Here is a 57,671-nt window from a genome sequence, read left to right as displayed (position 1 = left end):
CCAGGGAGATTCCTCACACAAGTCCGCCCCGGAAATCTACGAAGAAGCGATGCATTCCATCGAAGATATTTTCGCACACACCGAAAAGACGGTCGGCGCACTCGGTCCCAAGATGAACAAGCTGTTCAGGCAAATGAATTCGTCGACCAAGGCGCTCTCCAAGACCGCCCTCCAAGCGGATACAGCCATAAAGACGGTCACGACGGTTGCAAACGAAAAAATCACGCTCGTCGATTCCGTTGTCCTTTCGCTTACTGAAAACGCAAAAAAGACAAACGACGTTATTACGAACATCGAAAAGGGTATCGATTCCGAGACGCTTTTGCAATCCAAGGAACTTGTTGAAAACATAAACAACATCATCACAAGCCTCAACAAAGCCGTCCAGGCTATCGACACGAAGAATTTCGGCTTCAAGGACAAAGACGGGAAACCGGTCAAGTTGATTACTTGGAAGAATATGAACATCGTTGGCGACAAAGCGCGCGACAAGGCTCGCAAGCGTTTAGAAGAAGCCAAGGCTCAACAAGAACAAAAGAAAGCAGGCAACTAAATGGATTTATCGAGCCTGCCGGGACTTGGCCCCAAGAGACTTGAAAAGCTGAACAAGTCCGGCTTAAGCACCATAGCCGATCTTTTATACAACATTCCGCGTACCTATCTTGATCAGACCAAGGTTTCAAAGATTGCGGATTTGCACGATGGTGACCGCGCGGTCGTGATTGGGATTATCACGCGAGCGGGGATTGTTAAAGGACGCATGTCGCGCTTTATGGCTGTCCTCACGGATGGTTCCGCCGAGATTTCGCTTTTATTTTTCCGCGGCACAAGATTTATCGCAAACCGTGTGAAACCGGGAACGCGTTGGCTTGTTTCAGGGACGGTCGGTTCGTACCGCGGGCTGCAACTGGTACACCCGGACATGCAGCCGTTCGACGAAGGTGAAGCGTTTAACGGACAAATTCTCCCCGTCTACCCGATTAGTGAAGTTTGCCGAGAAGCGAAGATGGAACAGCGGTTCTTCCGCAATTTGTACAAAACAATTTTCAACTTTCCGGGACTCACACTCCCAAACGCGTGCCCGCGCGAGCTCACTGACTATTTGCATTTTGCGCCTGTGATGGATAATCTCCGTGCGCTCCACATGCCGAAGGATTTCGATTCCATTTACAAAGCGAAACGCGAACTCAAGATTTTGGAGCTTTTGCCGTTTTGCCTGCGCATGGTGAAGCGCCGCGAAAATCAAAAGATTCGCGGGCATGAACGCCAGATTGATTTGGGGAACGTGATGGCGGCGAAAGCGCGCCTCCCGTTCCAACTGACCGCAGGTCAGGACGCGGCGCTAAATACAATCATTGACGGTCTCAATGGAAAAAAGCAGTTCCACGCACTGTTGCAGGGCGACGTGGGCTGCGGAAAGACCGTCGTCGCCATGCTCGCCATTATGGCGGTCTGCGGAGCAGGCGAACAGTGCGCACTGATGGTCCCGACAGATATTCTCGCACGTCAGCATTTCAAGTCACTCAAGCCGTTCTTTGATGCGGCAGGCATCCGCGTGCATCTGCTTGTCGGGGCAACTCCCGCCGCCGAAAAGAAAGTGATTCTCGGTGAACTCCAGATGGGGCTTTGCAACGTCGTCATAGGCACGCACGCCCTCTTTAGCAAGGACGTTTTCTTTGCAAAACTCGGGCTCGTGATTATCGACGAACAGCACCGTTTCGGCGTGAGCCAGCGCGAAGCGCTACTCGCCAAAGGCGACTACCCCGACATGCTCGTGATGAGCGCTACGCCGATTCCGCGAAGCCTCGCGATGACGCTATATGGCGATTTGAAAGTCATCAGCATCAAGGAAAAGCCGGCAGGACGCAAGCCCATCAAGACGCGCCTCGTGAACGCCGCAAAGCGCGAATCGATGAAGCAGTTTATCTGCAATGAAGCCGCCGGCGGAAATCTCTGCTACTGGATTGCAAGCCGCGTAAACGCCGACGCTTCGGCTGGCTCCGCGAGCAGTTCCTCTAGCAATTCCATAGGCGGTTCTGCGGACTCCGCAGCAAACGAAGGAAGCGCCCGCAGTGTCGATGACATCGTGAACGAAATGCGTGCCTTTATCGCGGCCTTCGGCCACACCGACGAAAACATTGCAAAACTCAAAGTTGCAGGCGTCCACGGCCAAATGGACGATACGCAAAGAGACGAAATAATCAAGCAATTTGCAGCAGGCGAAATCCAGATTCTAGTTGCGACGACCGTTATCGAAGTCGGCGTGAACGTCCCTGCCGCAAATCTCATGGTCATCGACCAGCCAGACCGATTCGGTCTAGCGCAGCTCCACCAGCTGCGCGGCCGCGTAGGCCGTGGCAATCAAGAAGCCTGGTGCTTCTTGATGACGCCCGAAGGCGAAGCCGCCGAAACAAGCATGGAACGCCTCTCGCAATTTGCCGCCACTGAAGACGGGTTCGAAATCGCGGAACTTGACCTCAAGACGCGCGGTGCCGGGAACCTCGAAGGCAACGAGCAAAGCGGAGCCTGGGTATTCCGCTGGTTCGACTGGATTCACGACCAGGAGCTCATTTCGCAAACGCTCGAACGCGCCGAACACATATTAAAAGACGGCTCCGCGTTCAGCGAAACCGCCAAAGAAAAAATTCAAACTTGGTATAACGAAAAGCCTTCGGCTAACGAAGATGGCGTTCATTAGCACGCCACGCGCATCCGCTTAAAGCAAGCGCGTCATCGTCCCCACAATAAGGGCAATCAAGACAACGTTCAAAAAGAACATGGCTCGGCGCACAATCAAAAAGAAAATTGCCTGCCAATGGAAAATGTGGTCGGTCGGGTTGATGAGTTCCTTTGCCGCTAGGAACACGTTGATACAGCCTGTCAACACAAGCATTAACGCCCCCGGGAAATATCCTTCGTCCCAAACGAGAACCGTAAGCCATGCGCCTACAATCATGGCAATAATGCCAATGATAATTTCGACACGCATAAAAATGCGTTTGACTTCGCGAGCCATTTTTCGACGTTTCTCGCGGGCAGCCTCGACTTGATTTTTTTCTTCTTCCGTTGCCATATTCAAACACCTTCAAAAAGTTTATCTACAAAATTACAATGTGTACGATGTCGTCACAGAGTAATGAGGTTTACCCTTAAGCACACCGTTCAGCGGGATGCTCACGTCAATCTTATTGATCAAACGAGTAATTGACTTTGTCTGAGCCAAGCGGATGCCAAAGCCTGCCACATAAATCAAATCCTTACGCCTAATATCCTTAATCGACGACGCCGTCTCACCCACACTTCCAAACGCAACCACAACAGGCGCCAGCGTCAAAATTTCAAAATCGGGGAACCAACGCTGTTCCAGATTGCCATAAACGCGAGCTTGCCCGGCGTAAAAACCTGTCGGGAATCCAACAAAGCCATCAGAGCCGCCAAGCGTCAACTGGTAACCCAATTTGGCATCATCATACAAATCCACAAGTCCCGACAACGCTGTTGAAAAACGCGTACTCGGATGGAAAATGTACTCGCCATTTAAACGGCCATAAAAATCATGACGCTTTCCATGATCCAAATAAAAATACATGTACGACTTCAAAGTCAAATGATGATTGTCGCGCCCCAGATAAAGGTCTGTCCAAAAATCTAGACGAATATCGTTATTGCCAGCGCCAAGCTGTTCGTAATTTTTAGAAAGCTGAGCCTTGACAGAAAAACCTTTATCTATATCTTCAGTCCATCTGACATTGTGGAAATTCTTGATTTTTTCATAACGCAAGTTAGAGTACATGATATACAGGCCAAGGCGTGAATCCTTGCGGTCCTGAGTCCATTCGCTCACAGCGCTTGTGGAATCAACAGCATACACGTCGTCACCATACATGAACGCATAAGGCAATACTCGACCTTCATTTGCAGTTTCACGCAAGTAATCATAGGTCGCTCCCAAGTAGATTTTGCGTTGCGTTCCACCAAAAGAACGGCCGAATCTAAAGCTCAAGGAATCGGTAATAAAATCCTCAATTGCCATAAGCTTCACAGATTTTTTCCCATTGTAACGAGATAAGGAATTGAGGTATTTATCCGTTGCAATCGAATCGATTTGGCGGTCGCTCTTTTTCTTATTGTCCGGATCCTTACGGGCAATTTCTAATTGCTTGAGGAACGCCTTATTATGCGTGTAATCGTAAATTTTTGCACCCGACGGGAGCTCGCCGCGACCATAATAAAAGACATTACGCTTGTTCTTCAAGCCCTCAAGTGTGTATGCCCACTGGTTCACGCTACGGCTGAGGAACGGCACATACATTTTCCAGCTTGCCAAGTAACCATCCGTATTGTAGCTGTACAAAAGGTCTAAATGGTTGTAGCGGAAAAGGAAATGCGGGTCGCCATATTCCAACTGCCACATGTCGCGGAACTCGTCATGTCCAAAGTAAAAACCGAGCTTTTGACCAAGCCCAAGGAAATTGCTTTCCTGAACGCCGATACCCCAAACCAGGTTGTCATAGCTCCACTCACTTCCCGAAAAACCTAAAGTTGTAAGAATGGTCAGTGTCCAGTTATCGCTCGTCTGGACATCTACAATATTCTTGCCATCTTCGTTAGACATGGTAATATTGGCATCCGAAAGGAACCTCTGGCTGCGCAAGAACCGCTCTGCTTCGAGCAACAAATTCAGATTGACAACGTCACCTTTATCAAAAAGCAAAAGCTTACGGACCGTCACCTCGCGCGTTTCGATATGGACCCAGTTCAAAATGTCATACGCCCACTTATCGTACTTCGTATGGGCCTTGGAATCGTCAAAGGCATCGCCAATCTTATAGCGAATTTCATCTACGCGGAACACGGCATTTGAATCCACCGCATCAGTTGCAGCAGAATCCGAGCCGATTTCGGTTGTAGGAGAAATTGCAGAATCAACAGAAACAGCATCCGCAGAGGCAAATGCTGCAGACACAACGCAAAACAAACTAAACAATATTTTTTTCACGGAGATAATATACAAAAATAGTTGGCAGAACTTAGAGCTTAGAACTTAGTTACTAGTCTTTAGTTATTAGAACTTAGTAGGCTATTGGCAAGACTTAGATAAGTCATGCAAAAAAGCGAAACTAGACGTATGACAACGCAAAAATGCGGCATAACCGCCCTAGTAACTCAGGAATTAGAACGCTCCACTATCTTGCATATTTCTTAATGAATTTCTACATTTTGGCTGGGTAGCGGATGGCCGCCGGCTGCGAGCAATCAAAGCTGGAGGAAAGTCCGGGCACCGCAGGGCAAGATGCTGGATAACGTCCAGGCGCGGTAACGCGACAGAAAGTGCAGCAGAGAATAGACCGCCCGCAGCAATGCGGGTAAGGGTGAAACGGCGAGGTAAGAGCTCACCGCACGACTGGCGACAGGAGTGGCATGGTAAACCTCATCCGGTGCAAGACCAAGCAGGATTCCGTTCGAAAGAACCTGGTGCGGCCCGTGCCAGCTGGATATCCGGGTAGGTCGCTTGAGGCGGTCGGTAACGATTCGTCCAGAGAGATGGTCATCGCTCCGATGGCAACATTGGAGTACAGAACCCGGCTTATAACTACTCGACTTTGAAGGCTCTCGCTAATTGCGGGAGCCTTCTCCTTTTTACAACGTTTTTTCGAACTCAGTCAAGAGTTTACGACCCTCAGGCCATTCACCGAGATTAGAAAGCGCATTAATGTGACCACAGCACCCGACGTCAAAAAACATTGACCCCCAGGATTTTGCAAATAAATTCGCGCGTTCAAAAGTCACATATTCATCGTTCCGACTCGCTACAACACAGGAGGGTACCGGCAATTTTTCAAGGGGCATCGGAGCAAAGTCATCCACAATATCAATCGCATCAATATCTGCAGGCGCAACTAAAAACGCCCCCTTGACATTGGCGGGCAACCTTCCCGCGGCTGCATTTTTCAACAAACAAAATACAGTCGTAGCAACACCAAGGCTATGTGCAATAAGAATCGTATCGGACTTGAGGTATGCTAGCGTCTTGTCGAGAACTTCGACCCATTCTGCCTTGGTAGGATGTTCCCAATTACGTTGTTGAACGCGAGTTGCATTAGGGAGACTATGTTCCCAATAAGTCTGCCAATGTTCAGGACCAGAATTGCTATAACCAGGCACAATTAAATAATGCATTGGAACATCCTCGGGGACTACAAACTAACAAATTTCTTCATACCCGCAAAAGTAACAGCAAGGCTAACCATAACCGACACAGCAAGCGTCACAAGCGGCACAAACAAACTCTGTAAAAAAGCTTCGTGACCGAGCTGCACAAGCAACAGAAGCGGAATAATGAAAAAGAGCGTCATGTGGGTCGCTGCACGGACGGTTTTAACACGAAGCGAAACCATCAGAGAAAACGCAGTTGTCAACAGCACCGCCGAAAGTGCTCCAAGCATCGAAGCCACCGCCGCAGTTACCGTAATTTCGGAATGCGAGAACCAGTAACCAAGCTGCGCCAAAAGCGCAAACACCAGCGGGAACGGGAGAATCGCAAACAGTTTGCCCCAAAAGAGTTTCGCAGGCGCAATTGGAGAAAGTTGCAAAAGTTCCAGCGAATTGCGCTCGCGCTCGCCAGCAAAAGAATCGCCAGCCAAAGGCGCCCCCATCGGGGCCATCAGGCAACCGAGCAAAAGCATCATGTAACTTTCCATGCCCTGCATAATCTCGCCACCGTAACGCGACACCGCAATTGCCTGGCTTGCCGCAAGAATCACCGGCGGGATGATGAACGGAATCCAGAAGCGCGGATCCCTGAAAATCAAACGAAGTTCGTGTTTAAAAACGTGGAGCATATTAGTAGGCAGTAGGAAGTCAGAAGTTGGCGGTCGGGAATTGAAAAAATATAAGGACTTTACAAAAGATAATTTAATCATCATGAAAGCAGAGATTAACGATGTAAAAGGCGCGTCAAAAAGCTTGATTTTGAAAAAACGTCGTTTTTTACGTCAAAACAAGAAAAAAAAATCTCTTTTTTACGTAAATTTTCAACGTTGTCTGTAATTCAACGTTCTTTTTTGAGGCAAAACGTACTTTTCAGCACACAAATTTCTCATCAAAAACACTTTTTTTCCCATAAAAGTCGCTGTGAAGAATAAAATTTTGTTTTTAAAGCGTAAAATCGATTACTTTATTTAAAAGTTTACGTCAAAACAAGCAATTTTTTCCGAAATTGACGTAAAAATTCTCAAAAATCACGAAATCAATCCCGAAAGGCACATTTTTTTATAATATCATTACTAATTTGGTAAAAAAGAAATTTTGTCAAAGGAAATTTTTAATGAAGATTTCGTCCTTCTTTTACTTTGCCAACTTTTGGCTCAAGACAGTCCTCTTCAAAAAGAAAGATCCGATTCTAGGCACCGTCATTGTAACCGACCGCTGCAACCTGAAATGCAAGCACTGCTCCGTCAACAACATCACTTCGATAATGCATCCCTACACCCAAATCAAAAAGGAGATGCAGACCCTATACGACATGGGCGCCCGAATCCTATTCTTCTGCGGCGGCGAGACGTTCTTGTGGAGAGACGGCGATTTGACCGTCAGGGACCTAGTCATCGAAGCCAAAAGAATGGGCTTCATGATTGTCAACGTGGTCACTAACGGAACACAGCCCATCGACTTGCCCGAAGCGGACCTGATTCTGCTAAGCCTTGACGGCGACAGGGAACGCCACAATGCCATCAGAGGCAATACATTCGACACCATCATGGAGAATGTCAAGAACGCCACCACAGACAACATCTGCTTCTACATGGCCATCAACCAGATAAACAAGGATGCCGTGCGGGATGTCTGCCAGATTGCGAAGGACACGAAAAACGTGAGGGCGGTCTCGTTCAATTTCCACACACCTTATCCCGATACGAGAAACCTTTTCCTGTCCAAAGAAGAAAAGCAGCAGATTGCAGATACCATCTTGCAGATGATGGATCAAGGGTACCCGATATTCAATCTCAAGGCCTCCCTCCCGTACCTCGTCAACAACAGCTTCCCCACCCCATGCTACCAGTGCCTGGTCATCGAAGACGGCAAGATTTCAGTATGCGGAAGGTGCATCGACGTTCCGGGACTTTGCGAGGAATGCGGTTACTTCTTTGTCGCAGAATACACCCTGCTTTTCAGGGGCAATTTAAGAATCGCATTCGAAGCGGTAAGGACATACCTCAAGTACGTGTAGGCCAACGAGAGTTTTTTGAATGAGTTTGAGAACGACCTTAACTAGAGCGTGGCTGACCCGATCCTTTAAGCCTTTTTTATTCAAAAACGAATACGACGATTTTCTCCCCTTCGAGGAATGCGAGAATCTCGGCCTCTACGTCCATATCCCTTTCTGCAAGAGCATCTGCACATTCTGCCCCTATTGCAAGACAATCTATAACAAGGAACTGTGCGACCGCTACATAGACGCGCTGATAAGGGAAATCCACAAGGTCGGCGGTCAATACAAAGGCAAGAAAGAAACGACCAGCCTGTATTTTGGCGGCGGCACACCCGCCCTAATCGCAGATAGAATCGGCGAAATCATAGAAGCGATCCAGGAACATTTTACTGTGACCGAAGGCGTCGGCGTTGAGCTGCATCCAGACAACGTAAATATCAAGACACTCCAAAAACTGAAAGATGCGGGCGTTACAAAACTCAGCATAGGCATCCAATCGTTCCAGGAAAAATACCAGAACATTCTCGGACGAAAGAAAGTTGACGCAAACAAATTAAAAGAAGCCTTGAGCACCGTAGATTTCGAAACGGTTTCCATGGACTTCATCTTCGCGCTCCCCGACCAGACTTACGAAGATATCAAAGCGGACGTGGATACAGCATTCGAAAGCGGTGCAAACCACGTGGCAATTTACCCGTTTATCGATTTCTCTTTTACTAAAAGCAAAGTGAAAACGATGCCGAAAAAACAGAAGAAGGAGCTATTGGACCGAATCACCGCCTACTTCAACGAGAAGGGATACCACCGCAGTTCCATCTGGACTTTTTCGAACAAGAAGGAAGCCAAATATTCCTCCATGACCCGCGACAGCTTCCTCGGATTCGGATGTTCCGCCACGACGCTCCTTCAAAAGCAATTCAAAATAAACACTTTCTCCGTAGAGGAATACTGCAAGAGGATTGACAGCGACAAGCTGCCGACCTCATTGACCATCCGCTTCACACCAAGGCAGAGGATGGTGTATTACCTGTTCTGGACACTTTACAGCATGCAACTGGACGAAAAGAAATTCGAGCATTTCTTTGGCGTGTCGCTGAAAAAAATGTACGGTTTTGATTTTTGGTTAGCGCAAAAACTCGGATTCCTGACAAAAGAAAACGGAGTCTATTCCACGACCATGAAGGGCGCTTTTTACTACCACTACTACGAGCAATTCTACACGCTCTCTTACATCGACAAGATGTGGGGAATCATGCGAACAGAAGCGTTCCCGGAGAAGATTGAGTTTTAGCGATCGGATGTTATAAGAAATGCTCAATCCATTGCATTGTCATGCCGGACTCTGTTCCGGCATCTTCTTATACGAATAAACTTCTCCAAGAACATGGAAAAAGCATCTATTTCATTTGTGAATCTACTTAAAAAATGATATATTCGAAATTAAAGACTTTTGGGGAAACACTTCATTTTATGCGGGGAACTACATGCACAAGATACCTTTAATTATTTTGCTAGCCCACGCTATTATCTTTGCAAATGAAGCAAACGCAAATTTGGGTTCTGTTATGGCAAATGCTGCAACAAACCAAATGATCAAAATGTTCCCCCTTTTTCTGCTAGCATTTGGCATTGCAGTATTTTTCTCTCTAATTCAAAAAGCTCCACAAAAAGCAGTTCTCGGTTGTGGAGGATTCTTTGCAATAGCTTTTATCTTAGGAATTTTCACTTGGTTTCTTGATTTCATTGCTCGTCATGCTTTTGCATTTATACTCATAGGTATTTTTGGAATCTTTATTTGCTTAATAGCATATGTGATTTATACGCCACCAAGTCCACAAAAATCAGATGACAAAGATGACGAATCTTCAGACCAAAATAATCCCCTTTTATGAAGGGGAATTTTCTATCAAATTTAAAATAGTTATATTCCACTCATGAAATTTTTAACTGCAATTATTCTAAGTCTTTCTTTGCTTGTTTCAAGCTCTTTTGCGGTGTCACTTACTCCACCGCTTGTTCTAAAGATGCAAGAAGATCGAAGCATGGCAGCTTCGGATTTTACAACAGAAGAAACTCCAGAGAACAATTCCAATCCGCTAAAGTTTGTCGTAGGCATATATTCGATTGGTTTTTGTTTTTTTGGACTTCTTTGGGCTGGTTTTGGCTTTGAAATGCTGTATGACGAAGACTATCACGGTAAAACAGGAGCAATGATTGGTGGTGGCCTAGGCATGGCGGCTTTGGGAGGACTCGGCATTTGGTGGGCGTTTTAAACAAAGATGGCGGCTCGATGGCCGCCTTTTTTATTACTGTCTCGTAAGAGTCTTGTACTTAATCGGCTTCGGATTGTCAGCGTCTTCGCCAAGGCGCTTGCGGCGATCGGCTTCGTATTCGCTCCAGTTGCCTTCGAACCACACCACCTTGGAATCGCCTTCGTAAGCGAGGATGTGCGTTGCAATACGGTCAAGGAACCAGCGGTCATGCGAGATGATCACGGCGCAGCCTGCGAACTTGAGGATAGCCTGTTCCAAAGCCTGCAACGTTTCGATATCCAAATCGTTCGTCGGTTCGTCGAGGAACAAGAGGTTGCCCGGCTTCTGCAAGTTCTTTGCCATAAGCACGCGGTTGCGTTCACCACCGGAGAGCTGCGAAAGCTTCTTCTGCTGAGCCGCACCCGTGAAGTTGAAGAGACCGCAGTAAGCACGGCCATTCATCTTGCGGTCGCCCACCAAGATTTCGTCATTGCCACCCGTGATGGATTCCCAAACCGTCTTGGAATCGTCCAAGCTTTCGCGGCCCTGTTCCATACTGATGATTTCGACAGTTTCGCCAATCTTGAGCGTACCGCCATCCGGCTTTTCCTGGCCCATGATTATCTTGAACAAAGTTGTCTTACCAGCACCGTTTGGACCGATAATGCCCACAATGCCCGAGCGCGGCAAGCTGAAGTTCAAATCGTCGAACAGCACCTTTTCGCCAAAGGCCTTCTGCAAATGTTCCGCCTGAATGACGACATCGCCCAAGCGCTTGCCGTTTGCAATGTGGATCTGCGCGACCTTAATTTGTTCCTTGGAATCTTCGGCCAAGAGTTCTTCGTATGCCTTGAGACGGGCCTTGCTCTTGGCCTGGCGCGCCTTCGGAGAAGCCTTCACCCATTCCTGTTCGCGAGCGAGACGCTTCTGACGATCGGATTCGCCCTTCTCTTCGTTCTTCATGCGTTCAAGCTTCTGGTCAAGCCACTGGGCGTAATTGCCTTCCCAAGGAATGCCGCGACCGCGGTCAATTTCCAAAATCCAGTTCGTTACGTTGTCAAGGAAGTAACGGTCATGCGTCACGAGAATCACGGAGCCCTTGTATTCGCGGAGGTGGCGTTCGAGCCATGCAACCGTTTCGGCATCCAAGTGGTTCGTCGGTTCGTCAAGGAGCAACAAATCCGGTTCTTCGAGAAGCAAGCGGCAGAGAGCCACACGGCGTTTTTCACCACCAGAAAGGTTTGTCACCGGCCAATCGCCCGGCGGGCAGCGGAGAGCGTCCATTGCAATTTCAATGTTGCGGTCGAGGCTCCACAAGTCCTGAGCGTCGATGATGTCCTGAAGCTTTGCCTGTTCGTCGAGGAGCTTGTTCATCTCGTCGTCTTCCATCGGTTCAGCAAACTTCATGGAAATTTCGTTGAAGCGGTCGAGCACAGCCTGCTTTTTAGCGACGGCCTGCATCACGTTTTCCTTGACAGTCAAGTTCGGGTCAAGCTGCGGTTCCTGCGGCAAGTAGCCTGCGGTGCGGCCCGGTTCAATCCAAGCTTCGCCCTGGAATTCCTTGTCAATACCCGCCATAATGCGGAGGAGCGTCGACTTACCGGCACCGTTCTGGCCGATAATACCAATCTTTGCGCCATAGTAGAAGCTCAAAGAAATGTCCTTCAGCACCTCTTTGTTAGGCGGATAGGACTTGGTCATCTTGTACATGTAGAAAACGAATTTTTCTGCTTTGTTTTGTTCGGCCATAATTAGGTTTTAGGTTATAGGTTGTAGGGGTTAGGAGTTCGTTTCGACAAGCTCAACGAACTTGTAAGGGTCCCCGAGCCTGTCGAAGGGATTCTTCTGGATTAATTTTTATCCTTGTTTCGTCAGATAGAATATAGAAATATTTTTAGGCACAACCCGCAATCCGTGACAACGCAAGCCTTCCGTCTCAAGGTTTTGCAAGGAATTCCTTGATTTTTGCCTTGACAAAGGCTAAGTCCGGGTTCGTTAAAATCGGGATAAGTTCATTAATTTCTTCGACGGGCTTATCCCACCATTTCCATTGGAGCAGGAGCGCAGTCAACTCCTCATCGAAACGATTGCGTATAAACTGCGCCGGGTTTCCTGCTACAACCGTGTAAGGTTCCACGTTACTCCCCACGACAGCATTCGCACCGATAATCGCCCCATCGCCAATATGCACACCCGGCAAAATCACCGCATTCTGCCCAATCCACACATCGTTCCCAATTACCGTATCACCTTTGAGCGGCAAATTTTCCTTCGCAGGTGGAGTCATATTCCAACCTTGCAATGTGTAGAACGGGAACGTCGAAACCGCATTCATCTGGTGGTTCGCCCCGTTCATCACGAACTCCACCCCCGCGGCAATCAGGCAGAACTTTCCGACAATTAACTTATCATCATTCCACGGATACAGGTGCGTCACATGGCTCTCGAAATTGCTATCGGCAATGTAAGTGAAATCACCCACGATAATCTGCGGATTCTTGAGCGTCGGCTTCACGTAAATTTCCTTATCGTAACCAGCAATCGGGTGGACAGTCATCGGATCAGGGAGTGTGTTTGGCATAGGAGCCTCCGTGGGTGAGATATACGGAGAAAAGTAATAAAAAGCAAACTGACCTATCATTCACACCCTGTGCTGTCATTCCCGATTTAATCGGGAACCTCCTTCTCGTCCTAAAAAAGTGAAGCCCCTTGCAACCGCTGTCACAACCAGTCTTTCCCACTTGATTGGAATATCTTTTTTATGCACGGCACATCAAACGTCATCAAATGTCAAAGCGAAATTTTTCCAAGCGCCTAAAAAAAAGTCATAATTTGACATTTTTCGATTGTATATTTATAGATGATGAAAGATTTATACGCGACAAAACGAAAAAACATGCACTCGTTGGCAGAATACCAGCGAAAGTTGTGGAAAAATCCGCAACTCGCATATTTATTCCTTGAAGTGACCGATTGTTGCAATTTAAAATGCAAGCATTGCGGCAGCGGCTGCCTATCCACAAACCGTAACTACTTGCCTTTTGAAACCGCCCAAAAAGTGCTGGACGAGGTCGCCAAAGAATACGATGCATCACAGATATTCATTTGCATTACAGGCGGCGAACCACTTTTGAACAAAGAACTATTCAAAATCATCGCCTATTCCAAGCATTTAAATTTTTCTTGCGGAATAACGACTAACGGAACCTTATTGTCCGAAACCGTCGGTGAAGAGTTCAAGAAAGCTAGACTGGACACAATCTCTATCAGCTTGGACGGTCTAGAAGAGACTCACAACAACTTTCGTTGTTCCCCAAATGCATTCCAGCAAGCACTAACAGGTATCCGGAATGCGAAAAAAGCAGGGTTATATCCTGAAGTTGTGACCGTCGTCCACAAAAAAAATTTGAAAGAACTGGATATCCTATACGAATTCCTTTGCCATGAGAAAATCGAATCATGGAAAATTGCGAACATCGAGCCCATCGGCAGAGCAAAAGAGAACTCATCGATGCTCCTCGACGCTCACGAATACAAAATGCTGCTCGATTTCGTTAAACAGACCCGATTCAATCCAAGCAACAACATGGAAATTAATTTAGGTTGTTCACACTATCTCGGAATGCAATACGAGTACATGGTTCGCGATTTTTACTTTCAATGCGGAGCGGGAACTAAAATCGCAAGCGTCATGGCAAATGGCGATATCGGAGCATGCCTGGACATCGAAAGGAACGAATTAACAATACAGGGAAACATTTATAAAGATTCTTTCGTAGATGTTTGGAAAAATCGGTTTGAAATTTTCCGTCAAGATAAAGCGGAATTAAACCCGCAATGCAAACAATGTAGCGACAGGGAGTTTTGCATGGGAGATTCAACCCATACCTGGAACTTCCAAAACAACGAACCCAATTACTGCGTTTTCAAAATGCTGGAGGCATAATATGCAGGGGAACATAAAGAAAACTACGGACAAAGGTAACAAATGTGCCAATTGTCACGCAACATTGCCCCAAAACGCATTGTATTGCGATGCGTGCGGTACAAAGAAGGGTGAAGGCAAATTTAAGCCTCAAAGAAATAAACCTTGTATCATTTATGGGCCACCCATAAGGATTACTCACCACTGTTCTTCGTGTGGTTATATATGGCAAAAATTCGGCATGAAAATAAAGAATTCATCTAGTTGCCCTAAATGTGGCGCTTCGTTTGTAGATTATTTGACTGATAGGCCTAAACCTAAAGGCAAAGTTGTTGGCTGTTATTTTGAAAAGAATGAACCTGTTCAAAAAATTTCTGAAGCAGAAGTCGAAAAGCTCCTAGATTTGCGTGAAAAATATAAGGAGGATAAACAGCATGTTCTTGAAAGCCATGAGGCAGATAATTTATCCAAATTTATGATACAAAATGGTTTTTGCGAGTTTAAAAAACATGAAGAAGGTAAGAAACTTTCTAATTACGAGGCAGAAAGAATAAATCTGGCTAAAAAGATAATGAATTCCTTTGGATATAAAAATGCGATGCCCTCAAAGCTAACATGTCCAAAATGCAAAGGTTTTTTCGCATGTCAAATCAAAAAACTGGAAAAGAAAGAAGGAACAAACAAAGAAATTATTCCGCGAATTAAAAAAATTTTGACCATATTAAACAGCCGTATTCGAGCATCGAAAGACATATCGCTAATGTGCTTACAATGCGGTCTTGTATTCAAAAATCCTAAAAAGGAAAAATAAATAAGAAGGCAATAGGTGAATTTACAGCGGCCTGATTTATTAACCCCTCGATTTAGAAATTTCTAAAAATCCGCAATATCTTGCAGATTTTCATTGACAAATCAGGCCAGATTATATATTTTAACACAAAAAACGCAATATATTGCCGATTCAGCGCATTTCAGATGGAATAAATTACTGTTATTGGAGCCAAAGTTATGGAAAATCTCGGAAAGCAGATCACAGAACGGCGAAAGAAACTGGGCCTGTCTCAAGAGGATCTGGCCGAGATTTCCGGCGTTTCCCCCAGAACCATCAACTCCGTCGAACTCGGGAAAGCGAACCCCTCCATCAATGTGTTAAACAAGATGGTAAAGCCACTCGGTTTCGTGGTCACCTTAAGCGAGAGAGTGACCCATGAATAACTACAAAATCCGCAGCGCATGCGTGTTCTACAACAACATCCTTGCCGGCTACCTGTTGCAAAACAGCAGAGGCTACACTTTTTTATACGACTCCAATTATGCGGAGTCCCGAAATCCGTCCATAGCATTGGACATGCCGAAAAAGAAACGCCTGTTTAGATCGTCTTACCTTTTCCCATATTTTCAGGGTTTGTTACCGGAAGGAGCGAACAAAGCCTTTTATTGCGAGCGCCTCGGCATTAAGCGCACAGACAAATTCGCAATGCTCACGAACCTCGCCAATCACGAAACAATCGGCGCCGTCACCGTACGAGAAAGGAACCACTAATGGGCATCTGCCACTGTTGCCTAAAAGAAACGGAACAAGATTTTTGCCGCGCCTGTTCAAAGGCGCTATTTGGCGTTTCTAGGTTTAGCGCAACCTTGGATTTTGACATTCCACAGTTCGCATTCGCAAAGGATGGGGCCGTCAAGAAAATTTCCATTTCTGGTGCTCAGACAAAGTTTTCCGTGAAAATAGAAAACAAAAAACTAGTCAACACAGATCGCGGTGGTACACACATTCTCAAGCCAACATTGTTGCCGTACTACGAAAACTATCAAGACGCTCCTGCCAACGAACACGTAACAATGCTGATGGCACGTGTCCTTTTCAAAATTCCGACTGCATTATCCGCTCTACTATACTTCAAAAATGGCGACCCCGTCTACATTACCAAGCGTTTCGACGTCATCGAAGCTGGCGAACATGCCGGTGAACGCTTGAGCCAAAGCGACTTTGCACAAATTGCGGGTCTTGTCCCCGAAATAAACGGCAGCGACTACAAATACAAAGGAATTTCATACGAAGGAATCGCCTCACTGATTCGCGAAAACGTAAGTGCCGCCGATGTTGCCGTTGAAGTATTTTTCAGGACAGTCTTGTTCAACTATCTTGTATGTAACGGCGATGCACACGCAAAGAATTTTTCGCTCCGCAATTCCGTCGAAAATCCCGATGTCTACGATTTGACACCCGCATACGACTTGTTGAACACATCGCTCCACATTCCCTATGAACAATCGCGCACAGCGCTCGACTTATTCAAGGACGAAGACGATTTCAAGACTCCTTTTTACGAGGCAAACGGTTTTTACGGTTCTCCAGATTTCATGGAATTCGCCAAGAGAATCGGAGTCGTCGAAAAAAGAGCCGCACGTTTTATAAAGCAAGCCATCGATGCCGTGCCCGCAATGGAAGAAATGCTGGACAATTCATTCTTGAGCGAACAAGGCAAAGCGAAATACAAAGAATCTATCAGGGATAGAGCGAAAGCGCTAGGGCTGTAGAAGATTTTTTCTTTTTTGAAATTTTATGACAGTTATATGATGTATATTTGGGAAAAATGACCTACACCAAGTTTTATAGCACAGCATATCAATTTTTGCTAGCCCATTTGCCCACAAGCATTACAGAAGCTTCATTGCAAAGATATTTCATCCCAGAACGCAATGGATTTTCTTCAATTGCGGATGTTTTCGAAGGCTTTATAGAATCGGCGCAGACACAGCAAATGTTGCCCAACGTTATAAAGTTTAGGGAACGGCGCAAGCAAATCAAAAAAATTCTTTGCAACTTCAATGTTGCTCGTGTCATCAAGACTTGGGACGCAAATACACTCTATAAAGAATTCCGTAGGCAATTCAACGTAACCTCGACAGATTCACCTAAAAATTGCTGGTTCAGGTGGAGTGAAGCCGTTATAAGCATTGCCAAATTCTTATCAAGCTTCAAAGATGCAAACGATTTCAGAGGATTCATTGCAAGTTTCGGATACAACGCCAAAACCAAGATGGCTTTGCCGCTTCTTATTTCAACAAGAATCAAGGGGATGGGATTTTCACTCGTCTGCAACGCTCTCAAAGAGCTAGGTTACTCCGAATATCCTAAGCCAGATGTACACCTTAAAGACATTATAAGTGTAGCGGGATTTTGCGAACACGACGACTACGCTGTCTTTGAAGCAATCGTGGACATTTCAAACGAAATGCAAAAAAATGGCGACACAACCGCCACCCCATACAAGATTGACAAAATCATTTGGCTCATCTGCTCTGGAAATTTTTACCTAGACAATGTTAATGGAAAATCATGGAAGCGAGAGTTTGTAGACGAAGTGAAGAACGAACAGCCAGAATACATTTAGACTGTTTTAGGAAATTTCGCGCTCATTCTGAGCAACAAAATGTATAATTAGACAAAAGAGGCTTATATGGACGAGAAACTTGAAAAATTGATAAGAAATAAAATTGCAACAGATAAAAAGCTCGCTGCTAAAATAGCGTGTGAAGACTTTTGGCTTGCCAAAGGGCAAGAAGCTCTCAGAAAATATCAAGCATACTCTATAAGTCCAAAACTTCTAGACAACCTCATTGAAAAATCTTCTTCCAGTGAAGGATTCCAAGAAATCAAGAACTCTCAAGACCCCACGATTATTGAAATCAGAGAATTGATTTTCACCATCGTTGCATATTGTGACACAAACGCCTGCGATAAAAAGAAATACAATAAATACGAAGATTACCGTGTCATTGCTAAAGCAGGCATTCGCCAAAACGACTGGTTACATCACTTTCTTACATATAAGAAAACAAGCAATGCTCCAGATTCTGTAATGAACGCCATTGAATATTTGGATCAACCTGCAACACATTTTGGAAATGTAAGTGAAAAGCATCGTAAACTGATTGCAGAAAAAATTTTCATGGTTCCTTACGAAAGAAACTCTTTTTTTGATTCCGCAAAAAAATTCTTTGAACCATTTGATATTAAATGCAATAACTCAGGCAACCTCGGTACAGTTTTTGGACATATTTTATACGATGGAGAAATATCAAAATATTGGAAAGAAAGTGATCTTTCTCTAGACGATTCTGATACCGTTCGCTACTGGGTTTACTCTCCTGGTGCAAAAGCAACCAACTGGAATAACGACAAAAAGAATGAAGTTATGTCCATCGGCTACGATAACATTGTTGACTGGAGTACTTTAAAAAACTAAAGAAGAATATCGAACAGCCTTGCAGAATTTCAACCACGACACATCATCTCATAAAAACGATGTTCTCGGTTTTTGGCAATTCGTAAACGAAATGAAAATTGGCGATGTTGTTTATGCAAAAGATGGAATGTCAAAAGTTATTGGGCGCGGCATAGTCCAAGGCGATTACACCTATGACGCCAACAAAAGTTCTTTTTATTGCAGTCGAAAAGTGCAATGGACACATACCGATTGCAATTACGAATTGAAAGACGAGGGTGCATTTTCCATGAAGATGCTCACCGACATCACAAAATATTCCGGAATAATAAAAGAACTGGAAGCATTCTTTGATCCGGATGGTTCCAGGCTCCCTATCGAACCGCCAATACTGCCGCCCTCTAACTATTCCAAAGAAGATTTCTTGGAAGAAGTCTTTATGGATGAATCCAGCTATGATTCACTTGCAGGTTTGCTTAAGAGAAAAAAGAATATCATTCTACAAGGCGCTCCTGGTGTGGGGAAAACATTCATGGCAAAGCGTCTTGCTTATTCGATGATTGGTGAAAAAGATCCATCTCGAGTAAAAATGATTCAATTCCACCAAAGTTACAGTTATGAAGATTTCATAATGGGCTACCGTCCTGATGGAAATGGATTCAAGCTAAAACGTGGTCCGTTCTATGAATTTTGTAATACAGCGGCAGAGGATTCAGAAAACAACTATTTCTTTATCATCGACGAAATAAATCGTGGAAACATCAGCAAGATTTTCGGCGAACTATTCATGCTTATCGAAAACGATAAACGCGGCCAGCAAATTCGTTTGCTATACGAAGATGAATTATTCTCCGTACCTTCCAATTTATACATCATTGGCCTCATGAATACTGCAGACCGCAGCATTGCAATGATTGACTACGCTTTACGCCGTCGCTTCTCGTTTTTTGATGTTAAGCCTGCATTTGATTCAGAGCAATTTGAAAGCAGGCGTGAAAGTGCAGAAAACGAGAAGTACGACTGTCTTATTGAATGTGTAAAAAATCTCAATAAGGAAATCGCCGCCGATGATTCTCTTGGTGAAGGATTTTGCATAGGTCATAGTTATTTCTGTTTTGGTGAAAATGAAACCATCGATAATGAATGGCTCAAATCAGTTGTTGAATATGATGTCATACCTCTCTTGAAAGAATATTGGTTCGATGAACCTGAAAAGGTGAAGAACTGGAGCGATAAACTTAGAGCATCGATTCAATGATTCTCGTAAAGAACATATATCACATGCTTTCGTACGCCTTTCGCTGTTTGAAGGAAGGCGCATTTAAAGCGTTATCCGATGAAACGGAATCTTTCGACAATATAGATAACCTATATGCAGAGATTCTAATTCTCGGAGTGACGGTTCAAATAAAGCGAGGATTGCTGAGGGATTATATTGATACAACAGAATCCCTCAAATGCCCTCATGGCAAAATAGAGCTATCGGAATCCATTAAAAACATCAGTTCTCAAAAAAGAGAGCTTGTATGTTCTTTTCAAGAATATACCGAAAACGCGCTTTTAAATAAAATACTAAAACAAACATTCGCGTTTCTTTTAAAAAGCAAGGATGTTTCCCATGAACGCAAGAAAAAAATTCGTAAGCTAATGACCTACTTTTCTTGTGTAGAGCCGATAGATTTACGGTTTGTGGATTGGAATATCCATTTTAATCGTTGTAATGCAACATACCAAATGCTCATTTACATTTGCAATTGGATATATGATGAATGGCTCATAAATCATAGTCAAAAAAAAGGTACAAAACGTTCTTTTGAAGACGATCAAAAAATGAGCCGACTATACGAGAAATTTGTACTTGAATATTTTCGTCGTGAACATCCGGAATTGAGTGCAAATGCACCGCATTTAAATTGGCAACTGGATGACTCAATTGATAAAATGTTGCCTATTATGAAAACAGATGTGACTCTCGAAAAAGAAAACCGAATACTGATTATTGACACCAAATACTACAATAGCGTGTTGCAAAGCACCTACAATTCTAGCACCCAGCATTCACACAACATGTATCAAATCTTTACCTATGTAAAGAACTTGGCGTACGAGACACAATCGGCCAGCAAAATCGTTTCGGGAATGCTTCTTTATGCAAAAACAAACGAGGCCATTTCACCAGACCAAGACTACAAAATGAGCGGAAACAGAATCAGTGTAAAGAGTCTTGATTTGAACAAAGACTTTAATGAAATTCGCAAGCAATTAGACGCAATCGCAAAGATTGTATAGACGACCATCCATTTCATCTTAGTATATTTGCGCCGTTTTAAATAATTCACCGATATGCCCACCGCTCACGAAATATTAAAATCTGTTTTCGGCTACGATTCCTTCCGCCCCATGCAGGAAGAGATTATCAACCACGTTGTCGCACACAACGACGCGTTGGTTTTAATGCCCACTGGCGGCGGAAAGTCCATTTGCTACCAGATTCCGGCCTTGATGTTCAAGGGCATCACGGTCGTTATTTCGCCGTTAATTTCGCTAATGAAAGACCAGGTGGATGCGCTTAATGCAAACGGCATCGGGGCTGATGCGCTCAACAGCAATAACGAAGAAGGCGAAAATGCGGCCATCCGGGAGCGTTGCAAAGCAGGGCAAACCAAGATTCTCTACATTTCGCCGGAGCGTTTGCAGCGTGAAATTCCGTGGTTGCAAAATCACTTGAACGTTTCGCTGTTTGCTATTGACGAGGCTCACTGCATTTCGCAATGGGGGCACGATTTCCGTCCGGAATACACTCAGCTCGGCGGGCTGCACCAGGCGTTCCCAAGCGCAACAATCATGGCACTGACGGCAACGGCAGACAAGCTCACAAAAGAAGATATTGTCAGGCAGCTGAACTTGCGAGATTTTAGACTTTTCGTGAGTTCGTTCGACCGCCCGAACTTGAGCCTCGACGTGCGACGCGGTTATTCGGCGTCCGAAAAGCTGAAGGCGATTCTGTCTATCATTTCAAAGCACAAGCACGAATCGGGAATCATCTATTGCCTTTCGCGCAAGAATACCGAGAAGGTCGCCGCAGACCTCATCAACGCAGGCGTTTATGCAAAGGCGTATCATGCGGGGCTTACCGCCGAAGAGCGCAACAATGTGCAAGAGGATTTCATCAACGACAATATCGATGTCGTGTGTGCGACAATCGCTTTTGGCATGGGCATCGACAAGAGCAACGTCCGTTACGTTATCCATTACAATCTCCCCAAGAGCATCGAGAGTTTTTATCAAGAAATCGGGCGCGCGGGTCGCGATGGCCTCCCCTCCGAGACGGTGCTGTTCTACAATTTTCAGGACATCATCATGCTCCGCAAATTTGTAAACGACAGCGGCCAACGAGATATCAACTCCGAGAAACTCGACCGCATGCAGGAATACGCCGAATCGCAAGTTTGCCGTCGTCGCATTTTGCTCAACTACTTCGGCGAAAACAACAGCAGCAACTGCGGGAATTGCGACATTTGCAAGCACCCGCCACAGCGATTCAACGGCACAATCCTCGTGCAGAAAGCACTCTCGGCCATCAAACGCACTGGCGAGCATATCGGCTTTTCAATGACCGCCGACATCCTCAAAGGCACGCTCAGTGACGAAATTGTCCAGAAGGGTTACGACAAACTCAAGACGTTCGGCGTAGGCGCCAAGACAACGCTCAAACATTGGCACGATTACATGCTGCAGATGTTGCAACTCGGCTACATCGAAATCGCCTACAACGAAAACAACCACCTTAAAATTACCGAGAGCGGTAACGAAGTACTGTTCGGGAAGAAAACGGCAGAACTCGCTATCGCCGCAAAAATTGAAGCCAAAGAAGACACAAAACCGAGAGGTGGTCGCGCATCATTCAATCGCGCAGCATCCAACAGCAACATACACGCCACCAGCCCTCGCAGCACTTACTCGAGCATTTCAGCCGACGACGAAGACACCTCCCTTTTCGAAGCTCTGCGAAAAGTCCGCAGGCAAATCGCCAACGAAAACAACTGGCCAGCCTACGTCGTGCTTTCTGACCGCTCGCTAAAGGACCTCGCCTACAAGGCGCCAATCACCATCGACGAACTGCAAGATGTAATCGGTTTCGGTGAAATGAAAATCCAAAAATTCGGGCAACAATTCGTAGACGCTATCCGCGATTACATGAGGCAATAAAAAAATCCCGTAACACACGCCACGAGATTTTTCAAAAGGAGGTGCCCTCCCGGAACGGAGTCCGGGATGACAAGGTGGCGGGCATGACAAATTGTTATTATCTGTTATTCAGATAGTTCAGCACCTTGTTCGTAAGGTCGTTTTCCTTTTTCCAGAAGAGCACAGCGCCAGTAGCACGATCAACGACCATGTCATAGCCTTCCTGCAAAGCAATCTCGTTCACCGCCTTGCGGATAAGCTGGATAATCGGGGCGCTCACCTTTTCGTTTTCGCTGATGAGTTCGCCGTTACGGCCATAGACGCGGTCAATGAAGGACTTGAGTTCCGTATCCTTCTTGTTGTATTCGGCTTCAAGTTCGCGCTTCTTTTCGTCAGAAAGAATCAGGACCTGCTTATCGAGCCTTTCCTTGATGGCGGCAAGTTCCTTCTGCAGAAGGTTCGCCTGCTGTTCCCATTTTGCCACTTGGCGATCATACTCTTCCTGAGCCTTCCTGGTGCCCTTGAAGCCGTCAAAGATAATCTTTGAGTCCACATGGGCAATGCGAAGACCATCTTCGGCAAAGCTTGCACAGGCAAAGACTACCGAAAGCAAAACGATCAACCTGCGAATCATAGCGCACCTCCATTCCGGCTAGAATGCCTGACCAATAACAAAGTTGAATTCCATATCGCCCACGCTAGGCAGCTGCGTTCCGTCACTGTAGGATTCACCCGGATCAAGCGGCCAAGCAAAGTCGAAACCGATAATGCCAAGCATCGGCACCACTACGCGGAAGCCAAAGCCAATATCCTTCTTGAGCTTCGTCGGATCCCATTCACTGAGCGGGTTCTTACGAGGCTTGTCCACACGCTGGTTATTGTCGATACGTTCACCGAACACGTTACCGGCATCAAAGAAGAACGGCAAGAGGTAGAACGTCTGCGGCACAAGGCCAAGCTGGAGTTCAGCACCAATGTACTGGTAGCTGCGACCCAAACGGCTCTGACCGATGGAACCCGAGCTATAACCACGGAGCATACCGTCGTAGCCAAGCACGCCACCCATTTTATACAACGTACGATGTTGCAACTTGTCGCCAAAGATTACGCCGTATTCATTTGTAAGGGCAATCGTGAGACGGTCACGGAAGATCGGGAACCACCACTTGATGGAGAGGTCGGCCTTCACGAATTCAAAGTCACTGCCAAAGATCTTATCGGCCCACTGCACGTCGAGCACGTAGCGAGAACCTTCGGTCGGGAACTGCGGCAAGTTCTTGTCATCGCGCTGGATGCGGAAGTTGAATGCCGATTCGATACCCGTGTAAACCACATAGCTATTGTCAATATTCGGGCCCTGGTCGTTCATGAGCCAACCGTAACCCACTTGACCGTAGAAGTAGTCATCCGGCCACTTGAGTCGCTTACCAGCAAAGATGTTACCACCGTAGCGGGTAATGTCGTGGTCGTCATAGTCTTCCATGTTCCACCAGGAATAGCTGAGGCTTGCACCGACCGTAATCGGCTTGTCGAGGAACCACGGTTCCGTAAAGCTAATCGTTGCGCTCTTCTTGTCGGCACCGTATTCGAGGTTCAAGGCTGCCTGCTGGCCATCGCCCATACAGCAGTTCGGGATGGAGATGCTAGCCGTACCGACAAAGCCATCGCTTTCGCTATAGGACACGCCCAAGCTGAACTGACCTGTACCGGCCTGCTTTTCTTGCACGGCAAAGTCGAGGTCCACCTCCTGTTCGCCCACGACCTTGATATCGGGCACGACCATGTCGAAGTAGTTGAGCTGCATAATGTCGCGGAAGCTACGTTCCAAAGCGGACTGGCGGTACGTATCGCCCGGATACAGGCGGACTTCGCGGCGGATAACTTTTTCGTTCGTCTTGGTGTTACCACGTACATGCACCTTGTGGATCTGGGCCGGCAAGCCTTCGTTCATCTTGTATGCGAGGTTCACAATGGAATCGTTCTCGAACGTTCTCTCTTCATCGAACTGGGCAAAGAGATAGCCATCTTCGCGGTAAGAATCGAGCAAGGCCTTGCGGGAGGCTTCGTAGAGATACTGGTCAAACACGGCACCGCTATCGAGACGGAACACGTAGCCGAGCATGGCATCGCTCTGTACCTCGTTACCCGTAAAGTGGAGCCCGCCCATGTAGTAGCGGCGGCCTTCGGTCACGTCGATATGCACTATAATATCGCTAGAGGTCTTGATGTTATCGTACTTGTAAAGGGCAGGAATCATGTCCTCAATCATGTAGCGCACGAGGAGCTTGCTTTCGTAAGCGGAGCGCTTCTTGATTTTGAGGAGGGAATCAATCTTCGGGTTATTCCACTTGCGGCCAGCGACGAGCGAAAGCCATTCCTTGCGTGCACTTTCGTAGCGGATAATGTCGTTCAGGAGAGTCCAGGCGTCTTCTTCGTCCTTGACCTGCGGCTTGCGCCTTGCAACCGGATACTTGTCAGAAGCCTTGCGCATGTTCCTGTAATAATGCGTCACTTCCATGGTCGGCTTGCCTGCCATCTTGTAAAGCGGGTTCGTAGAATCAGCCATGGCCTCGTTCAACTGCGCATACAGCGGGGCAAGGCGTTCTCCAACCGGCACCATGCGTCCAAGGTAGAACAGGCAGGTAGAATCCGGGAGGTATTCGGCGTGGTAATCGTTGAGTTCCGCATCCAAGTAACCGAAATGGCGGAAGACGTTCAGCACGGTATCGCGGTCGGCTTCAAACACGTTTTCCTTGAACTCGCCACCGCCCCACCACTGGTTTTCCTTCGAGAGCATGTGGTCTGCAATTTCTTCGACAGGCACGTGGTCATTGCCCTTCACGTCCAAGCCGCGGATGCGCACCTTGTTGCCTTCGCGAATCACGAAGGTCACCTTGTTCTGGTATTCGTCCACCGGTTCTTCGCGGTAGCCCACTTCTGCAAGGAGGAACCCTTCTGAGCGGTAATGGTCGAGCATAGCCTGGCGAGTGCGTTCCAACTGCGCCTTGCTATAGACCTGGCCCGTAATCATGTGAATCTTTAGACGGAGATCGTCTTCAGAAACTTCGTCGCAGCCATCCAAAATAGCGGTATCGAGAGCAGGGAGTTCCTTGACCTTGAATATCAAGTCCACATAAGAGCCGTCATCGCCAACATAGTCCACCCAGGCAGTCACATCGTCAAACAAGCCCGAAGCATAAAGCGAACTCACAGAATTCTGGACTTTTTCAGAAAGCGAGGTCGGGGAATAGCTTTGCCCCGTACGGATGCCGATACGCCCGAGAACCGAACGTTCGTCCATGTGGTGGGTGCCTTCGACACGAATCTTGTTGATCTTATTCTCAACCATATACTTGTCGGAAATCTGCGACATGTCCAACAGCTGGGCATTCGACATACCGACCAAAGCAAGAGCAAATAAAAGCGAACGGGAACGCAGAATAGACCTACCTATAAAGCAGTTTATTTAAATTTTCTGCCCAAAAATACAAAAATTACACTCCCCCGCCCACACGACTTTTTGAAAAAAGGCCAAACGGCCGACGAATAAACGGGAATGTTGGAATAAGGGTTATAACGTCCCGATTTTTACACTTTTTGAAACTGTTACACAAACATGTCATGCCCGCCTACCTGTCCTCGCGCCTGTCCTCGCGCCTGTCCTCGCTTGACGGGGATGACGGGGATGACGGGGACGAGCGGGCACCTCCTTTTTATTATACGAGAAGGAGATTCCCGATCAAGTCGGGAATGACATCGTCATCCATATATATGGACAAAGGCTCAACTAGCATTTTCGCAAAGAAAAAGAAACGCTCCCAAATAAAACGCAATGCAAGCACATTATATATATTTAAGGCGAAAAATTTTAACCTACACCTTTATTGAAGGATATTATGCGATCTACAGCCTGGAACGACGAAGAAAACAAAATCTTGCCCGAAATGGCGCTTGATTTTATGCCCGAAGAAAAATTGCGCGAATTGCAGTTGCAGCGTTTGCGTGCAACCGTGAAGCTCGCTTACGAAAAAGTTCCGCTGTTCCACGACCGCATGGTCGAAAAGGGCGTTACGCCCGATGACATCAAGACATTGAAGGACATTGCAAAGATTCCGTTCTCCATGAAGAAGGACTTGCGCGACACCTATCCATACGGTCTCTTTGCCGTGGACATGAGCGAAGTCGTGCGTCTGCACGCAAGCTCCGGCACCACCGGTAAGCCGATCGTTGTCGGTTACACCAAGGAAGACATGGAAGTCTGGGCGCAGGTCGTGAAGCGCGGCCTTTTGGCTTGCGGTTTCCGCAGCACGGACATTGTACAGAACTTCTACGGCTACGGCCTCTTCACGGGCGGCCTTGGCATTCACGGCGGTTTCGAAGCCCTCGGCGCCACAGTTGTGCCGATTAGCGGCGGCAATACCGAACGCCAGGTGATGCTTATGAAGGACTTCGGCGTGACCGCAGTCGGTGGCACTCCAAGTTACTTCGTCCGTATCATTGACGTTGCCGAAAAGATGGGCGTTGATATTTCCAAGTTGAACGTGAAGCGCGGCATCTTCGGTGCAGAACCGTGGAGCGACGGCATGCGCGACTACATCGAAGAAAAGACGGGCATCAAGGCTTACGACATTTACGGTCTTTCTGAAATTGTCGGTCCGGGCGTGGGCTGCGAATGCGAATGCCGCGACGGCATCCACATTTTCGAAGACCACTTTTATCCTGAAATCGTGGACCCGGAAACGCTCGAACCGCTCCCGGACGGCGAGGAAGGCGAACTCGTCATCAGTACGCTCAGCAAGCGCGCTATGCCGATTCTCCGCTACCGCACCCGCGACATTACCGCAATTGAAAAGACCAAGTGCAAGTGCGGCCGTACAATCCGCCGTATCCGCCGCATTGGCCGCCGTAGCGACGACATGATTATCATGCGTGGCGTGAACGTGTTCCCGAGCCAAATCGAAACGGCTCTCCTCCGCGCCGAAAAGGCATTGCCGCATTACCAGATTGTGCTCGATACCAAGAACAACATGGACACGCTCGAAGTCAAGGTCGAAGTTTCTCGCGACATGGTGAGCGACTCCATGAGCGATATGGAACAGCTCTCCAAGAAGTTCAAGCATTCCATCGAACAGATTCTTGGCATCTCCGTGATTGTCACGCTCTGCGAACCGGATTCCCTGCCGCGTAGCGAAGGCAAGGCCAAGCGAGTTATCGACAACAGGAAGAAGATTTAGCAGGAAGTGGTTAGTGATTAGTGGTTGGTGGTTAGAATTTACAATTGCGGCAAAGCCGCCCTGTTTACTAACCACTGCATACTAACCACTATTACCTAGCAACCTTTACAAGGAGAAATTTTATGAAGATACCACAAGTTTCAGTTTTCGTGTCGAACCGACCGGGTCGTCTCCAGGCTGTTTGCCGCTCGCTCGCCGATGCAGGCATCAACCTTCTCTCGCTCACGCTCGCCGATTCCGGCGAATTCGGCCTTATCCGCCTGATTGTGAACGATTCTGAAAAGGCTGTCAATGTTCTTGCCAAGGCTGGCCTCAGCGCCACCGTCACAGACGTTGTCGCATGCCCTGTTGCAGACAAGGTTGGCGGTCTTGCAGACCTTCTCGACGTTCTCGGCGACTTGCAGATTGACTACATGTACGCTTACCCGTCCGAATGCTCGACGGCAACAAACGTCATGATTCTTCGATTCAGCGATACCGAAAAGGCGCTCAAGGTCTTGGAAGAAAAGAACTTCAAGACTCTCAGCACATCCGAGATGCTGGGATAGTTTGAGTTACTAGATGGGAATTAGGAGTTCGGAATTAATTCTTCTGAGATAAACTCCTAATTTCTACTCCTTAATTCCGAATTATCTAGTCGCTTGAGTTTCGTGATTAATTTATTTAAAAAAAGCCTGGCTGTTTCGCCAAGCTTTTTTTTTGTTTCCAGTTTAATTAATTTTTAGGCTTATATGTCATTTTTGAAAGTCCGCGACTACCTGAATACGGCAGTAACCGACGTGACTTCACCCGGATTCACCTTGCGGGTCACATCCGTAACGCCATCGCTCCAGCCCGTGAACGAGCTTCCAGAACTTGCCTGAGCCGTAAGCGTGACCGGAACCCCCGAATAGAACGAGACCTTCATCGAAGACTTGTCCAATGCGAGCCCATCCACGAGAATCGTGCCTGAGCCCTGTGCCGTTAACGTCATTTCGACCGGGGAACTCAGCGAGAAATACGTTTCCATTTGCCCTCGTAAATCAGCCTGACGTGTTTGTGCATAGCTCTTTACCGTTTCAAGGTTACTGCTCATGCTGCTTGCGTTATAGTTCCAAAACTGCTGATCGCGCGCCATTTCGGACTGCACCTGCGATTGCAATTCATCGATGCGCTTGAGAAGCCTATCTGCAGAGAAATTCATCGAAAGGAGCACGCTAAAGCGGTTGATAAACGCATTCTTGAAGCCCTCGTTACCGAGCAAGCGGATCATGAGAATCGTATGCGGAGAAATAGAGCCTCCAGCTTGCTGTTGTCCGCCCCCTACGCCCGGGAAATTGAATCCGCCCATGCCGTTGTTCGTACCATTGGCATTAGTCACATAGTTAAAAACGTTGCCGGTCTGTGTATTGTAAGACACGCCAAAGCCAAAGTCCGTATCGTACAGGAACCATTTCCACTTCGTCTTCTGACTTGCGACACGCCACTTTTTCATATTGTTGTGCGGCCAGTCGCTGTTGTTCAAGAACATTTCTGTCTGCATGTAACTGATATAGTTGTCGATATCAATCTGGTCAGCAATCTTATTGTAGTTCGCTTCCGATTTAAGCTCATTACTTTGCAACCAATCCAGCATAGCCTTGTAATCCGCAGAAGATCCGGCACTAGCCTCGTCTGTACCGCTTGCCGATGTTTCAAGCAGGTCGATATCGTTCGGGTCGTAACCGTACTTTGTTTCGTAATAATATTCGTTATTGCGTTCACGCAAGTCATGAATACCATAATACTTGCCATTGTAATACACAACAATATAACGTCCACGCTGGTAATCCACGCCGAGGCCATCCGTCATGGAGGTACCCAAACGGTCGCGCACATACTCGTCGCCACTATTGTTACCAAAATTGCGAACCGAGAACGCCTTGAACTTTTTGAGTTCCGGGTGATCTGGGAACAACGTGTACTTGAGACGTTTTTCGCCATATTCCTCGCGCATGGTCACTGCAAAGGATTTCTTTTCTTTTGCACGACTGTACTGGCCAGTAATCTTGTAATCGCCCATGATGCCAAACGCAGGCGCTTTCGGCTTTCCTGGTTCCATAAATTCTACATAGACCGGGAGTTCGCGGTTACTCCAAAAGTTTGCGCCCTTCTTTGGATCCATCATTGAGGCGCCATTGCCCTTCATGTAAAGGCCACTATCGGGACTGAACATCGAAAGCGGATCCGTCGTCACAAACAAAGCAGCAAGCGATGGAGCTTGTTCAAAAACGTAAGTACGGATAATTTCTTCGCTCGGATAGGAGCCGGTTGCATAAGTACGGCAACGTAGAACAGTCGTCGCATTAAACGTCAATGTCGTCTGCACCACCGGAGAATTTGCATTGACCTCGGCACCGCCCTGTTCGCAACGCGTGCCCGCCGGGAATGTCGCTGTCACCGCAGACGTGTAGAATCCAGAAGGCGGAATGTTGACTTCAGCCACTTGCGCCTGTTCCGCAAAGACCTCGCCCACCGTATGTCCATAAGGCGAAGGCGTTGCAAAACCCCACTTGCCAGCCCCATCACGCGACCAGGATGCAGTCGATGGCACAACACCAAATCGCACCGAATCGACAAGAGCACTTTCACGATTCACAAAGAACAACGAACCACCATCTTTACCAATTTTGAACGAAGCGTGCGGTTCATGACCGCGCTTGCGTGCAATAAAAGACATTATCTGAATCGTTGTCGTTTCACTCCCCTGAGTTTCACTGGCAAACGTCGCTGCCGTCACTTTGTTACGATTCAGGTCTTTTGCATTGTCATCCAGGCGGACGTAATAAATCGAAGAAGCATCGCCTGTACCGCGGAGATTCTTGCCGCTCCATTCGCTGAGCGCATCACCTTCCTTGAAATTCAAGCGAATCTTGTGATTTTTGGTAATGAACCCGCGCACAACAAGCTGGTCGACCTTTCCAAGATTTGCCGAATTCGGCTTGACCACAACGCGCGAATACGAGCCTCCCTGCGCCACCTTCAGCACAGAACCAATCTGTTGCACTCCGCCTTCACTAAAGCACAGCGAAGTTTTTCCTGGCAAATTTACGACATCTTGGGAATTGACCGCAGCACCCCCTGCACCGGGATTGCCAAAGTCACCACCCATGCCGCCACCCATGCCAGGGAAATTGAAGTTGCCCCCACCACCAGATGTTTCCGAACTGCAATCCGTTCCCATCAAGTCGATGGAATCCGAAGGCGCAATGTAATCGGGATAGTTCTTGCCCGAAAGGAATACGAGCATGTAGCTCTTTGCGGGGATAACCGCATCGCCAAAAGTCCAGCGGTGCAAATTAGTCAAGTCATCCGTTAACGAATACCCTTTCAAATCCACAGGCGCATCCGACGAGTTGTAAAATTCAACCCAGCCCGGATCACTTCCATCGTTGTCCTTGAAATTCGCATTCATCGGAGAAACTTCCGAGAAAAAAACAGGACTCACGCCCTCAAATTGCGGTACCACAACAGGCACAGAACTTGACGACGGGACATACAAAGTGCCAGACGACAAATTCGCATTCGAAGATGAAGACGAATTTGATAGAGAAGGTACACCACTCGATGTTCCAGCCCCGCCCGGGACGCCCGCCGAAGAAAGTCCCGGCAACAAAGCGCTAGAAAGGCCATCACCAAAGCCCGCGGCCTCAGAACTAGAACTGACTTCACTTAAGCCAGGCACCATCGGATTAACCGAACCTTCGTTCGAATCCCCGCACGCCGATAAAACCAAACCAAAACTAATCCCAAATAACGCTACACCAGAAACAATTTTTTTCATGTCTGATCCCTTAAATTGAGCGATACATTTTGAGCGTTACACCAATCCAATCCTTAGTCTAATTATACATTGAGGAAAAACACAAAACATGTTTTTTTAGCACGCGCGCTGCAAAAGGATTGAGCGTTTGACAACATGTCAAAAACCGGAACGAAGCGTCCCATTTTACTAAATTTTATGAAAAATTTTAGTTGCAAAAGGGTCTTATGAATTTCAGTGATTTTTCAAAAGCAAGCCAACAGTTCAATCAGTTCAGCCCCGAAATGAAAGAACAGATGATGAAGATGGCCAAGGAACGCATCAAGGAAAAAATGCTCAAGTGGTTTGCGACTCCGACATTTGTGCTGCTAGGTATCGCCCTCGGCGCCGTCATCGGCGCACTCACCGCTTGTTTCGGAGACATTAGCGATAGACTCACGGCTATTCGCGACGCAAACCCTCTCTACCTCATCCCCGCACTCGCAATCGGCGGAGCAGCAATTGCTTTCGCGTACAAGAAATGGGGCCGCTGGACAGAGCGCGGCATGGACCAAGTCTTTGCAGTCGGACTCAAGAAAGAGACAGACTTTCCGCTTGTCGCCATCCCGATGGCAGCCGTGAGCACATGGCTCACGCAACTCTTTGGCGGAAGCGCCGGCCGCGAAGGCGCCGCTATGCAAATCGGCTCCGCGCTATCGTACAACATAAGTAAAAAGTTACCCTTTGAAAACGCAGCGCACATCATGCTCATAACAGGCCTTGCCGCAGGCTTTGCAGGAATTTTCCAAGCCCCGATGGCAGCCACAGCATTTGCCTTGGAAGTCTTGCTCGTCGGGCATTTTGAACTCGCCGCCCTACTCCCCGCTGCAGCCGCCGCATTCACCGCCTGCAAAGTTACAAGCATGCTTGGATTCCACAAGTTCAGCGTAGATTTGAATTCACTTCTTGATGCGAGCGGATTCTCGGCAAGCATCTTCACGAACGAAGGCGCTCTTGACGGCAAGTTCCTTGTGAAGCTTGCGCTGATGGGCATACTCTTCGGCATTGTCGGCGGTGGATTTGCAAAACTCCTCGGACTCTCGCAGAACTTTTTTGCAAAGAAGTTCCCGAACAACATCAAGCGCATCGCCATTATGGGCGTTGGCATAAGTGCTTTGCTCCTCCTCTTTTTCCAGGGCCGTTACGCCGGACTTGGAACAAACTTGTTGGATATGAGTTTTGCTTCTGCAAATGCGGCCGGAGAAGCTGCGAATGCTGTTGGAACTGCCGCGAGCATTGCTAACGCGAGTGCCACCGGGATTGCCGGATACGACTGGATTCTGAAATTCGCACTCACGATTCTTACGCTCTCCGCCGGATTCGTAGGCGGTGTCGTCACCCCGCTTTTTGCTATCGGCGCAACCTTCGGAATTTTCATCGCGAGCGTGTTCGGAATGCCCGTTGCCCTCGCCGCAGCACTCGGCTTCGCCGCAGTTTTCGCAAGCGCAAGCAACACACTCTGGGCCCCCATCCTCATCGCAGGCGAAATTTTCGGATTCAATTGCCTCCCAGCATTCTTCATCGTCTGCACCGTAGCCTACATCTGCAATGGCGGGCAATCCATTTACAAACAAAAAAAGATAAGAATCAAGATTTAAAAAAAATCCCGTAGCACACGCCACGGGAAAAAGATTGCAGGTTTCAGGTTGTAGGTTATAGGTTTTAGGAATAAAGAATCATTCGCTTTGCGAATCTATACAGGGTGGCGAAGCCACGATTATTCACCTAAACCCTAACCCCTATTACCTAATACCTACTACAGATCCACCACTTCAGTCCAGCCGAACGGGTCTTCCGCTTCGCCGAACTGGATAGCAGTGTACTTGGTGAAGAGTTCCGTGCAGACCGGACCCGGATTCTTGCCGTCACCGTAAGTGAATTCCTTGCCGGCGACCGGATCCACAATCTTCTTGATCGGGGTAATCACGGCAGCCGTACCGCATTCAGCCGTTTCGCTGAATTCAGCGAGTTCTTCGAACGGAACCTGGCGGCGTTCCACAGTGTAGCCGAGGTATTCAGCCAACTGCTGCAAGCTCTTGTTCGTAATGGACGGCAAAATGGATTCAGACTTCGGAGTCACGTAGGTCTTGCCCTTGATGCCGAAGAAGTTTGCCGGACCGCATTCGTCGATATACTTCTTTTCCTTTGCATCGAGGTAAATCGTGCTGGAGTAACCGAGCTTCTTGGCTTCAGCGAGGGACTGGAGGCTAGCAGCGTAGTTACCGCCGACCTTCACCGTACCCGTACCCTGCGGAGCAGCGCGGTCGTAGTTGCGGCTGATCATCATGTCCACCGGCTTGAACCCATCCTTGAAGTACGGACCCACCGGAGTCACAAACATCATAAGCAAATATTCATCAGCAGGCTTCACACCCACTTCCGGGCTCATACCAATCAGGAGCGGACGGATGTAGAGCGTTGCGCCATAACCATAAGGCGGAACAAAGCGCTTGTTCAATTTCACCACAGTGTGGACCATTTCGCGGAAAAGTTCAACCGGCGGAACAGCCATCAAAATACGGTTGGCCGTATTCTGCATACGCTTAGCGTTTTCTTCGACGCGGAAAATACGGACCTTGCCATCCTTGCCCGTGTAAGCCTTGAGGCCTTCAAAACCTTCCTGGCCGTAATGCAAGCAAGTAGCGGCCATATGGATGCTAATGTCCTTAGAAGAAGATACTTCAATCTTGCCCCATTCACCATTGCGGTAGTAGCAGCGGACATTGTAATCGGTATCGTAATAACCGAAGGGGAGCGTCTTCCAATCGACAGTATTCAAATCAACTTGCATAGTATTAACCTTTTTTGCAAATGTGCATATTTAAAGGTATCATTCGGTACCGCTTGAAAAATACAATTATAAACGCCCTTTTGGCATCCCTTGTACAAAAAAAAGTGAAAAAATGACCGCTATTACAAAGGGGGGGACGACTCCCCCTGATTGCAGCCCCGGCCCCGCCGGGTCTTCCATCACCCCTTCGAGCGGGCTTCATGCGCCAGCCCGCAACACCCGGCTTCAAGCTCCCGCTCCAAAGCTTACATAAACGGATACATCATACGATTCCAAACAGCATCTTCTAAATCACGCCTAGAATCAACAACAGCAACAACAACCACCTTATTATTCTCCTTGCGATAGATAACACGCCATGGAGAAATCACAAGTTCACGGAACCCACCTATTTGTAATTTATCCAATTCATTAGGGACCTTCCCTAAATCAGGAAAACTTTCTAGAACAAGACTCTCTTTCTTTATTCTAGCAAAAGAATCTTTAGCATTCTTTTTGCTTTCCTTTGCAATATGAAAAACAATAGACCTTAAATCATTGGATGCAGATTCAGACCATTCAACCATAAATTTTTTAGAGGGCATCAAGTTCTCGCTCCAAAGCATCAAACAGGTCTTTTTGACGAATAACTTTTCCTTTTGCTATTTCAGCTTCACTTTGCGCAATAAGCTTGAAAAGCTTCAGAGCATCTTGCATTGTCTGAAAAGTTTCCGTATCGACAATCACGCCACGAGCTTCCCCATTTTGCGTGACTATATATGGAGCCCGCGTTTCATTCACATGATCTAACACCTTTGCAGCATTAGCCTTGATATACGATATCGGTTTGATATTTTCCAATTTCTGCATAAAACCTCAAAAGACTACATTCAGTACCAAATATAGTCCTTTAAAATGTTAAAGTCAAGAGACCTCTGCAGCGTTCCGATCCAACCCGCAAGTTTCCTTTAGAAACGGATTTTAACCTTTTCAAGAAATTGAGCCCAAGCCATCGTCAAAACGACAACTAAAATTGGATGGATCCAACTTAATAAGCCCACATGTAAATCAATATTCAAAAGATATCTGCTACAGACAATATATAGAACGCTAGAAACTAACATATGGAATATATAAACATTCAAGGACAATTTATCTCCAACATATTCCAATGGTTTACAATATGATTTATCAGGAATTTTAATAGCCAATGTAAAAATTGCAAGAGAATAGATAATATTCCCTATACATGAAATCTTTATTGGAAAATCACAAAGCAAAGGAATTAAAGAAGCAAGACTTCCAACAACAATTACCAACAAAACGGACGAATAACGAAAAGACTTGAAAAATTTTTCTTTTGATCGAAGATAATATCCAAAAAGGAAATATGGCATCGCTCCTGTTAAAAAATTTATATGGAACATCCAAGGCAAATCTTTCGTTGCGCAATATGTAGTCAAAACAATCTTAAAAACAAACAACAATGGCATAATAAAAAGAGCTCTGTTCTCCTTTTTATGCTTAACAACAAAATGCCAAACAAAGTATGTTTCAGCCATAGCAATCAAATACCAAAGAGGTATTGCAAAATCAATCGTGCAGAAAACAGCATATTTAATAGGAGTCGTATATTTAAAATTTAACGACAGCCACTCTACAACAGAGCCCCGAAGAACTTGAAAAAAAGCATTGTAACCCAGAAAACAGAGATAGCCAAAAGCAAATATTTTTAAAATTTTTATCATTCTTCTCTTTATAACGGTTTCATCCTTTCCAAAGGCAAAATACCCTGCAATCATAAGAAATGAAGGAACAGCAAAAGAAGCCAAAGACTTCCAAATAATGATGCCGACAACTCCCGGGAAATGAATGTGGATAAAAACCACAGCTATACAAGCAAGTCCTTTAAGTAAATTAAGAACTTCATTTCTCTTTGCGACTTGCCCCAATTGGGCAGTACTATTTTCCATATTTTTCTCCTTAAAAACAAAGAGCTAAATGCTCTTGCTTTTGCGGAGACTTTTGCCCCAATAGTCATAAAACAAAAAAGGCGTGGAGTCGTTTCAAATGCTTACTAATCCTGAGGGCTACCACACCCATCTACCTAATAAGCACAAACGACCCACGCCCCATAGGGACGTGAGCGCTCGCCTTATTCTCAGGTAGTTTGAAAGTGGTAGTTTCAGGATTGAGAATAAGAGCAAATACTCTAAATCGTACGTTCTACACCTTACGGCATAAAACTATGTCAAAAGACATTTTAGCAAAATGAATTTTGACCGTCAATATGGAGACTCCACCATACCATCCATATCGCGCAAAATCACATTTTCGTCCCAAGATTCCCTCTTTTCAACAATTTCCTAGCCACATCCGGCCTAGAAATGATATATTATCTAAGTCGAATTACGCTTTGGCGTAACAGGAAGGGGAACTCGAAATGAAAAACAGGATTTTTGCATTTAACGATACGGCAACATTTGAAAAAGAACTTGTCGATTTTAGCAATTGGTGCAAAGAAAACGGTTCGCCAACGGTATGCTTCCAGATTCATTCCGAAGAACTGGATCCAGAAAAGCTAAAACCCGTTTGGGCAACCCTGGAGCACGTCTTCCCCAACACGCCGTGGTTCGGAAACTCCACTAGCGGAAACATCGTAGACTGCGAAAAAGCAAGCGAAATTTCCATATCCGCCATCATTTTCGAAAAGCCGACGACAAAGATCCAGATTTTGCAGTACGACTTTTCCAACAAGTCCATCAGCGACATCGCCCACGAAATCGTGGAAGAAGCCAAGCAGAACCCCTGGGTAAAAGCGGTTGAAATCTACCACTGCATTTCGCCGTTTTCGACAACGAATCTTTGCGAAGGGCTCGACGCCTTGGCCCCGAACATCCAGATTTTTGGCGGCATCGTCTGCTCCCCCGACATCACGAGCCCGAATTCCTGCGTATTTTCATCCGTGGGCGGTCACACCACATCAGGCCTTTTAGTGGTGTTCTACGGCGGTCCGGAATTTTATGTAGAATCCCGCAAAATCAGCGGATGGAAGCCTATCGGCCGCAACTTCCACGTCACCCGCTCCAAAGGCAACATCCTTTACGAATTGAGCAGCCTCCCCGCCTACGAAGTTTACAACAAGTACCTGAACATCAAGAACGACAAAAACTTTTTCTACAACGCCCTTGAATTCCCAATGCTCTACGAGCACAACGGGATTTCCATCGTGCGTGCCGCAGGTGCCAGCAATCCGGACGGGTCGCTCTCTATGTCTTCGGATATTGACGAGGGTTCAATCGTCCGCCTCTCGTATGGCGAGCCGCAACTGATTCTCGAAAAAATCAAGGCCGAAAGCGAAAACGCCGAACTGTTCGCCCCCGAAGTCATGCACATATTCTCCTGTGCGGCTCGAAAGGCATTTTGGTCCAAGCACGAACCGACATACGAAATTACAGCGTTCAAGGGGCTCGCCTCCAGCACGGGATTTTTCTCGCACGGTGAATTCTTGCGCGAAAAGGGATTTTTAAACCAACATAACATCACGCTCGTCATTGCATCAATGCGCGAAGGCGCCATTACAAAACGGGGACACGCCAAAGGCGTCATAATTCCGGATGAAAATTCCACCCGTTTGCCACTCGCCGCCCGCATGGCCACATTCATTCGCGAAACGTCGTTTGAACTGGAACAGATCAACAGCAGGTTACGTGTCATGAACGAGCACCTGCAAGATGTCGCAACGACGGACAGCCTGACAGGACTCGAAAACAGGCTCGCATTCGATGCACTTCTAGAAACAATCAACCAGGAAGACTCCCAAGAAGATTCCTGGACCATGTTCCTGATGGACGTGAACGGCCTCAAATACGCAAACGACACCTTCGGCCACCAGGCCGGTGACGAATTGATCAAGGCCGCCGCCAAAGCCATCAAAAACACCTACGGCACCAGCGGGAACTGCTTTAGAATCGGCGGCGATGAATTCGCAGTCATCACGCATGTTCCGATAGATTCTCACTATCCGCTGTATTCCATACTGCAAAAGAACATCAACGAATACAATAAAAAGGCGCTTTACCATCTGTCGATAGCTGTAGGCGCAAGCCGCCTGCGCAGCGATTCCGGAATTCGCAAGTCCATCAGCGACTGGAAAATGGAAGCCGACCTGAACATGTATCGCGACAAGGTGCATTATCACAAGCCAGTTGAAAACGACGAAAACCAGAACCTCAAGGACTTGATTTCCTGCCTGATTTCAGTCGAAGAAGCTAAAGATTCCTATACGGCTCACCATTCTGAACGCGTAAAAGCCTACTCTGAATTGATAGCACGCTCTCTAGGCCTTTCAGAAAGTTCAATATCGCTGATTACTCACGCGGCACACCTGCATGATATCGGCAAAATAGGCATTCGAGACAACGTTCTTACAAAACCGGGAAAACTTACCGACGAAGAATTCGAAATCATCAAGCAGCACCCGGTCATTGGCGCAAAGATTCTAATGCAGTCGAACTACACGCACGAAATGGTGCAAATAGTGTTGCACCACCATGAACGCTACGACGGCCGTGGCTACCCCGAAGGCCTCAAAGGCGAAGACATCCCCATAGGCGCTCGCGTGATTGCCATCGCAGACTCCATTGACGCCATGACGAGCAAACGAGTTTACCGCGACGCCATGTCTTTGGACTACTGCCGTGAAGAAATCGAAAAAAATCTAGGCAAAATGTACGACCCCGCCATCGGCAAAGTCGTATTGGAACACTGGAACGAAATGGTCGATTCCCTGTTGTCCATGCGGAGCGGCCGCCCGAAAGTGATTTAACGCGATGATTTTGGTCATTGGTCAACTTCAAGTTTTCTTTTGCGCTTGACTTATCATAATTATGATATTATATTATCGTAATAAAGGAGTCCGCTATGCCGACCATTCGACCAATTTCTGATTTACGAAACAACTTCACAAGTGTTGCCGAGACCGTCCACAAATACGACGAGCCCATGTACCTCACCAAAAACGGCGTGGGAGACATGGTCGTGATGTCTATCGAATGTTACGAAAAACAGATGGCGCAGTTGGAACTGTATTCAAAACTTGCCGAAGCAATCTCTGAAGTAGAACGCGGTGCAGAATGCGCCGATGCGGAAAAATTCTTGAAGGACCTGATGAATGGCTAAAAAGTACGACGTCGTCGTCACACCTTCAGCACAGAAAGACCTGACCGAAATCAAGTCCTATTTTGCGAATGTTCTGAAGACATCTTCAAATTCCATTTTCGAAAAATTTCTTGAACAGGTGAGAATCCTAAAGACGCACCCGTTTATCTACAAAGTCCATCAGGACTCGCTGCTGAAACTTGTTGGCTACAGAGTCATTCCTATAGACAAATACTTAATGTTCTATGTTGTCCGGGGCAACATGGTTCAGATCCATCGAGTTCTCTACGCCAAGCGAAACTATCTACAGCTGCTAGAGCTGGACATTTAAAGAACAAGTCCAGCGACCTTAGCTGCGGCAAATAGCGTTATCGTTTGTCCCTATCAATCCACGGGCGTTCGTTCTTGCCGATGTAAATCTGGCGCGGACGGTTGATTTTGCTCTGCGGATCGTCGTGCATTTCCTTCCAGTGGGCAATCCAGCCCGGCAAGCGTCCAATCGCAAACATCACCGTAAGCATGTTCGTCGGGATGCCCATGGCGCGGTAGAGAATGCCAGAGTAGAAGTCCACATTCGGGTACAGCTTACGTTCGACAAAGTAATCATCCTTGAGGGCGGCTTCTTCGAGCTTAATAGCCACATCCAAAAGCGGGTCGTGCACATGTTCGCGTTCGAACACCTGGTACATGAGCTTCTTAAGCACCTTAGCGCGCGGGTCGTAGCTCTTGTAAACGCGGTGACCAAAGCCAGAAAGACGGAACGGATCGTTCTTGTCCTTGGCCTTTGCCATCACCTGTTCAATCGTCATGCCGCTCTGCTGGATGCGGAGGAGCGTTTCGAGCACAGCCTGGTTCGCACCACCGTGGAGCGGGCCCCACAAGGCACAAATGCCGGCACAAATGCTAGCGTAAAGGTTTGCCTGAGAGCTGCCCACCATACGAACGGTCGAAGTGGAGCAGTTCTGTTCATGGTCCGCATGGACAATCAAAAGCGTGTTGAGCGCCTTTTCCATAATCGGATCCGGGTGGTACGGGCGAGCCTTACTGCTGAACATCATGTTGAGGAAGTTGCTGCAGTAGCTGCGTTCCGCTTCCGGATACACGAACGGTTCACCGATGCTTGCCTTGTAAGCAAACGCGGCAATCGTGCGAATCTTGGAAATGAGGCCAGCGGTCGTGAGTTCAAATGCGCTCGCGATGTTTTCATCGTCGTAGAAACGCGGCGTGAAAAGCCCCACGGCGTTCACCACGGACGAGAGAATACCCATCGGGTGTGCTCCCGGCGGCATTTCGCGGAAGAAGTGCAACAAGTTCTCATGCAACAAGGCGTTTTCGGTCAAGAGCGTGCGGAAATGGCTCAGCTGTTCCTGGTTCGGGAGTTCGCCGTAAATCAAAAGCCATGCGGTTTCCGGGAAGGTCGCCTTTTCGGCCAAATCTTCAATGGAGTATCCTCGGTAGCGCAACACACCATGTTCGCCATCGACGAACGTGATTGAGCTTTTGGTGCTACCGGTGTTCAAGTAACCGTAATCCAGCGTGACAAGGCCAGAACTCTTACGCAGCGCGCTGATATCGAGCCCGTGCTCGCCTTCAGTGCCATCAACGACGGGGAGTTCAAAGCTTTTTCCGTTGTAGTTTAAGGTCGCGTTATTGGACATGGAATCTCCAGGAGGTGATTAGACGAAAGAACGGGCGTTGCCCTTCAGACGAAAGACGAGAGATTTAAAATGGCGCTTCGCGCTGTTTATACAGGCAACGAAGTTGCGACTATTTTTCTCTAGTCTCTCGTCTCTAGTCTCTCATCTCTTTAACACAATTATAGATATTTTCAAAGAGCTTGCCGAGTTTTTCAGTCGGAACAGCGCTGAATGCAATGCGGATAAGGCCCGAGAGCATAATCGTGCCCGTGCTGTAATCCTTGATGAGCTTCTGGCGGAGTTCTTCGGCATCGACGCCCTTCGGCTTGATGCACATAAAGTAACCGCTATTGCACGGCATCGGGTCAAAGGCTTCCTTGTATTCCGGATGTGCGGCCAAGACTTCCTTGATGATGTCGTAACGCTTCTTCAAGGTGGCGTACTTTTCAGCCTTCTGCTGAGCGTATTCGGCGCTCTGGTAAGCAGCGAGCAAAATCTTCTGGCTGATGGACGGAGCGTTAGAGATATTGCCACGGACCGTACCGGCAGCCTTGTCTTCGAGAGCCTTGAGCTGTGCTTCGGTAGCGCCCTTGAAACCAAAGCTCATAAAGCCAACGCGGAAGCCCCAAACGTAGTCTTCCTTGGTCGGGCCGTCGAGCTTCACGGCAAGGAGATTTTCGTGTGCATCCACGAGTTTCACAAAGAGAGATTCCTTCGTCACGCCTTCTTCATAGACGAGTCCAAAGTAAGCATCGTCGAGGAGAGCCACGACCTTGTTACCGGCAGCGGCGCATTCCGTGAGAATCTTTGCAATTTCAACCGCTTCCACTTCTGTTGCGGTGTAGCCCGTCGGGTTGTTCGGGAAGTTGAGGAGAACGACTTTCTTGTTGCTCTTGCTTTCGGCGAGAGCGGCCTTCAAGGCTTCCGTGTCAAAGCCACCGTTCTTGAAGGTGTTGAACGTCTTAATCTTTGCGCCACGGGCGTTTTCGAACACGAGTTCGTAGTTGTCCCAATAGAGGTCCGGGATAATCACTTCGTCGCCAGCATCGAGGAACATGTAACCAGCGCAGCTGATGGCATGCGTCAAGGCGCAGGTCACGACCGGCGTGCTGAAGCTCTTGGAGGCAAGCGTCGGGTTCTTCTTCACGACCTGTGCCTTCCATTCCTTGCGGAGGTCCGGATTGCCGAAGCTCGGTGCATAGAGGAATGCCTGCTTCGGGAGATTCAGAGACTTGAGAACGCAGTCCAGAACGAGCGGAGAGCCATCATCTTCGAGAGCTGTACCGATAGTCGCATTGATGTCGGAGCCCTTGGCTTCGGCTCCCTGGCCGAGAATACCCTTACGCGGGAAGAAAATGGCCTTGCCCTGTTCAGAGAGCATATCAAGAACGCAGCAACCGTTAGCGGAAAGTTCGGCGTTCAAAGATTGAGCGAGAGGATTGTAGTTCATTCTCAATGTCCTGTTTAAAAATTCCGCGGGGCAATTTAGAAAATTTAGAGTCCACCCGCAAGATTAAAAGGACATCAAAAAAGCGATTTGTAACGAATCGCTTTCAATACATTTTACAGGGATTGTAACAAGCAGAAAAATGTATCATCGCAAACGCAGTCTCCCTCGCAGATACGGAACCAACCGCGTCCTTCCAACTTCCTACTGTTTACTAACCACCAACCACTAACCACTTCCTAAACCCTAACCCCTAAAACCTAAACACCTATTCAATCAATCTTCGAACTTCGTTTTCATGATTTGTTCGACTGTTTCGCGTTTTTTCACGAACGCATCGACCACTTCCGGATCAAAGTGCGTACCACTTTCCTCGGTAATAATGCGGAAAGCCTCATCCACCGAGAATGCCTTCTTGTACGGGCGTTCCGAAACAAGCGCGTCATACACATCTGCAACCGCCATAATGCGGGCCGAAAGCGGTATATCCTTACCCTTCAAGCGTTCCGGATAGCCTCGCGAGCCATCCCACCATTCGTGGTGACTGTACGCAATTTCCTTCGCCATCTTGAGGTAAGCCGTCTCGCCCAAGTTCTTAGATGCACGTACGAGCATATCGCGACCATAAACCGTGTGCTTTTTCATTTCAGCAAATTCATCGTCCGTCAGCTTGCCCGGCTTATTCAAAATCACGTCAGAAATGTTAATCTTGCCGATATCATGAAGCGGAGCCGCCACCGCAATCGTCGAAATAAACGCATCGTCAATTTCGGGTTCCTTGCCGCGATCCTTCAATTCGCGAGCAATCAGCTCGGCATAAGCCGCCGTACGGCGCACATGGCCACCCGTCGTCTCGTCGCGATTTTCCACCATATCGCCAAGCACCGTAATGATGTTCGTCTGGAGCGCCGCAATCGAGGCCGCCTGGTATTCGGACTTGTTGATGTACAAATCGATTTCTTCGACCGCTTTGACAATCGCCGAATGGAGGTTCTCGATTTCATTGCCCGTCACCACTTCAAGACCCTTAATCTGGTTGATGGACTCACGGCGCCCTCTGCTACTGTCGTATGCAAAATGGTCCATTTCAAGCGTCATTTCGTGAATCGGGTAAACCACCCTGCGGTTTGCAATCAAGATAGCCGTAAAAACGATTGCGAGCAAAAGTCCAAACAAAGTCGAGAAAATCTTCGTGCAGAACAGCACCACGCTAATGCGTATCGCCGCAAGGCTGAACTTGGTACAGACTGGATTCGGGGCCTCGGTACAGACAATCGAGACATCCCACTTGCCCGTCTCATGCATGCCCGGTGTAATAGTCAAAATACGCGGATGCTTGCCTTTGAGATCATGAATGTACTCGTAAAGCGTCGCCGAATCCGCATTCTGGATCGCATCCGACACAAGCCTGTTCACCGATTCCGCCAAAAGCGTCGTCTCATGGATTTCCGCTTCGGAATACGTCTTGTAAGCGACCGCCGTAGCCACCACAGCAAGTGCAAAGCTCGACACGAACAAGAGCGCCGTCACCTGGACCTTGAGCGTATGAATTTCGTTCTTGGAACGATAACGGTCTTCGTGCGAGCGGCCCGAAACAGAATCAAACGCCTTGACAAACCAGCGCGGCGTCAAGCGAATCAGCACGTAAGCCACAATAATCGAAATAAACTTATCCGGAATTTCCGTGCAGAAGTCCGCCAAAATCTGCGACAGAAGAACCGGAAGCCCGCGTTCATGAAGCGCCGTTGCAATCGGCGTCACCACATTCTCTGCAATCTTAAAGTCAAAAAGGAAGTACGAAAGCACCGAACATGGAATGCTCAAAATCATCAACATTCCAAGCAGCATCGGCAAACGTGTAATCTTGTGGAACGCACCACGCCTTGCCGCAATCCCAGCACACACGGCAATCATCACGTTAATCGTGCCGTAGTAGAACGTCGAAGAATCGACAAAACCGCCAATGAAGTTCGTCAAGAACCCAACAATCGCGCCCGGGCTAAACCCGCCAATCACCGCCACGACAATCGTACCCACGCTATCCAGGTACAGCGGCAATTCAAAATGAATGGCTAAATCAGCAAGCAGTCGGTTGATGACTATACCGATGACAATCAGGATAATAATCTGAACGAGCTTATGGGCAGAAACAAAAGTTTTCACACCCTGTATATAGAATATTTTTTGAACATTTGCAAAAAAAAAGAGTGATTTATTTAACAATTCTAATTGGATTTTTGTGTAAAAAAATTTCAGCGACCCCGAAGAGCCGCTGAAACCTTTTCCTCCTCTAACGTATTATTTATAATCTGACTACGGCTTTGTCACCACCAATAACGGGAACAAGCCTCCCGCTACAACACCATTCTGGGTCTCACCTAAAGAAATCTCATAGGTTCCCTCAGGCATGCCATAAATAATTACATAACCTTTTTCATTATCTTCATCAGTAACTATTTGACAAGGAGAAAAAGTACGAGGACGTTTTTCGCCATCATAAAGCGAAGAAGTTCCATATTTTATTTCCAAGCAAATACCAAAGTTTCCCGACAGCTTGTGCAGCGAATCCAAATACAGCTTAGCCGTATACACCGGTTCTAGGACAATCTTTTCCAATTCGGCAACAGCTTCGCCACCAACTTCCTCAACAGTCGCCTTTGAAAAATCAGAATAGATATTGGTCCCTAAGCTAGAATCTGCAGAAAGCACTCGCAACTGAAGCGTTTTATAACTAGGATAATATCTATTCTCAACTTTTTTGGATTCCGTTTCCAAATAAGTCAAGAAGTTCACGCTATCCATGTAGATATAGCCATCCTTATCCGTAGTATACTGACAAGCTTTATTATTGTACGAACAAGCCCCTTCATAAACAGTAGCCCCCTGTACAGGATTTCCCGCACTATCAACCACCTGAACGCGTGCATTCATATACAATTGAATATCATCATAGGCTTTACAAGAAATACGGGCATAACCAACAGGCTTTTTTTCAACAACGCTATCAGCGTCAGCAATGACTTCCGGTTCTACGTCAGCAGCGCTCTTGGCAAGTGAACCGCAACCACCATGACCTTCATCAATAACCTTGCGGATATAAGTCGTATCCAGTTCGGCAATAGGCATTCCCGACCGAATCACGGGCTTTCCCGTCTGCGTTTCGCTGTACGACGACGCCACATTGGTATCACCGCAAGCGGCAAGCAATACAAGACCAAGCATAGCAAGCGCAACGCCTATCTTTGTAATTTTATCAGTAATCATAATTATTCCTCCTCGTTTTTTATTTTTTTAAATTTGTGAATAAGTGAATATTCAACTGGTGCACTCCAGTCGCCTCTTTCTTGTCTTGCGTAATGATTTTACGCACCTTGGCTTTCAAGTTCTGTATTTCCAAAGCAATTTCTTGATAGGCGTCATCAGAAACGCTGAACGTAAACGTTCCCATGTCTGACGGATTATCGTCATCGGCAAGCAACGCCTGCTTCGAAAGTTCAAAGCACTGCAACTGGTATTGACGAACCAAGTCGTTATTGTTGTAAGCCCCACTGCTCACCGAATCGCGCGAGCTTTTCCAGAAACCGTCTTCGTTCTTGCGCACAAAGCCAATGCGTTCCAGCAATTCGAGCGAACGCTTCAAAGTCCCCACGGAGACCTTCGGGAAAATGCGCTTTTGAATCGGCTCAAGATCATCCGAAACATCCATCACATCTAACGCTGTAAACAACACGCTATTATACCAGTGGTTGTAATACTCGTAGGCATCTTCGTTCAAGATGTGGTGTGGATCCGGATGCTGCTTGATGAGTTCATCAAAAAACGCATTGCGTTCCGTCGTCGTTTTCGCCTGGTCAAAATACACCATCGTTTCAAAGTATTTGGCTTCTTTCTTGTTAAGTCCAAGAACTTCCACAAACTTGGGAATCATGCGCCCAGTAAGCTTTTTTCCTTTGACGATATCGTTGTAGTAACTGCGAGTTTTGGGGAGACCAAGCAAGGCGCAGGCCCCAGCCCTGGTAAATTCAGGGTCGGTCTGCACGCGAGCGGCCTGGTATTCATCCAAGTACTTGCGGAAATGAGTAAACTGGAATATGTCAATAAACTTGTCCATACTCCAAATGTACTCAATTTTTGACTCAATGTCAATAGGTTAACGTAATTTTTTGAGATTTTTTTTGAGTACCATTTTTATGCTGAAAGAATCAGCACTTCATCATTTTTTTAATAATAAAAGTACGTCATGCGGGCGGGGCCCCAGCTCGGAGTTGCGAAGGCCGCACGGGCCCCTCCCTGCACCCTCCCCATCCTTGGCCGACGCTTTATTCTCTCGACGATTAACAATAATTTCTTATACAGTTATTTTTTCACGCATTTATTAATAATATTAACGGCCTTTGAACTGGTCACCGAATTTTAATTCAGTTTCTTTGGCGCCGTTGAGGTTCACGAGGCGTTCCGGCTCAAAGACCATTTCACGGGCAATCCCATCCTTAAGTTTTTCAACGCATTCGAGCATTTCTGCTGCCGATTGGCACGTCAAAAGCGCCTGCCGCACCGACATCGCAACGTTATCACCATCTTGGATTCTATCGCCTTCGGCTCCAGGATGACAATATTTCTCGTCTAACACAAACCCCTTGCACAATCTTGCGGCGAGCTGTTTCATGCGCCCCATCGCATTCATTTCCGTCGCCCCATCCTCAATCTTAAACTTGTAATAGAGCGGGAACACGTCAAGTGCTTCTTGCGCGGTTATCACATGCTTTTCGCGACCTTCCCATGCATCTGCAATTTGCCCGAAAATCCACGGGTTATGCATCGCCCCGCGCCCAATGCTCACGCCCGAAACTCCGTAAGTGTTAATGCGTTCGCGTGCGCATTCGACGCTATTCACATCGCCATTGCCAATCACGGGAATCTTTGCCGCGGCGGCGACTTTGCCAATCCAGTCCCAGTTCGCGAGGCCGTTATAGCCCTGCAAACGCGTGCGACCATGAACCGTGAGCATTTCAACGCCCTCGCCCTCGGCAATTTTGAGCGTTTCCATCACGTTGATGCTATCGTCGTCCCAGCCAATACGGCACTTAAGCGTAAGCGGAATCTCCGGCGTCTTTGCGTCCAAAACCGCCTTCACGTCATGCAGAATCTCTTGCAAACGGGGCAAGTCCCGCAAAAGCCCAGAACCGCTCCCCTTGCCCGCCACCTTCGGCGCCGGACACCCCGCATTCACTTCGATGAATTCCGGGTGGTAACGCTCGGCAATCTTGCCGGCTGCCGCCGCCATGCGGTCCGGGAAACGCCCAAAAATCTGAACACCAAACGGGCGCTCTTCCGGGAAAAACTTCAGTTGCTTGTGACCATCCGGATTGAACACGGCATCGCCATCGGTCGGAACAAACTCAGAGACCAAAAGTCCCATGCGGTCGCCCGAAAGCACCCGGCAAAGCCTCCTGAACGGAGCATCAGTCACTCCATCCATCGGACTGAGGATTGTATTGGGGAAAATCTCCTTGTTTCGGAGATTAAAACGGACCTTTTTAGGCAAATTATCAATCTTCAACATTTAAGTCACAACTATTCACAAATATTCCGCAATGTGAACCCGAAAAAGATATTTAATTTCGCTTTAACCATCACTCTAAGTCTATGTTAAACTTATATTTAGTGCGTGGCTAATATAACTAAACAATCTCTTATTCAGGAAATCGCCAAATCCACCGGATTTGTGCGCAATGATATTAAAATTGTTGTCGAACAGTTCCTCGACCTCCTCGGCGAGAAGCTTATCGAAGGCAATACTATTGAAATTCGCGGTTTCGGCACGTTCGCCTGCAAGCCTCGCAAGGCTCGCCCGGCACGCAATCCCCGCACTGGCGAAACAGTCCTCATCGACGAACGCTTGGTCCCGACATTCAAATTCAGCAACGACATTAAGGACAAGATCAATTCGCTCGAAGGCATCCTCGGCGAAGCATCCGTACAGCCGGAACTCGAAGCAGAAAACGAAATCGTACATGTCGGTAACGACTACGATTCCATCTAAACGAACGTTGAACCTATTAACTCAGGCTACGCAAACACCTGATACGAAAGAGCCGGCTTGAACGCCGGCTTTTCTTTTTCTTTGTCATGCCCGCCGGAGCCTGTGCTGAGCGCAGTCGAAGTAAGCGGGCATCTCCTTCATTACGACAGCGACGCGACTTCTTCATCCGTCAAGAATCGCCAACCGCCCTCGCCGAGCGTACGATCCAGAACAACCGGTCCAATCGCAATGCGTTCAAGCGTTTCAACGTGATTGCCGACTGCGGCGAACATACGACGAACCTGATGGTACAGTCCCTCGCCAATCGAGATGTCCACCGCATCACCGTTCACTTCAATCTCGCGAGCCAGCACCGGACGTCGTTCGTCCTTGAGCATCACGCCCGCCAAGAGTTCCGCCTTCTGCGCCTCTGTAAATGGGCGTGCAAGCGTCACGCGATACTTTTTCCAGAGTCCCTTCTTCGGGCTTTCGACCTTGTGGATAAAGTCTCCCTGATTCGAGAGCAACAAGAGTCCCGAAGAATCCGCATCCAAGCGTCCGACGGACTGGATACCCATTGCCGTAAAGCGTTCCGGCAGTAAATCGTACACAGGCTTGTGGTCACGAGCGTTGTGGCTGCATTCCACATCCGTTGGCTTGAAAAGCATCACGTACAACTTCTCGACCGTCGGCGCTTCTTCGCCATTCACCGTGATGAACTCCGGACGTGTCTTGAATTCCATGAACGGGTCATCGAGAACCTTGCCATCCAGTTCCACAAGGCCCATGCGCACTAATCCACGCGCATCCTTGCGGCTGCCAAAGCCCATCGAAGCAAGCAAACGTTCCAAAGTCAAAACAGCCATCAGTCCTCCAAAATAAATTCAAGAATCCGCCTGCGGATAAAACCGAGTTGCGGAAGTTCATTTGTTTTAATCACATGTGCGCGACGGCGCCAAAAGCTAAACGCCAAAATCCCAGCCAGCACAAGAGTTTCCAAAGTAAAGCAGAAAATGCGGAGCAACGTAATGCTCAAGTGGACCGAACCAACAGCGCGGAGTTCCTTTTCGTTACACCAGTCCATTCTCAAGTCCCAATCGCCAACGTACGGGTACGCTTTCAAGAATCCGTTCGCCGCCGCGATATAGCCCATGGTCTGGTAATCCGAGCGGATTCCTTCGACAAAGCAATCTCTAAAGCGCACACGGAACAGCGAAAGCACCGCCTTCAAAATTTTCAGAATGTACTTGAACGCCCTAGCATCAAAATCCGGCGTCAAAATGATGGTCCAAAATTCACGGTCCGAAAGCTTGTGCTTTTCCTTCTTCGGCTTTTTATCTTCGGAGGGCGTCTCGTTTTTTTCGGAATCGCGATTCTCGGATTCCACGGCTTTCACATCGGACGAAACTTCAACAACCGGCGAAGCTTTCACTTCAGCAGATTGCGTACTCTCGTTACCTGCACCATCGTCACTCGCTTCTAAAAGCTCCGTCTTGGGAGTTTCTGCAGGCTTTTTCGCAACAGCTTCAGTCAACGATTCTTGTTCACCGTCTTTTTCTTCAGCATCAGAGTTCGCCGCCGGCGCATCTCGTCTCTCGTCTCTCGTCTTTGGACAATCGCTTCGCTCTTGTCCCAAATGCTGATCTCGGTCATGCCCAAGCGAGCTTGGTCGCGACTCTCGATCTACGCATTTGTCGTCTCCTTCTACTGCCAACTGCCTACTGCCAACTTCATCCTTCCACTTCTTCTCGTACTCGTAAACCTTCTTCTTGAAAAAAAAGAAAAGCGCCCGCACACCGCGCTCCCCGGCCTCGAAATCAATTCGAAACGAAAACGGGAAAAGCAGTAGCACAAGCGCTACAACGAGAATTACACAAAGGAGCCAGGAAAAAAAGCCCATTACTTTTCGGCTTCGTCAGCCTTCTTGCTGATAATATCGATCAATTCGGCAAAGCTCTTCTCTTTCAAGATTTTGCTGAACTGTTCCTTATAGTTGCGAGCCGTAGAAAGGTCATCGATGACCAAGTCCCAAGCCTTCCACTTGCCATTCACAAGCGTCATCTTGTATTCGAGCACCGATTCCTTGCCCTTGTTCCACAAGTGAGCAATCACGCGAGCGTCGTCCGAGCCCTTCATCTTGGCCGGTTCGTAAATCGTAGAATCGGCGCGATAAAGTTCCAAACGGTTTGCACTCGAGTTGCGGACCATGCGCTGGAATTCCGTCACAAACTTCTGCTGAGAAGCTTCGTCCTGAGCCTTCCAATCGCTAGCGGCCAAGGACTTCTTGGCCAAGAGAGCAAAGTCAAAGGAATCATTCAAAAGGTTCTTGACGCGTTCCGTTTCCTTCGCGGTACGCTTGGACTTCTTGATAATGTTCTGCAGTTCAATGTCCTTGCTCTTCACGACAGACACAGGATCTTCGGCAGCAAAAGACAAGAGCGAAGCACAAGCAATAGCAATCAAAATTTTCTTAAACATCTTTAAATCTCCTCTTTTTTTACTTAAAATACGTTTTATAGGCGCTAAGAGACAACCCCATCTTTGCCACTAATCCGGCAAATTCGACATTATATCGGCAAACCGCAAAATAATAATCTTTTTGCATGCTTACATTTTGCGTATAAGCCGACACTAGCTCACCCGTTTGGGACTTGTCCAAGTCGTATTTCATTGCGGCACCTTTTAAAAGGGCTTCCGAGGCGCGCAAACTTTCACGTAAAGCATCCAGTTTTTCCTTAGCCGCGACAACCTGATAATACTGCTCCACAGCCTTTGCTACAAGGCCGTTCGAAGCGTAATTTTCTTTCAACTTGAGTCCGCGATAATCGGTCCTTGCCTTGCGGAATTCTTCCCAGCTTTTCCAGAAATTCAAACGATAGCGCAAGCCCACTCCGATAAGTCCAGAAATTCGGTTCACGGCATCCTGCGCAAAAGCGTTCTTCTGGAGCACATTGCGATTTCCGGCCCAGCTTTTTACATACTCGAACTCGCCCATGATAAAGAACTCCGGAGCAAGTTTTGCCTCAGCCAAATCCATCTGGAGCCTGCGAGCGCGAAGGCCCGCTTCCAGCTGTTTCAGTTCCGGATTGAACTTCACCGTAAGTTCACGAACTTCCTCCTCCGTCGGGAGATGTTCCGGTCTCACAGCTAAAACCGTATCTTCGGCAGCAAAAGTTTCCCCCTCCTGCAAGGAAAGTGCAAAACGGATAGCCAGTTGCACACGCTTCATACCAAGGTCCGCTTCAATCACACCTTCCTTGACAGTGTGCATTTTCGCCTTCAGGTTCAATAGGTCGTTTTGAGAGACCGTCGGTTCATCTTCGTCCAACGCTTCCTCAATCTGGTCGTATGCCTTGTCCACCTGCTTTTTCGCATCGGCAGCGAGGCGTTTCATTTCAAGCGCAAGGAGGTAGTTGTAATAATAGCTCTGGAGTTCAACTTCTTTTTTGAGAGTTGCATTTTCAATCTCAAAAGTTTTCTGTTGCAAATCCGCTTCCAAGGCAAGTTTACCTGTACGGTACTGTCCCAAATTCAACGGCTGAACAAACTTTGCTTCGACCCCCCAAAATGGTCCCATTCTGGAGAAATCGTACTTTTCGGCCTTTTCAATACCGAGCGTATCACCAGCTTCATTGAAATAGTAATCGTTGTATTCCTTAAGGCCCGGAGCAGGCCCCACCATCATCGAAACTGTAAAAGTCGGCAAGATTACTTCGGCCTTGAGCGAACGGATTTTATCTTTCTTGGCTTCAGTACCAAAACGCAGTTCTTCCATTTGCGGGTCACTCGCAAGCCCCTGTTCTACAAATTGCAGACAGTCATAGCGGACTTCGCCAGCGAAGGCGATCCCCATCAAAGCAAGAATAAAAGTCAAATTCCTAATCACAGCTAGAATTTAGAAAAAAGATATTGGTCATTGGTCAATAATCGTTGGAAAGTAGGGTGTAAACAGTGATTCGTTAGCAGGATTATAGTTCTCAGTTAAGAGTTCTGAGTTACTAGAAATGTTCTTATTGCAATCTCTAGTAACTACTAACTAAAAACCTTCTCAAAATGAACAGTGTGCCACAAGATCCTTGTATTTAGCGATAACACCCTCGTAATAGGAAGTTGGGAGCGGGGCATTTTTTTCCAGTAATTTATCAACGGCCGTATGCCCAAGGTTGTACGCCACGAGGGCCTCCCTCAAATTGCCATACTTTCCAATCAAGCGAATGAGGTAAGCAGAGCCCACAACCACGTTCACTTCCGGACGCATCAAGTCGTCTTCACTTTCAATAACAAGACCAAACCTGCGCCCAATCTTTTTTGCAGTTTCCAACTTTATTTGCATCAAACCTAGCGCACCCGAAAATTTTCCAGTCTGGAACCTTCCACGGGCAAGCGGATTTCCACGACTTTCCTGCGCGACAACAGCAAGGACAATCAACGGATCCAGCGAATACGACTGCGAAATCTGCCATAGATTTTCGGCCAACATGCGGAAACTCACCTCGGAGATTTTATCGCCAATCATGTACGTGAGCGCTTTTTCAATCTTCAAGTAATCGAGCGTCCACTTCCCCACCACCTCTAAATGTTCCATATCATTATGGAGAATGCGTTCCTGATAGGCAAGCTTTTCAAGTTTACGACTATTGGAATACCATTCGCTCGCAAAGAAAAATAAAACCGCAAAGCCAATGATAAACAGGACACTTACGTTCATCGCGGAGAGACGAACTCTATTTTTCACGACGTGTCTTCTCCAAGTATTCCAAATAAGTCACCCAGTCCTGGATAGCACCAAAGGAACTCAGCAAAGTCGTATCCTGCACAACGCCAAGCTTACGCATCGGGCCAATCGCTGATTCCAAGCGGTCAATTTCGCGGATGTAACGGGCTTTCTGGCTTTCGAGCGACGTAATCTGCGCCTGCTTATCAGAAATTTCACGCCCCTGTTCCACGACAATAACAAATAACGTAACAGCCCAACCTATCAGGAACAACGCTACAGAAATTGCAAAGCCAGGAGAAAGGCTAATCGACTTTTTTTCGTAATGCAAACCGACCAAGTGGACCTGCTTCGAAAGTCCTGACTTGCGATACTCCTCACGATTCCTGTAAATTTCAAAGATATTGCGATAGCGTTCAAAATAAGCGTGCAGTTCTTCGCTATCGAACAACAAAATCAAACTAGCCTTCTGCTGCTTGACCAAATTGAGAATTTCAAGGAACAAGCCGCGATAAGCTTCTGTCGTGAAACGGGCGTTCTGGAGATTCACAAAGAAGAACACGCCTGGGCCGCGCACAAGCATTTCAAGCTTTTCACGGACAGCCGAAAGTTGGTATTCGCCAAGAATCCCGTACAGCGAAATTTCGACTTCTTCGCCGCGATCTTCAACCTGGATATCAATCAAGTCGGCTCGCACAAATTACCTCTTCGTCACCGACACAGAAATCTTGAACGCCTTACGGTCAAGCACGTTGAACGGAGCATTCCAGAACGGGAACACGCGAATGCCTTGGAACGCTTGCGGAGCTGCGGTTGAAGTCGCCCCAAAAATGGAGCCGATAAAAATAGACGTCGGACGATCAAAGTTCATGCGGAACACGCAACCAGCCTTTTCATCGCGAATCTCGAGAGACTCTCCATCTGGGTACAAAAGCGGTTCCACCATATTCCACTTAACATTCTTGCCGTCAATCCATACTTTGTTGACATCGCCGTGCGACAAAAGCCCAAGCTCGAGAATCGTCCCGAAATAGCCCTTCGTATTCACATACGCAAGATTGTCAATCGCATACGAGACTGTAAACTTGGCAGCATCGCCCTGGAACGTAAAGACTTTCTTTATTTTGAACAAAGCCTTGCGCTCTTCATTGTCAAAGCCCTGCTCCTCGTCTAACATAATCTCCGTGCCGACATCCGAACGCAGAATGCGATAGTCATACGGGTCTGCAAGCAAGTGCTTGCGATCGTAGAGCATCTGCTCCAACTTGACCGGTGTAAAGTCAACATTCGGCACAAGGCAGTCTAAAAACGCAACCGAAGGTTCGCCATCATCGCGCCATGAATTCACAAGGTTTATTTTTGCACCCTTGTAGTTCCACGTCCGAAGCACCCCGCCAATGCGGTAATCCAGCAAATAAGAAGATTCTGGGTTTTCACAGTAAAGAACTTTCTTGCCCCGGAGCAAAAAGTCACACACATCCACACGAAGTCCAGAAAAACCTGTGAGGTCATCGAGAATCTGCGATGCCGAAAGCAACATGCGGTTCGAGCGCTTACGCACCATCATGGAACGCATCCCCGAGCGGTTGTGCATATCCCTAAAATAAAGCGGAGCCATCGCGGGCAAAAGCGCATGGCAAAATTCAAGCCACTTCTTGCCCGAAAGCACACTGCGGGCTCTCCTGTACAAATTCAGGAAAGACTTGTGGTGCATATTGATTTCTGGACGGCGAATCAAAAGTTCGCGACAAGTACGCGCCGTCGAAGGTAGCCCTAGCCTGCGGCCCGCCGAAACAAGGAAGCTAATCGTACCGCAAGTTTCAAGCTGATCCACAGCAAAACCAACGGTTCTAGTCTGAACCTCGTTCATCTCGATAAAGTCCACAAAGCGCCCAAAGAAATTAACAATTTCCGTAGGTTCCGAAGGAATGTCCAAAAGCGCAATTGCCGACTTGCCATCACGACAATATGATTCGGAAATGCTTCGCCACGCAAGATTATCTTCGGCAATCGCCTGCGAAAGAGTCTCAGACACAGGAACAATGCGGATAAGAGCACCACGGTCTTCAAGCGTAAACCAGCCAGAAACAGGCGTCGAACGGCCAAGTGCATCTTGCACAGCCGCTTCCGTCACCAGTGCATAATCAAAGCGAGAGCGCTCCAGAACATCGGCCATGCCCGGCTCCCACACCAACGAGGAATTGAAATACCCCTGCGGTTCTGCGCCAAGCACCTTCTTCAAGTAATCACGATGCAACTCCAGCTGCATCGTCTGCAAATCTTCCGGAAAAAGCGGCAGCATCGGATCGTAATAGCCGCCACCCAAAAATTCGAGAACCCCATTGCGAATCGCATTCTGAATTTTACCGAACATCAACGGCTTTGCCACATTGTAAAGCGCCTCAATCACAGGCCCATCCAAAAAGATGGAGCACTTTACCTGTTCTGAATTCAAAAGAACATTCAACCCTTCGAGCAAGTTACGCGCGACCGCCTCAAGGTTTTCATACGAGGTCGATGGCGACATCTGCAATACAAAGGATATTCTAGGATTCATGCGACAAAGAATAGCAATTTTAATTAATGGTAATTAGTTGCTAGTTGCGAGAGATTGCTGAAATTGGACACTGAAATTAATTGACTTGCATAAAATTAATTTTCTCCCCATTATATCCGTATGCCTTTAATCCTTTGAGCAATGGAGCGATATCCTTCATCAGCTCGTCGTTCTCAAAAATTAAGGAAGCATGTTCTCCAAATAAGTCAGAGGTGCATTTTGCAACAGAGCTTTTTACATCATTACTATCATTTTGTAATTTTTCTTTAGAACGAATATCAGCAATGAATTTCCACAAATCCGCTAGATTATTAAAAGAATAGAATGAAAATCCATCAAACGAGGGATTTGCTTTCAAAGCCCCTTCATTCAAGCTAATAGCATAAACAATGTTGTCATTTTCACGATAAAAGCTTAGCATCAAGTCCAGAGAATTATAATCTTTAAAATAATCTACAAAACAAACTAACTTATAAGCATCCTTGATTTTTAATCGAGCTAATATTTCATCAAGTGACAGCTTTTGACGATTACGCATATACTTATACCTTAAAGGAGGAGAAATATAAAAGGGATTAACGTGCAAACACGGGCGAGAACGCGTGGGTAATTTCAAATCATAAATTTCTTTGAAATTTGTTCCGATAGCATACTTTATATTTGAATAACCAGCAAAATGCATTGTCGCAAATGTTTTATAAAAATCACCATAAGAGAGATTCTCATCAACATGTAACTTGGCTGTACTAGCCTCAAAATCATACGATTGATTATTTTTTAAAGTTTTTTCTAGATATGCGTTTATAACCCTTTTTAATTCGCTATCAAGATGAAGAATCAGCAAATCACCAATAACCAAAAAATCCGTCTTTGTTTTTCCGATAACTTTCCCATTTACGAAGTATTCATCGATGTTTACGTCAACGACGGGTTCGTCCGGACTCGGGGTCATAAACTCATTCTTGTCGCTGTTGCAAGCGGCAAGGAGGAAGAGGGAGAGAAGCAGGATGTAGGCGGAAAGTCTAGTCATTTGTATGGAATATACAAAAAGCGATGAGCAATGGGCAGCGAGCGATGAGGGACGCGGGAGGGGACTGCGCAAAGCGATGCCGGATCGGGGTCCGGCATGAGAGCGAACTCAATACCGTCACTGGATCCTTCGCTCCGCTCTGGATGACGCTACGAATTCCGTGTACGGCGATGCCGGGCTGCGCGCGGCGTGTAAAAAAAGAAAAAGCCCCGCCCGACGTGCTGCGTCAGGCGGGGCGTGAATCCAGCGGCGACCTACTCTCCCGGGCCCGGGGGCCAGGTACCATCGGCGATCTGAGGCTTAACTTCCGTGTTCGGGATGGGAACGGGTGTGACCCTCACTCGATAACCGCTGAAACAAACTCATGCATGGAACCTAAACTCTTTTAAGCAACCGCAGAATGATGAAGCTGCGTGAATTCGGGCTGCCCACGCGGGACAGTTGAACCAAATCGTTGAAAGAAAGGAA

General features: G+C 47.3%; 51 protein-coding genes, 1 rRNA gene and 1 other RNA gene (1 of these 53 running past the window's edge). 25 read left to right on the top strand and 28 right to left on the bottom strand.

Features of this window, described 5'->3' with window-relative positions; translation table 11 throughout:
• A protein-coding gene (locus B3A20_RS00265) for an MlaD family protein (RefSeq protein WP_290760573.1) crosses the window boundary here: on the top strand, positions 1-553 show its 3' portion. The gene continues 464 nt to the left of window position 1, outside the view; only the last 553 of its 1,017 coding nucleotides appear in the window; its start codon lies off the left edge, out of view; the stop codon is at positions 551-553.
• The gene (locus tag B3A20_RS00260) at positions 554-2,698 is read left to right on the top strand and encodes an ATP-dependent DNA helicase RecG (protein WP_290760570.1); all 2,145 of its coding nucleotides are present in this window, start codon (positions 554-556) and stop codon (positions 2,696-2,698) included.
• An 18-nt stretch (positions 2,699-2,716) separates the two neighbouring features.
• Here the strand turns inward: B3A20_RS00260 and B3A20_RS00255 are convergent, their stop codons facing one another.
• On the bottom strand, positions 2,717-3,073 hold the full coding sequence (locus tag B3A20_RS00255) for a hypothetical protein (protein WP_290760567.1): 357 nt from the start codon (positions 3,071-3,073) through the stop codon (positions 2,717-2,719).
• 33 nt (positions 3,074-3,106) lie between these two features.
• A complete protein-coding gene (locus tag B3A20_RS00250) occupies positions 3,107-4,966 on the bottom strand; it encodes a hypothetical protein (RefSeq protein ID WP_290760565.1) in 1,860 nt (619 codons plus the stop codon).
• A gap of 257 nt (positions 4,967-5,223) precedes the next feature.
• On the opposite strand from B3A20_RS00250, the gene rnpB reads away from it, so the two are divergent.
• Positions 5,224-5,606, top strand: an RNA gene (gene rnpB / locus B3A20_RS00245) — RNase P RNA component class A.
• A gap of 34 nt (positions 5,607-5,640) precedes the next feature.
• On the opposite strand, the gene B3A20_RS00240 is transcribed toward rnpB, so the two are convergent.
• Together B3A20_RS00240 and B3A20_RS00235 are read right to left on the bottom strand one after the other, a co-directional pair.
• Positions 5,641-6,180, bottom strand: coding sequence for an RBBP9/YdeN family alpha/beta hydrolase (locus B3A20_RS00240; RefSeq protein ID WP_290760562.1), 540 nt, complete (start codon positions 6,178-6,180; stop codon positions 5,641-5,643).
• Between the two features lie 17 nt (positions 6,181-6,197).
• Positions 6,198-6,842 (bottom strand): ABC transporter permease, encoded by a 645-nt coding sequence (locus B3A20_RS00235; protein ID WP_290760559.1) that lies wholly within the window; start codon positions 6,840-6,842, stop codon positions 6,198-6,200.
• Positions 6,843-6,882: 40 nt separating this feature from the next.
• On the opposite strand from B3A20_RS00235, the gene B3A20_RS00230 reads away from it, so the two are divergent.
• The 5 genes from B3A20_RS00230 (at position 6,883) to B3A20_RS00210 (ending at position 10,485) form a co-directional block, all read left to right on the top strand.
• On the top strand, positions 6,883-7,050 hold the full coding sequence (locus B3A20_RS00230) for a hypothetical protein (RefSeq protein ID WP_290760556.1): 168 nt from the start codon (positions 6,883-6,885) through the stop codon (positions 7,048-7,050).
• A gap of 277 nt (positions 7,051-7,327) precedes the next feature.
• The gene (locus B3A20_RS00225) at positions 7,328-8,230 is read left to right on the top strand and encodes a radical SAM protein (RefSeq protein ID WP_290760553.1); all 903 of its coding nucleotides are present in this window, start codon (positions 7,328-7,330) and stop codon (positions 8,228-8,230) included.
• A 19-nt stretch (positions 8,231-8,249) separates the two neighbouring features.
• Positions 8,250-9,503 (top strand): coproporphyrinogen-III oxidase family protein, encoded by a 1,254-nt coding sequence (locus B3A20_RS00220; protein ID WP_290760550.1) that lies wholly within the window; start codon positions 8,250-8,252, stop codon positions 9,501-9,503.
• Between the two features lie 193 nt (positions 9,504-9,696).
• Positions 9,697-10,104 carry a hypothetical protein gene (locus tag B3A20_RS00215; RefSeq protein ID WP_290760547.1) on the top strand — a complete coding sequence of 136 codons (408 nt, stop codon included), beginning with the start codon at positions 9,697-9,699 and terminating at the stop codon, positions 10,102-10,104.
• A 42-nt stretch (positions 10,105-10,146) separates the two neighbouring features.
• Positions 10,147-10,485 (top strand): hypothetical protein, encoded by a 339-nt coding sequence (locus B3A20_RS00210; protein WP_290760544.1) that lies wholly within the window; start codon positions 10,147-10,149, stop codon positions 10,483-10,485.
• A gap of 33 nt (positions 10,486-10,518) precedes the next feature.
• On the opposite strand, the gene ettA is transcribed toward B3A20_RS00210, so the two are convergent.
• Positions 10,519-12,213, bottom strand: a complete 1,695-nt coding sequence (gene ettA / locus B3A20_RS00205) for an energy-dependent translational throttle protein EttA (RefSeq protein WP_290760541.1) — start codon at positions 12,211-12,213, stop codon at positions 10,519-10,521.
• A gap of 187 nt (positions 12,214-12,400) precedes the next feature.
• The gene (locus tag B3A20_RS00200; protein WP_290760538.1) at positions 12,401-13,045 is read right to left on the bottom strand and encodes a CatB-related O-acetyltransferase; all 645 of its coding nucleotides are present in this window, start codon (positions 13,043-13,045) and stop codon (positions 12,401-12,403) included.
• 279 nt (positions 13,046-13,324) lie between these two features.
• On the opposite strand from B3A20_RS00200, the gene B3A20_RS00195 reads away from it, so the two are divergent.
• The 10 genes from B3A20_RS00195 (at position 13,325) to recQ (ending at position 22,833) form a co-directional block, all read left to right on the top strand.
• Positions 13,325-14,410 (top strand): radical SAM/SPASM domain-containing protein, encoded by a 1,086-nt coding sequence (locus tag B3A20_RS00195; RefSeq protein ID WP_290760535.1) that lies wholly within the window; start codon positions 13,325-13,327, stop codon positions 14,408-14,410.
• 1 nt (position 14,411) lies between these two features.
• Positions 14,412-15,200: a hypothetical protein gene (locus B3A20_RS00190; protein WP_290760532.1), complete on the top strand. Its 789-nt coding sequence runs from the start codon at positions 14,412-14,414 to the stop codon at positions 15,198-15,200.
• Between the two features lie 197 nt (positions 15,201-15,397).
• Entirely contained in the window at positions 15,398-15,604 is a 207-nt protein-coding gene (locus B3A20_RS00185) for a helix-turn-helix domain-containing protein (RefSeq protein WP_290760529.1), read from the top strand.
• Complete coding sequence (locus B3A20_RS00180) at positions 15,597-15,932, top strand: HipA N-terminal domain-containing protein (RefSeq protein ID WP_290760526.1); 336 nt, start codon at positions 15,597-15,599, stop codon at positions 15,930-15,932. The genes B3A20_RS00185 and B3A20_RS00180 overlap by 8 nt, the downstream gene beginning before the upstream one ends.
• Positions 15,932-16,933, top strand: a complete 1,002-nt coding sequence (locus B3A20_RS00175; protein ID WP_290760523.1) for a HipA domain-containing protein — start codon at positions 15,932-15,934, stop codon at positions 16,931-16,933. Before B3A20_RS00180 ends, B3A20_RS00175 begins: the two co-directional genes overlap by 1 nt.
• A gap of 134 nt (positions 16,934-17,067) precedes the next feature.
• Positions 17,068-17,790 carry a hypothetical protein gene (locus B3A20_RS00170; RefSeq protein WP_290760520.1) on the top strand — a complete coding sequence of 241 codons (723 nt, stop codon included), beginning with the start codon at positions 17,068-17,070 and terminating at the stop codon, positions 17,788-17,790.
• 66 nt (positions 17,791-17,856) lie between these two features.
• Positions 17,857-18,645, top strand: coding sequence for a hypothetical protein (locus B3A20_RS00165; RefSeq protein ID WP_290760517.1), 789 nt, complete (start codon positions 17,857-17,859; stop codon positions 18,643-18,645).
• Between the two features lie 91 nt (positions 18,646-18,736).
• Complete coding sequence (locus B3A20_RS00160; protein ID WP_290760514.1) at positions 18,737-19,882, top strand: AAA family ATPase; 1,146 nt, start codon at positions 18,737-18,739, stop codon at positions 19,880-19,882.
• Positions 19,879-20,913: a 5-methylcytosine-specific restriction endonuclease system specificity protein McrC gene (mcrC, locus tag B3A20_RS00155; protein ID WP_290760511.1), complete on the top strand. Its 1,035-nt coding sequence runs from the start codon at positions 19,879-19,881 to the stop codon at positions 20,911-20,913. Before B3A20_RS00160 ends, mcrC begins: the two co-directional genes overlap by 4 nt.
• A gap of 54 nt (positions 20,914-20,967) precedes the next feature.
• Positions 20,968-22,833, top strand: coding sequence for a DNA helicase RecQ (gene recQ / locus B3A20_RS00150; protein ID WP_290760508.1), 1,866 nt, complete (start codon positions 20,968-20,970; stop codon positions 22,831-22,833).
• Between the two features lie 97 nt (positions 22,834-22,930).
• Here the strand turns inward: recQ and B3A20_RS00145 are convergent, their stop codons facing one another.
• Both B3A20_RS00145 and B3A20_RS00140 read right to left on the bottom strand, forming a co-directional pair.
• Positions 22,931-23,446, bottom strand: coding sequence for an OmpH family outer membrane protein (locus tag B3A20_RS00145; RefSeq protein WP_290760505.1), 516 nt, complete (start codon positions 23,444-23,446; stop codon positions 22,931-22,933).
• 18 nt (positions 23,447-23,464) lie between these two features.
• The gene (locus B3A20_RS00140) at positions 23,465-26,209 is read right to left on the bottom strand and encodes a BamA/OMP85 family outer membrane protein (RefSeq protein ID WP_290760502.1); all 2,745 of its coding nucleotides are present in this window, start codon (positions 26,207-26,209) and stop codon (positions 23,465-23,467) included.
• A 499-nt stretch (positions 26,210-26,708) separates the two neighbouring features.
• Between B3A20_RS00140 and B3A20_RS00135 the strand changes: the two genes are divergently transcribed.
• Both B3A20_RS00135 and B3A20_RS00130 read left to right on the top strand, forming a co-directional pair.
• Entirely contained in the window at positions 26,709-28,046 is a 1,338-nt protein-coding gene (locus B3A20_RS00135; protein ID WP_290760499.1) for a phenylacetate--CoA ligase family protein, read from the top strand.
• 122 nt (positions 28,047-28,168) lie between these two features.
• Positions 28,169-28,594, top strand: coding sequence for an ACT domain-containing protein (locus tag B3A20_RS00130; protein WP_290760497.1), 426 nt, complete (start codon positions 28,169-28,171; stop codon positions 28,592-28,594).
• Positions 28,595-28,800: 206 nt separating this feature from the next.
• Here B3A20_RS00130 and B3A20_RS00125 read toward each other — a convergent pair whose 3' ends face one another.
• Complete coding sequence (locus tag B3A20_RS00125) at positions 28,801-31,848, bottom strand: CotH kinase family protein (RefSeq protein ID WP_290760495.1); 3,048 nt, start codon at positions 31,846-31,848, stop codon at positions 28,801-28,803.
• Between the two features lie 206 nt (positions 31,849-32,054).
• Between B3A20_RS00125 and B3A20_RS00120 the strand changes: the two genes are divergently transcribed.
• Positions 32,055-33,464: a chloride channel protein gene (locus B3A20_RS00120; RefSeq protein WP_290760493.1), complete on the top strand. Its 1,410-nt coding sequence runs from the start codon at positions 32,055-32,057 to the stop codon at positions 33,462-33,464.
• 158 nt (positions 33,465-33,622) lie between these two features.
• Here B3A20_RS00120 and B3A20_RS00115 read toward each other — a convergent pair whose 3' ends face one another.
• From B3A20_RS00115 to B3A20_RS00100, 4 genes are all read right to left on the bottom strand, one after another.
• Positions 33,623-34,687: a branched-chain amino acid aminotransferase gene (locus tag B3A20_RS00115; protein WP_290760897.1), complete on the bottom strand. Its 1,065-nt coding sequence runs from the start codon at positions 34,685-34,687 to the stop codon at positions 33,623-33,625.
• 215 nt (positions 34,688-34,902) lie between these two features.
• Positions 34,903-35,241: a type II toxin-antitoxin system RelE/ParE family toxin gene (locus B3A20_RS00110; RefSeq protein WP_014545428.1), complete on the bottom strand. Its 339-nt coding sequence runs from the start codon at positions 35,239-35,241 to the stop codon at positions 34,903-34,905.
• Entirely contained in the window at positions 35,231-35,506 is a 276-nt protein-coding gene (locus tag B3A20_RS00105; protein WP_073425179.1) for a type II toxin-antitoxin system Phd/YefM family antitoxin, read from the bottom strand. Before B3A20_RS00105 ends, B3A20_RS00110 begins: the two co-directional genes overlap by 11 nt.
• 98 nt (positions 35,507-35,604) lie before the next feature.
• Complete coding sequence (locus B3A20_RS00100) at positions 35,605-36,609, bottom strand: acyltransferase family protein (RefSeq protein WP_290760486.1); 1,005 nt, start codon at positions 36,607-36,609, stop codon at positions 35,605-35,607.
• Between the two features lie 470 nt (positions 36,610-37,079).
• Here B3A20_RS00100 and B3A20_RS00095 point away from each other — a divergent pair, with 470 nt between their 5' ends.
• From B3A20_RS00095 to B3A20_RS00085, 3 genes are all read left to right on the top strand, one after another.
• Entirely contained in the window at positions 37,080-39,464 is a 2,385-nt protein-coding gene (locus tag B3A20_RS00095; RefSeq protein ID WP_290760483.1) for an HD domain-containing phosphohydrolase, read from the top strand.
• 95 nt (positions 39,465-39,559) lie between these two features.
• Positions 39,560-39,817, top strand: coding sequence for a type II toxin-antitoxin system Phd/YefM family antitoxin (locus B3A20_RS00090; protein WP_173563074.1), 258 nt, complete (start codon positions 39,560-39,562; stop codon positions 39,815-39,817).
• A complete protein-coding gene (locus B3A20_RS00085) occupies positions 39,810-40,127 on the top strand; it encodes a type II toxin-antitoxin system RelE/ParE family toxin (RefSeq protein WP_290760477.1) in 318 nt (105 codons plus the stop codon). The genes B3A20_RS00090 and B3A20_RS00085 overlap by 8 nt, the downstream gene beginning before the upstream one ends.
• A gap of 37 nt (positions 40,128-40,164) precedes the next feature.
• On the opposite strand, the gene B3A20_RS00080 is transcribed toward B3A20_RS00085, so the two are convergent.
• From B3A20_RS00080 to B3A20_RS00055, 6 genes are all read right to left on the bottom strand, one after another.
• Positions 40,165-41,454 carry a citrate synthase gene (locus tag B3A20_RS00080; RefSeq protein ID WP_088639056.1) on the bottom strand — a complete coding sequence of 430 codons (1,290 nt, stop codon included), beginning with the start codon at positions 41,452-41,454 and terminating at the stop codon, positions 40,165-40,167.
• A 133-nt stretch (positions 41,455-41,587) separates the two neighbouring features.
• The gene (locus B3A20_RS00075; protein WP_290760471.1) at positions 41,588-42,883 is read right to left on the bottom strand and encodes an aminotransferase class I/II-fold pyridoxal phosphate-dependent enzyme; all 1,296 of its coding nucleotides are present in this window, start codon (positions 42,881-42,883) and stop codon (positions 41,588-41,590) included.
• Between the two features lie 273 nt (positions 42,884-43,156).
• Positions 43,157-45,043, bottom strand: coding sequence for an HD-GYP domain-containing protein (locus B3A20_RS00070; RefSeq protein ID WP_290760468.1), 1,887 nt, complete (start codon positions 45,041-45,043; stop codon positions 43,157-43,159).
• A gap of 150 nt (positions 45,044-45,193) precedes the next feature.
• A complete protein-coding gene (locus tag B3A20_RS00065) occupies positions 45,194-46,144 on the bottom strand; it encodes a hypothetical protein (protein ID WP_290760465.1) in 951 nt (316 codons plus the stop codon).
• 19 nt (positions 46,145-46,163) lie between these two features.
• Positions 46,164-46,991, bottom strand: a complete 828-nt coding sequence (locus B3A20_RS00060; RefSeq protein ID WP_290760462.1) for a TIGR02147 family protein — start codon at positions 46,989-46,991, stop codon at positions 46,164-46,166.
• 273 nt (positions 46,992-47,264) lie between these two features.
• Positions 47,265-48,443 (bottom strand): tRNA dihydrouridine synthase, encoded by a 1,179-nt coding sequence (locus B3A20_RS00055; protein ID WP_014545435.1) that lies wholly within the window; start codon positions 48,441-48,443, stop codon positions 47,265-47,267.
• Between the two features lie 105 nt (positions 48,444-48,548).
• Between B3A20_RS00055 and B3A20_RS00050 the strand changes: the two genes are divergently transcribed.
• Complete coding sequence (locus B3A20_RS00050; RefSeq protein ID WP_290760453.1) at positions 48,549-48,923, top strand: HU family DNA-binding protein; 375 nt, start codon at positions 48,549-48,551, stop codon at positions 48,921-48,923.
• A 140-nt stretch (positions 48,924-49,063) separates the two neighbouring features.
• On the opposite strand, the gene B3A20_RS00045 is transcribed toward B3A20_RS00050, so the two are convergent.
• From B3A20_RS00045 to rrf, 9 genes are all read right to left on the bottom strand, one after another.
• On the bottom strand, positions 49,064-49,768 hold the full coding sequence (locus B3A20_RS00045; RefSeq protein WP_290760449.1) for a pseudouridine synthase: 705 nt from the start codon (positions 49,766-49,768) through the stop codon (positions 49,064-49,066).
• A complete protein-coding gene (locus B3A20_RS00040; protein WP_290760446.1) occupies positions 49,768-50,802 on the bottom strand; it encodes a hypothetical protein in 1,035 nt (344 codons plus the stop codon). The genes B3A20_RS00045 and B3A20_RS00040 overlap by 1 nt, the downstream gene beginning before the upstream one ends.
• Positions 50,802-51,380 (bottom strand): MlaC/ttg2D family ABC transporter substrate-binding protein, encoded by a 579-nt coding sequence (locus B3A20_RS00035; RefSeq protein WP_290760443.1) that lies wholly within the window; start codon positions 51,378-51,380, stop codon positions 50,802-50,804. Before B3A20_RS00035 ends, B3A20_RS00040 begins: the two co-directional genes overlap by 1 nt.
• A 19-nt stretch (positions 51,381-51,399) precedes the next feature.
• Positions 51,400-52,776 (bottom strand): TolC family protein, encoded by a 1,377-nt coding sequence (locus B3A20_RS00030; protein WP_290760440.1) that lies wholly within the window; start codon positions 52,774-52,776, stop codon positions 51,400-51,402.
• Positions 52,777-52,950: 174 nt separating this feature from the next.
• Positions 52,951-53,637 carry a lytic transglycosylase domain-containing protein gene (locus B3A20_RS00025; RefSeq protein ID WP_290760437.1) on the bottom strand — a complete coding sequence of 229 codons (687 nt, stop codon included), beginning with the start codon at positions 53,635-53,637 and terminating at the stop codon, positions 52,951-52,953.
• Positions 53,627-54,313, bottom strand: coding sequence for a hypothetical protein (locus B3A20_RS00020; protein WP_290760434.1), 687 nt, complete (start codon positions 54,311-54,313; stop codon positions 53,627-53,629). Before B3A20_RS00020 ends, B3A20_RS00025 begins: the two co-directional genes overlap by 11 nt.
• Before the next feature lie 3 nt (positions 54,314-54,316).
• A complete protein-coding gene (locus B3A20_RS00015) occupies positions 54,317-56,173 on the bottom strand; it encodes a glycoside hydrolase (RefSeq protein WP_290760431.1) in 1,857 nt (618 codons plus the stop codon).
• 76 nt (positions 56,174-56,249) lie between these two features.
• On the bottom strand, positions 56,250-57,203 hold the full coding sequence (locus B3A20_RS00010) for a hypothetical protein (RefSeq protein ID WP_290760428.1): 954 nt from the start codon (positions 57,201-57,203) through the stop codon (positions 56,250-56,252).
• 241 nt (positions 57,204-57,444) lie between these two features.
• Positions 57,445-57,559, bottom strand: a 5S ribosomal RNA gene (gene rrf, locus B3A20_RS00005).
• Between the last annotated feature and the right edge of the window lie 112 nt (positions 57,560-57,671).

Source organism: Fibrobacter sp. UBA4297 (genome assembly GCF_002394865.1).
Classification (GTDB): domain Bacteria; phylum Fibrobacterota; class Fibrobacteria; order Fibrobacterales; family Fibrobacteraceae; genus Fibrobacter.
Note: the sequence above shows the minus strand (reverse complement) of the source record. Positions and strands in the feature narration are given on the sequence as shown.

Excerpts from the sequence above, each read along its gene's own strand:
- B3A20_RS00165 (WP_290760517.1), top strand. The coding sequence starts at position 17,857 with ATGGACGAGAAACTTGAAAAATTGATAAGAAATAAAATTGCAACAGAT.
- B3A20_RS00255 (WP_290760567.1), bottom strand. The coding sequence starts at position 3,073 with ATGGCAACGGAAGAAGAAAAAAATCAAGTCGAGGCTGCCCGCGAGAAA.
- B3A20_RS00075 (WP_290760471.1), bottom strand. The coding sequence starts at position 42,883 with ATGAACTACAATCCTCTCGCTCAATCTTTGAACGCCGAACTTTCCGCT.
- B3A20_RS00180 (WP_290760526.1), top strand. The coding sequence starts at position 15,597 with ATGAATAACTACAAAATCCGCAGCGCATGCGTGTTCTACAACAACATC.
- B3A20_RS00195 (WP_290760535.1), top strand. The coding sequence starts at position 13,325 with ATGATGAAAGATTTATACGCGACAAAACGAAAAAACATGCACTCGTTG.
- B3A20_RS00225 (WP_290760553.1), top strand. The coding sequence starts at position 7,328 with ATGAAGATTTCGTCCTTCTTTTACTTTGCCAACTTTTGGCTCAAGACA.
- B3A20_RS00135 (WP_290760499.1), top strand. The coding sequence starts at position 26,709 with ATGCGATCTACAGCCTGGAACGACGAAGAAAACAAAATCTTGCCCGAA.
- B3A20_RS00085 (WP_290760477.1), top strand. The coding sequence starts at position 39,810 with ATGGCTAAAAAGTACGACGTCGTCGTCACACCTTCAGCACAGAAAGAC.
- B3A20_RS00140 (WP_290760502.1), bottom strand. The coding sequence starts at position 26,209 with ATGTCGAATGCCCAGCTGTTGGACATGTCGCAGATTTCCGACAAGTAT.
- ettA (WP_290760541.1), bottom strand. The coding sequence starts at position 12,213 with ATGGCCGAACAAAACAAAGCAGAAAAATTCGTTTTCTACATGTACAAG.
- B3A20_RS00260 (WP_290760570.1), top strand. The coding sequence starts at position 554 with ATGGATTTATCGAGCCTGCCGGGACTTGGCCCCAAGAGACTTGAAAAG.
- B3A20_RS00130 (WP_290760497.1), top strand. The coding sequence starts at position 28,169 with ATGAAGATACCACAAGTTTCAGTTTTCGTGTCGAACCGACCGGGTCGT.
- B3A20_RS00010 (WP_290760428.1), bottom strand. The coding sequence starts at position 57,203 with ATGACTAGACTTTCCGCCTACATCCTGCTTCTCTCCCTCTTCCTCCTT.
- B3A20_RS00185 (WP_290760529.1), top strand. The coding sequence starts at position 15,398 with ATGGAAAATCTCGGAAAGCAGATCACAGAACGGCGAAAGAAACTGGGC.
- B3A20_RS00220 (WP_290760550.1), top strand. The coding sequence starts at position 8,250 with ATGAGTTTGAGAACGACCTTAACTAGAGCGTGGCTGACCCGATCCTTT.
- B3A20_RS00125 (WP_290760495.1), bottom strand. The coding sequence starts at position 31,848 with ATGAAAAAAATTGTTTCTGGTGTAGCGTTATTTGGGATTAGTTTTGGT.
- B3A20_RS00200 (WP_290760538.1), bottom strand. The coding sequence starts at position 13,045 with ATGCCAAACACACTCCCTGATCCGATGACTGTCCACCCGATTGCTGGT.
- B3A20_RS00060 (WP_290760462.1), bottom strand. The coding sequence starts at position 46,991 with ATGGACAAGTTTATTGACATATTCCAGTTTACTCATTTCCGCAAGTAC.
- B3A20_RS00240 (WP_290760562.1), bottom strand. The coding sequence starts at position 6,180 with ATGCATTATTTAATTGTGCCTGGTTATAGCAATTCTGGTCCTGAACAT.
- B3A20_RS00105 (WP_073425179.1), bottom strand. The coding sequence starts at position 35,506 with ATGCAGAAATTGGAAAATATCAAACCGATATCGTATATCAAGGCTAAT.
- B3A20_RS00210 (WP_290760544.1), top strand. The coding sequence starts at position 10,147 with ATGAAATTTTTAACTGCAATTATTCTAAGTCTTTCTTTGCTTGTTTCA.
- B3A20_RS00090 (WP_173563074.1), top strand. The coding sequence starts at position 39,560 with ATGCCGACCATTCGACCAATTTCTGATTTACGAAACAACTTCACAAGT.
- B3A20_RS00035 (WP_290760443.1), bottom strand. The coding sequence starts at position 51,380 with ATGTTTAAGAAAATTTTGATTGCTATTGCTTGTGCTTCGCTCTTGTCT.
- B3A20_RS00110 (WP_014545428.1), bottom strand. The coding sequence starts at position 35,241 with ATGCCCTCTAAAAAATTTATGGTTGAATGGTCTGAATCTGCATCCAAT.
- B3A20_RS00095 (WP_290760483.1), top strand. The coding sequence starts at position 37,080 with ATGAAAAACAGGATTTTTGCATTTAACGATACGGCAACATTTGAAAAA.
- B3A20_RS00160 (WP_290760514.1), top strand. The coding sequence starts at position 18,737 with ATGAAAATTGGCGATGTTGTTTATGCAAAAGATGGAATGTCAAAAGTT.
- B3A20_RS00100 (WP_290760486.1), bottom strand. The coding sequence starts at position 36,609 with ATGGAAAATAGTACTGCCCAATTGGGGCAAGTCGCAAAGAGAAATGAA.
- B3A20_RS00215 (WP_290760547.1), top strand. The coding sequence starts at position 9,697 with ATGCACAAGATACCTTTAATTATTTTGCTAGCCCACGCTATTATCTTT.
- mcrC (WP_290760511.1), top strand. The coding sequence starts at position 19,879 with ATGATTCTCGTAAAGAACATATATCACATGCTTTCGTACGCCTTTCGC.
- B3A20_RS00055 (WP_014545435.1), bottom strand. The coding sequence starts at position 48,443 with ATGTTGAAGATTGATAATTTGCCTAAAAAGGTCCGTTTTAATCTCCGA.
- B3A20_RS00045 (WP_290760449.1), bottom strand. The coding sequence starts at position 49,768 with ATGGCTGTTTTGACTTTGGAACGTTTGCTTGCTTCGATGGGCTTTGGC.
- B3A20_RS00190 (WP_290760532.1), top strand. The coding sequence starts at position 14,412 with ATGCAGGGGAACATAAAGAAAACTACGGACAAAGGTAACAAATGTGCC.
- B3A20_RS00175 (WP_290760523.1), top strand. The coding sequence starts at position 15,932 with ATGGGCATCTGCCACTGTTGCCTAAAAGAAACGGAACAAGATTTTTGC.
- B3A20_RS00235 (WP_290760559.1), bottom strand. The coding sequence starts at position 6,842 with ATGCTCCACGTTTTTAAACACGAACTTCGTTTGATTTTCAGGGATCCG.
- B3A20_RS00145 (WP_290760505.1), bottom strand. The coding sequence starts at position 23,446 with ATGATTCGCAGGTTGATCGTTTTGCTTTCGGTAGTCTTTGCCTGTGCA.
- B3A20_RS00065 (WP_290760465.1), bottom strand. The coding sequence starts at position 46,144 with ATGATTACTGATAAAATTACAAAGATAGGCGTTGCGCTTGCTATGCTT.
- B3A20_RS00040 (WP_290760446.1), bottom strand. The coding sequence starts at position 50,802 with ATGGGCTTTTTTTCCTGGCTCCTTTGTGTAATTCTCGTTGTAGCGCTT.
- B3A20_RS00015 (WP_290760431.1), bottom strand. The coding sequence starts at position 56,173 with ATGAATCCTAGAATATCCTTTGTATTGCAGATGTCGCCATCGACCTCG.
- B3A20_RS00120 (WP_290760493.1), top strand. The coding sequence starts at position 32,055 with ATGAATTTCAGTGATTTTTCAAAAGCAAGCCAACAGTTCAATCAGTTC.
- B3A20_RS00080 (WP_088639056.1), bottom strand. The coding sequence starts at position 41,454 with ATGTCCAATAACGCGACCTTAAACTACAACGGAAAAAGCTTTGAACTC.
- recQ (WP_290760508.1), top strand. The coding sequence starts at position 20,968 with ATGCCCACCGCTCACGAAATATTAAAATCTGTTTTCGGCTACGATTCC.